Source organism: Carboxylicivirga sediminis, assembly GCF_018156225.1.
Classification (GTDB): Bacteria; Bacteroidota; Bacteroidia; order Bacteroidales; family Marinilabiliaceae; genus Carboxylicivirga; species Carboxylicivirga sediminis.
Genome location: NZ_JAGTAR010000021.1, coordinates 57,672 through 111,377 on the forward strand (window position 1 = coordinate 57,672; position 53,706 = coordinate 111,377).

38 protein-coding genes (1 of these 38 cut by a window edge) are annotated in these 53,706 nt (G+C 37.7%); 19 read left to right on the top strand and 19 right to left on the bottom strand.

Going from position 1 to position 53,706, the window contains the following annotated elements; genetic code table 11:
- Nucleotides 1–589, bottom strand: the start of a protein-coding gene (locus KDU71_RS13880; protein ID WP_212191688.1) for a sugar porter family MFS transporter. 803 nt of this gene lie to the left of the window's left edge; only the first 589 of its 1,392 coding nucleotides appear in the window; it begins with the start codon at nucleotides 587–589; its stop codon lies off the left edge, out of view.
- Between the two features lie 141 nt (nucleotides 590–730).
- Between KDU71_RS13880 and KDU71_RS13885 the strand changes: the two genes are divergently transcribed.
- From KDU71_RS13885 to KDU71_RS13965, 17 genes are all read left to right on the top strand, one after another.
- Nucleotides 731–1,609, top strand: coding sequence for an AraC family transcriptional regulator (locus tag KDU71_RS13885; RefSeq protein WP_212191689.1), 879 nt, complete (start codon nucleotides 731–733; stop codon nucleotides 1,607–1,609).
- 800 nt (nucleotides 1,610–2,409) lie between these two features.
- Nucleotides 2,410–3,063: an NHL repeat-containing protein gene (locus tag KDU71_RS13890; RefSeq protein ID WP_212191690.1), complete on the top strand. Its 654-nt coding sequence runs from the start codon at nucleotides 2,410–2,412 to the stop codon at nucleotides 3,061–3,063.
- A 264-nt stretch (nucleotides 3,064–3,327) separates the two neighbouring features.
- The gene (locus tag KDU71_RS13895; RefSeq protein WP_212191691.1) at nucleotides 3,328–3,741 is read left to right on the top strand and encodes a Fur family transcriptional regulator; all 414 of its coding nucleotides are present in this window, start codon (nucleotides 3,328–3,330) and stop codon (nucleotides 3,739–3,741) included.
- Between the two features lie 87 nt (nucleotides 3,742–3,828).
- On the top strand, nucleotides 3,829–4,200 hold the full coding sequence (locus KDU71_RS13900) for a hypothetical protein (RefSeq protein WP_212191692.1): 372 nt from the start codon (nucleotides 3,829–3,831) through the stop codon (nucleotides 4,198–4,200).
- A gap of 73 nt (nucleotides 4,201–4,273) precedes the next feature.
- On the top strand, nucleotides 4,274–4,750 hold the full coding sequence (locus tag KDU71_RS13905; RefSeq protein WP_212191693.1) for a hypothetical protein: 477 nt from the start codon (nucleotides 4,274–4,276) through the stop codon (nucleotides 4,748–4,750).
- Between the two features lie 5 nt (nucleotides 4,751–4,755).
- Nucleotides 4,756–9,096: a CusA/CzcA family heavy metal efflux RND transporter gene (locus KDU71_RS13910; RefSeq protein WP_212191694.1), complete on the top strand. Its 4,341-nt coding sequence runs from the start codon at nucleotides 4,756–4,758 to the stop codon at nucleotides 9,094–9,096.
- 47 nt (nucleotides 9,097–9,143) lie between these two features.
- Nucleotides 9,144–10,451, top strand: a complete 1,308-nt coding sequence (locus KDU71_RS13915; RefSeq protein ID WP_212191695.1) for an efflux RND transporter periplasmic adaptor subunit — start codon at nucleotides 9,144–9,146, stop codon at nucleotides 10,449–10,451.
- A gap of 133 nt (nucleotides 10,452–10,584) precedes the next feature.
- Nucleotides 10,585–11,340 (top strand): AlbA family DNA-binding domain-containing protein, encoded by a 756-nt coding sequence (locus KDU71_RS13920; RefSeq protein WP_212191696.1) that lies wholly within the window; start codon nucleotides 10,585–10,587, stop codon nucleotides 11,338–11,340.
- A gap of 2 nt (nucleotides 11,341–11,342) precedes the next feature.
- Nucleotides 11,343–11,720: a hypothetical protein gene (locus KDU71_RS13925; protein ID WP_212191697.1), complete on the top strand. Its 378-nt coding sequence runs from the start codon at nucleotides 11,343–11,345 to the stop codon at nucleotides 11,718–11,720.
- An 11-nt stretch (nucleotides 11,721–11,731) separates the two neighbouring features.
- Complete coding sequence (locus KDU71_RS13930; protein WP_212191698.1) at nucleotides 11,732–12,613, top strand: cation diffusion facilitator family transporter; 882 nt, start codon at nucleotides 11,732–11,734, stop codon at nucleotides 12,611–12,613.
- Nucleotides 12,614–12,706: 93 nt separating this feature from the next.
- The gene (locus KDU71_RS13935; protein ID WP_212191699.1) at nucleotides 12,707–13,423 is read left to right on the top strand and encodes a phosphatase PAP2 family protein; all 717 of its coding nucleotides are present in this window, start codon (nucleotides 12,707–12,709) and stop codon (nucleotides 13,421–13,423) included.
- Nucleotides 13,424–13,794: 371 nt separating this feature from the next.
- Nucleotides 13,795–14,325: an RNA polymerase sigma-70 factor gene (locus tag KDU71_RS13940; RefSeq protein ID WP_212191700.1), complete on the top strand. Its 531-nt coding sequence runs from the start codon at nucleotides 13,795–13,797 to the stop codon at nucleotides 14,323–14,325.
- A gap of 44 nt (nucleotides 14,326–14,369) precedes the next feature.
- Nucleotides 14,370–15,428 (top strand): FecR family protein, encoded by a 1,059-nt coding sequence (locus KDU71_RS13945; protein WP_212191701.1) that lies wholly within the window; start codon nucleotides 14,370–14,372, stop codon nucleotides 15,426–15,428.
- A 10-nt stretch (nucleotides 15,429–15,438) separates the two neighbouring features.
- Nucleotides 15,439–18,852 carry a SusC/RagA family TonB-linked outer membrane protein gene (locus tag KDU71_RS13950; protein WP_212191702.1) on the top strand — a complete coding sequence of 1,138 codons (3,414 nt, stop codon included), beginning with the start codon at nucleotides 15,439–15,441 and terminating at the stop codon, nucleotides 18,850–18,852.
- A 19-nt stretch (nucleotides 18,853–18,871) separates the two neighbouring features.
- Nucleotides 18,872–20,353, top strand: coding sequence for a SusD/RagB family nutrient-binding outer membrane lipoprotein (locus tag KDU71_RS13955; RefSeq protein WP_212191703.1), 1,482 nt, complete (start codon nucleotides 18,872–18,874; stop codon nucleotides 20,351–20,353).
- Nucleotides 20,354–20,400: 47 nt separating this feature from the next.
- A complete protein-coding gene (locus tag KDU71_RS13960) occupies nucleotides 20,401–21,336 on the top strand; it encodes a PKD domain-containing protein (RefSeq protein WP_212191704.1) in 936 nt (311 codons plus the stop codon).
- 464 nt (nucleotides 21,337–21,800) lie between these two features.
- Nucleotides 21,801–23,270 (top strand): alpha-L-fucosidase, encoded by a 1,470-nt coding sequence (locus KDU71_RS13965; RefSeq protein WP_212191705.1) that lies wholly within the window; start codon nucleotides 21,801–21,803, stop codon nucleotides 23,268–23,270.
- A 379-nt stretch (nucleotides 23,271–23,649) separates the two neighbouring features.
- Here the strand turns inward: KDU71_RS13965 and KDU71_RS13970 are convergent, their stop codons facing one another.
- Genes KDU71_RS13970 through KDU71_RS14000 form a run of 7 tightly spaced genes read right to left on the bottom strand, consistent with a single transcriptional unit; the run spans nucleotide 23,650 to nucleotide 30,119 of the window.
- Nucleotides 23,650–24,354 carry a vitamin B12 dependent-methionine synthase activation domain-containing protein gene (locus KDU71_RS13970; RefSeq protein ID WP_212191706.1) on the bottom strand — a complete coding sequence of 235 codons (705 nt, stop codon included), beginning with the start codon at nucleotides 24,352–24,354 and terminating at the stop codon, nucleotides 23,650–23,652.
- Between the two features lie 47 nt (nucleotides 24,355–24,401).
- Nucleotides 24,402–25,316, bottom strand: a complete 915-nt coding sequence (locus tag KDU71_RS13975; RefSeq protein ID WP_212191707.1) for a CobW family GTP-binding protein — start codon at nucleotides 25,314–25,316, stop codon at nucleotides 24,402–24,404.
- 48 nt (nucleotides 25,317–25,364) lie between these two features.
- Entirely contained in the window at nucleotides 25,365–26,726 is a 1,362-nt protein-coding gene (locus tag KDU71_RS13980) for a uroporphyrinogen decarboxylase family protein (RefSeq protein WP_212191708.1), read from the bottom strand.
- A 12-nt stretch (nucleotides 26,727–26,738) separates the two neighbouring features.
- A complete protein-coding gene (locus KDU71_RS13985) occupies nucleotides 26,739–27,407 on the bottom strand; it encodes a cobalamin B12-binding domain-containing protein (RefSeq protein WP_212191709.1) in 669 nt (222 codons plus the stop codon).
- Nucleotides 27,408–27,417: 10 nt separating this feature from the next.
- Nucleotides 27,418–27,807 carry an L-rhamnose mutarotase gene (locus KDU71_RS13990; RefSeq protein ID WP_212191710.1) on the bottom strand — a complete coding sequence of 130 codons (390 nt, stop codon included), beginning with the start codon at nucleotides 27,805–27,807 and terminating at the stop codon, nucleotides 27,418–27,420.
- Complete coding sequence (locus KDU71_RS13995) at nucleotides 27,797–29,044, bottom strand: uroporphyrinogen decarboxylase family protein (protein ID WP_212191711.1); 1,248 nt, start codon at nucleotides 29,042–29,044, stop codon at nucleotides 27,797–27,799. Before KDU71_RS13995 ends, KDU71_RS13990 begins: the two co-directional genes overlap by 11 nt.
- Before the next feature lie 34 nt (nucleotides 29,045–29,078).
- The gene (locus tag KDU71_RS14000) at nucleotides 29,079–30,119 is read right to left on the bottom strand and encodes an L-rhamnose/proton symporter RhaT (protein ID WP_212191712.1); all 1,041 of its coding nucleotides are present in this window, start codon (nucleotides 30,117–30,119) and stop codon (nucleotides 29,079–29,081) included.
- Nucleotides 30,120–30,332: 213 nt separating this feature from the next.
- On the opposite strand from KDU71_RS14000, the gene KDU71_RS14005 reads away from it, so the two are divergent.
- Complete coding sequence (locus KDU71_RS14005) at nucleotides 30,333–31,193, top strand: AraC family transcriptional regulator (RefSeq protein WP_212191713.1); 861 nt, start codon at nucleotides 30,333–30,335, stop codon at nucleotides 31,191–31,193.
- Between the two features lie 119 nt (nucleotides 31,194–31,312).
- On the opposite strand, the gene KDU71_RS14010 is transcribed toward KDU71_RS14005, so the two are convergent.
- From KDU71_RS14010 to KDU71_RS14055, 11 genes are all read right to left on the bottom strand, one after another.
- Complete coding sequence (locus KDU71_RS14010; protein ID WP_212191714.1) at nucleotides 31,313–32,023, bottom strand: DUF4397 domain-containing protein; 711 nt, start codon at nucleotides 32,021–32,023, stop codon at nucleotides 31,313–31,315.
- A 170-nt stretch (nucleotides 32,024–32,193) separates the two neighbouring features.
- The gene (locus KDU71_RS14015; protein ID WP_212191715.1) at nucleotides 32,194–33,960 is read right to left on the bottom strand and encodes a T9SS type A sorting domain-containing protein; all 1,767 of its coding nucleotides are present in this window, start codon (nucleotides 33,958–33,960) and stop codon (nucleotides 32,194–32,196) included.
- 651 nt (nucleotides 33,961–34,611) lie between these two features.
- Nucleotides 34,612–35,988, bottom strand: a complete 1,377-nt coding sequence (locus tag KDU71_RS14020) for a TlpA family protein disulfide reductase (protein WP_212191716.1) — start codon at nucleotides 35,986–35,988, stop codon at nucleotides 34,612–34,614.
- 12 nt (nucleotides 35,989–36,000) lie between these two features.
- Entirely contained in the window at nucleotides 36,001–37,158 is a 1,158-nt protein-coding gene (locus tag KDU71_RS14025) for a TlpA family protein disulfide reductase (RefSeq protein WP_212191717.1), read from the bottom strand.
- A gap of 149 nt (nucleotides 37,159–37,307) precedes the next feature.
- Nucleotides 37,308–38,273, bottom strand: a complete 966-nt coding sequence (locus tag KDU71_RS14030; protein WP_212191718.1) for a hypothetical protein — start codon at nucleotides 38,271–38,273, stop codon at nucleotides 37,308–37,310.
- A 112-nt stretch (nucleotides 38,274–38,385) separates the two neighbouring features.
- The gene (locus tag KDU71_RS14035; RefSeq protein WP_212191719.1) at nucleotides 38,386–39,837 is read right to left on the bottom strand and encodes a RagB/SusD family nutrient uptake outer membrane protein; all 1,452 of its coding nucleotides are present in this window, start codon (nucleotides 39,835–39,837) and stop codon (nucleotides 38,386–38,388) included.
- Nucleotides 39,838–39,851: 14 nt separating this feature from the next.
- Complete coding sequence (locus tag KDU71_RS14040) at nucleotides 39,852–43,364, bottom strand: SusC/RagA family TonB-linked outer membrane protein (RefSeq protein ID WP_212191720.1); 3,513 nt, start codon at nucleotides 43,362–43,364, stop codon at nucleotides 39,852–39,854.
- Nucleotides 43,365–43,555: 191 nt separating this feature from the next.
- Nucleotides 43,556–44,707: a FecR family protein gene (locus KDU71_RS14045; protein WP_212191721.1), complete on the bottom strand. Its 1,152-nt coding sequence runs from the start codon at nucleotides 44,705–44,707 to the stop codon at nucleotides 43,556–43,558.
- A gap of 340 nt (nucleotides 44,708–45,047) precedes the next feature.
- Nucleotides 45,048–45,170: a hypothetical protein gene (locus KDU71_RS23215; RefSeq protein ID WP_262898265.1), complete on the bottom strand. Its 123-nt coding sequence runs from the start codon at nucleotides 45,168–45,170 to the stop codon at nucleotides 45,048–45,050.
- A gap of 45 nt (nucleotides 45,171–45,215) precedes the next feature.
- The gene (locus KDU71_RS14050; protein ID WP_212191722.1) at nucleotides 45,216–45,767 is read right to left on the bottom strand and encodes an RNA polymerase sigma factor; all 552 of its coding nucleotides are present in this window, start codon (nucleotides 45,765–45,767) and stop codon (nucleotides 45,216–45,218) included.
- A 125-nt stretch (nucleotides 45,768–45,892) separates the two neighbouring features.
- On the bottom strand, nucleotides 45,893–50,068 hold the full coding sequence (locus KDU71_RS14055; protein WP_212191723.1) for a two-component regulator propeller domain-containing protein: 4,176 nt from the start codon (nucleotides 50,066–50,068) through the stop codon (nucleotides 45,893–45,895).
- A 343-nt stretch (nucleotides 50,069–50,411) separates the two neighbouring features.
- On the opposite strand from KDU71_RS14055, the gene KDU71_RS14060 reads away from it, so the two are divergent.
- Nucleotides 50,412–53,531 (top strand): glycoside hydrolase family 2 TIM barrel-domain containing protein, encoded by a 3,120-nt coding sequence (locus KDU71_RS14060; RefSeq protein WP_212191724.1) that lies wholly within the window; start codon nucleotides 50,412–50,414, stop codon nucleotides 53,529–53,531.
- Nucleotides 53,532–53,706 lie beyond the last annotated feature (175 nt).

Here is a 53,706-nt window from a genome sequence, read left to right on the forward strand (position 1 = left end):
TTGAAGGCACTAGTTCAGCCCAAAACATCCATCGCCAGGCCATTTGTCCATTCCATGAGCTAAGTATCTCAGCGTTGGTTGATTCAATAGGTACTGGCTCTGCCACCTGCCAGTTAACTAATTGTGCTGCCAAAATCCCAACAACTATTGTTAACTGATTAAGCGAAACAAATCTGCCTCTCATGAAAGCTGGTGATACTTCAGCAATATACATTGGCGAAAGATTAGAAGCCAGACCAATGGCAACCCCGCCAATAATACGACAAAATACAAACATTATAAACTGATGTGTAGCTCCTGTACCAACGGCAGACAGTGCAAATAATATAGCTGCAGTAAGTAATAAACGTTTACGCCCTAACCTATCACTTAACACTCCAGACACTATGGCTCCCAGCAAACAACCTATTAAAGCACAACTCATGGCCCATCCTTGAAGCGCTGTCGAGTTAGCAATACCGAAGAAGACTTCATAAAATGGCTTTGCCCCGCCGATAACAACCCAATCATAACCAAAAAGTAATCCGCCCATTGCCGAAACCATTGAAATAGCAAAAATGTACTTAGTATTATAATTATTGTGTCTCATCACTTCTTGTTTTATTAATATTTGCCATTAATTCCTCTTAATAATACAAAAGAACTAACATTAATTAAGTCACAAAATGGACACCAATACTAAATCCATGGATTATTTTATTATTTTCACAACAACTTTACATTTCTAATTATGGTAAGGAAAGACGGTTTTGAAGGAGAACGGACCTTTGTTATTCCTGCTCACATTATCGAAGCAATCAAAAAGGAACCACAAAACAGTCAACTCTACATTACTGACATCGGCTTTTATCCTAAGGCAAGAGACCACTATCGGTGCAGACAACATGGTTGCAACCAATATATCCTGATATATTGTACAGATGGAGGTGGATGGGTATCCGTGGAAAGTTCAAAGGTCAAACTATCGGCCAATCAATATTACATAATACCACCCCAAAAAGCCCATTCATATGCTGCAAATCCAGACGACCCATGGACTATATATTGGATTCATTATAATGGTTTCATGGCACAATCATTATCCGGAGATTCTAAGGTTGCACAACACATTCTGCCATCCCCCTCTGATAGAATAAAGGATCGCCTTCGCCTTTTTAACGAAATTTTTGTCAACATCGAAATGGGTTATAGCCCTGACAACATTAACTATGCCAACATCTGCCTTTGGTATCTGCTGGGATCCTTCCGTTATATAAATCAATTCAGACAAATAAGCAATGATGGGTGTACTGATATAATTGACCGTTCAATACTATACATGCGAAAGCACCTGAAAAATAAATTAACATTAGATTTACTTGCTAAGCAATTTGGCCTATCGTCCTCCTACTATTCCAATATTTTCAGAAACAAAACGGGCAAACCTCCCTTAGACTACCTCATTCATCTGCGCATACAACATGCCTGCCAACTACTCGACCACAGCAGTTTACAAATCAAGGAAGTGGCTTTAAGGATTGGCTATGATGATCCTTTCTATTTTTCAAGAATATTTAAGAAGGTAATGAATATGTCACCCAAAGCTTATAAAAAAAAGCTGAAAGGATAATAGTATCAAATACCTCTCCTCTAGGGGTCCTTACTGGATACAAAATACATCACAACAGACGAATTACTAGTTTTTTTAGAAGGATTAAACTTATCACAAAAAATACAATCAAAATTGCGATTCATATTTGCACCAAGCTAAAAAAAGAATATACTTGCAAAATGTTTATTGGGCGTACCAAAATATCTTTAGTATTCATAGTGCTGTACTTCATTGTGTTTTTGCACAATTTAATACCACACTATCATTTTCCAGAGCACCATAATAATGCTATAACATGTTGCGATATTGACGATTCTCCAAACAACAAGTCTTTCATATGTGATATGCATGCAGACCTGGAGCTTGAAGATGAAAAACATGATTGCAAAAATTGTTATATAGTAATTAGTTCGGTCACTAATAATACAGAGAATAAACCTTCGCTCATTTTTGTTTATAACAGTCCTCAAAGAGAGTACGAAATAAGAACCTCTCACAATTACACGGCTGTAGTTAACCACAAAATAGCACCTAAGAGGTTTTACAAAACCACGTCACTTCGAGCACCTCCCTTTCAAGTATAATACATCACTTTGTATGTAATTAAGCCTTTTTAGTTCTGAATCAGCTATATATACCTAATGCTATAAGCTACAATTGGCATTGAGATGCATTATTGTTTGCAAATAGTTATTATGTACACTTTACAAATAGGTCACAAGCTGCAAAATCATAAGATAACATTTACAACATAGCATTATTACAAGGCAAACCTGTGCTCCAAATGGAGCTTTAAAAGCATAAATTAATAACACAACATGAAAAATAACATATACTCCCTTTCAATTTTTAAAATAGCACTAATTATCATTTTGCTTTTTGGCACTAATAATCTCTTTGCTCAGCTAACTGAGGTTGCCAAAAGATTTGATTGGCCGTCGCGAATCATCTTTATTGGAGATGAACTATATGTTGCTGATGCGAATCTGAATAAGGTCTCCAAAATAGATATCACCCGCCCTGAACCGGTTATAACAGATATCGTAGGTATTTTTAGACCCTGGGGACTTGCCTACAGAGGAAATGATTTATACATAGCCGATTCACAGCAAGATATTATCGTGAAGAGGGATTTGAGCATCTCTACGCCAAACACTACCGGAGTTTTAAATATTGGAAATGGCGCATATCTTGATGGCCTACATCTTGTTGATAACATGCTTTATGTTTCATTTTATGAGGGCAACAAAGTAGTTAAAATAAATATTGATGACCCGATACCTGTTGTTACGGATGTTAAAACTGACCTAAGGGGTCCTGCCGGTTTAACTTTCAAAGACGATGAGTTATACATTGCTGAATATGACGCTGGACTCATAATAAAAAATGACATTACCAATCCATCTGCAGATGCTGTCACCTTAGCTACAGGCATGAGTAGTATCGAAGACAGCCATTTTGTAGGGAATTAAAAAATGGAATTATCTCTGATAGTGAAAGAATTAACGTTGATCACTTAAAGAAAGGTCTATATATCATTAAATTAGACGACGAATCAACAGTTAATTTTATTAAAAAATAATAGATTAGAAAAAAACTACGCAAAGAGCACAATGACAGAATCGTATTCCCTAATATTGCGCTCTTTGCATTTTTCTAACGTGCACTTATTGTGAAAAATTCATTATATTTTGACAGCCTCCGAGTAAGAAATCAATTGCTTAACTCATATTAATATGCAACCATCATTTGAGCAGCAACTCATCAATAAAAAAGTTAAACCAACTGCTATGCGCCTATTGGTTTTAGAAATTCTTAATAAAGAATTAAATGCAATTAGTCTCTCTGATTTGGTTGCTAAATTTGAGTATGCTGAAAAATCAACACTTTTCCGCACCTTAAAAACCTTTGAAGAAAAGAGGCTAATCCATCGTATTGATGACGGATCTGGTATTGTAAAATATGCCTTGTGTAATAATGAATGTGATGATATTCATGAAGATGAGCATATTCATTTTGTTTGTACCCAATGTAAAAACACCATTTGCTTGAATGAAGTTAAGTTACCCACAATTGAACTCCCAAATAATTTCACACTTAAAAACCTACAAATCACTGCAAAAGGAATATGCAACAAATGCAATTCTTAACTTTGCAACTTGGTTGCACAAAAAAACATATACTTTTACTCGCAAAATAAATTAAAAGTGAACAGCATCCCGAAGACATACAAACTGATGATGATATTAGCAGGTTTGCTGATATTAGTGCATTTTGGGATGCCCCATAGCCACCATGCCCTAAATAATCCAACCTGCCATATGGCAGAAGGTTATGATGATACTGAGCACAGTAACCAATCAAATGAGGAATCTGAAACTTGTCACCTATTAGGAGAACTTAGTTTTAATAACTTTAATTCTTCTGAAACAGTTTTACCAGACATTTCTTTCTTTATTATTAGCTGTTTAATTCCTGAATCAAATCAACTTGTTGGTAAGCAAAGTATTCCACCGTACAAGAATCCTGTTATTAAACAGATACTAATCAACTACTTTGCAACCAAACTAAGTTTTAGAGGCCCTCCACCACCTATCTTTGTCGGTTAAATCTATCCACATTCTTTGTTACCCCTTATAATTGCGAAGCTTAAATGCATTAGTAAGGCAAATAAAAGACTACATGACAAAAAAGAAGCTAACTAAAACAGAGCTTCTTGAGATTCAACACCAACAAGACAAAAAGTTCCGGAAATACTTATTGACCACTTTTTTGGCATTACTAATATTATTGGTATGCACACTCATGTTTTACACATACGGTTGTGAAACGCGCTTGTGGATAAAGACTTATACAGAATACAATAAGTTACTGCCAGCTAATCAGGTCTGCTTCACAGGGGAACAGCTAACCGCGCATGAAGCAAAAAAGGTTCAATTACATCAGCAAACATTTTATGTATGCAGTGAACGCTGTCTGAATGTGCTGAAAAACCATTTTCGAGAAATTAGTCGAACAAAAGATCCGTTGACTCAAGAAACCATAAACAAAGCTAATGCTGTAATCGGATTACACAAACAAGGTTCCACTCATGTGCTATTCTTTAAAAGCGAGCAGAACTTACAAACCTATTACAATTCATTAGCAAATAACAAATAACAATCATGATAAACAGTATATTATCATTCTCCATAAAGAATAAATTGCTTATCGGCTTAATGACGATAGCTCTGATATTTGGAGGTCTGTATTCAATGACACAAATACCTTTGGATGCAACGCCTGATATAACAAATAATCAGGTACAGGTTATTACCGTTGCTCCCAATCTCAGCACTGAAGATATCGAACAGTTTGTTACCTACCAGATAGAACTATCAATGTCTAACTTACCAAGTGTTACTGAAATTCGTTCAGTTTCACGCTTTGGCTTATCTGTTGTCACTATCGTATTTGAAGATGATATGGGCACATACCTGCCACGTCAGTTGGTAGGTGAAGCTTTAGATGAGGTTCAGGAAAAAATACCTGAGGGCTTTGGAACCCCAACAATGTCACCAATCAGTACTGGTCTTGGCGAGATATACCAATATGCATTAGACCTTGAGCCTGGTTTTGAAGACCAATACAGTAATAAGGAGTTACGTTCGATACAAGATTGGATAGTCAAGCGCCAAATGGCTATGCTGCCAGGAGTTGTTGAGATTAATTCATTTGGTGGTGAGACCAAACAGTATGAAGTAGCAATTGAGCCTAATCAGCTTAAGAGCATGAATGTAACAATGACTGAAGTATTCAAAGCTCTCCAAGATAACAATGAAAACACAGGAGGAGCATATATTGAAAAAAATAACCTGATTAACTACATCCGAGGAGAGGGATTGGCTCGTTCTGTTAAGGACATCGAAAACATGGTAATTAAAAGTGTTAACAATCGGCCAGTTTATATTCGTGATGTTGCCAAAGTACAATTTGGCAGTGCCGTTCGCTATGGCGCATTTACTCGCAATGGGAAAGGTGAGGCTGTAGGCGGAATTGTTATGATGCTGAAAGGAGAAAACTCAAATAAAGTCATCTCTAATGTAAAAGAACGCATTGAGCAAATACAAAAATCATTACCTGAAGGTGTTAAAATCGTTCCTTTCCTTGATAGAAGCGAGATGATTAAAAGTACGACATCGACAGTGGCTGAAAACTTATCGCTGGGAGCACTAATCGTCATATTTGTGCTGGTACTCATCTTGGGTAATATGAGAGGTGGTCTCATTGTGGCTACTGTCATTCCGTTATCTCTTCTCTTTGCGTTTATAATGATGCATGTGTTCGATGTATGGGCCAATCTAATGAGTCTTGGCGCGATTGACTTTGGAATACTCATAGATGGAGCCGTCATCCTTATTGAAGGTATGATATTTTACCTGGGTGATAAAACATATATAGGTAAAAAACTAACACAGCTTGATAAAGACAAAATTGCCTATAAAATTTCAAGTGGAATGATGAATTCAGTCTTCTTCGGCCAAATCATCATCATGATAGTTTTCATCCCTCTATTGGCTCTTCAAGGCATTGAAGGGAAAATGTTTAAACCAATGGCCTTAACATTTGGCTTTGCAGTTATTGGTGTAACTTTCCTTTGCCTTACATATGTACCAATGATGATGGCATTATTCCTTAAGCCTCCCAAGAAAGAAAAACAGACTTTTGGAGACAAGTTTATCACTCGCCTTGAAAGCATTTACCAACCAATGTTAGTGTGGACTCTCAATAATACTAAAAAAGTTATGGCGGGTGTAGTTGGTATGTTTATAATCTCAGCTGTTTTATTCAGTAATATGGGTGGAGAATTTGTCCCTCAACTTGATGAAGGCAATCTGGCCATGCACATACTTTTAAAACCAGGAACAGATCTGACTAATGTGGTTGAAAAGTCAAGTGCTGTTGAAAAACTACTGGTTGATAAATTTCCCGATGAGATAGAATCAATTCAAACACGAATTGGTGTTGCAGACATTCCGACAGATCCAATGCCAATAGATATTGGTGACTGCTTTATTATTCTCAAGGATAAAGATAATTGGACTGCAGCAGACAGTAAAGAAGAATTGCTTGAACTATTTAAAGAAACGGTGAGTGTATTACCTGGTATTAATTATGAGTTTTCACAACCCGTTGAAATGCGTTTTAATGAGTTGCTTACCGGAATCAGAGAAGATCTGGCTATCAAACTATATGGTGAAGATTTAGAGATACTGGCTCAAAAAGCTGCTGAAATTGAAAAATTGATAGCAAACATCAATGGAGTTGGAGATATACGAACAGAAGCAACTAAAGGATTACCACAAATAACCGTGAATTATAATCGTGAACAGTTAGCTTACTATGGAGCAAATATCAGTGATCTTAATACAATTATTAAGACCGCATTTAACGGAAATGCTGCGGGGGTCGTTTACGAAGGTGAAAAACGTTTTGACTTGGTTGTGAGATTAAATCAAGATAATAGAAGGGATATAGAAGATGTAAAAACCTTATTTATTCCGCTTCCCAATGGGCAGCAAATTCCACTTCAAGAACTAGCTGATGTCAGTTATGAACCTGGTCCAATGCAAATAAGTCGTGACAATACCAACAGGCGAATTTATGTTGGCATTAATGTACGCGGACGTGATGTAAAGACTTTAGTACAGGAAATAGAAGAAAAGCTGGATGCTGAATTGACTTTACCGGCCGGTTACTATATTCGCTATGGAGGGGCATTTGAAAATCTGGAACGAGCCAGTAACCGGTTAATGATTGTTGTTCCAATCGCTTTGGCATTAATTTTTGTGATGCTATTTATGGCGCTTAAGTCAATACCACATACCTTATTGGTGTACATGGCAATCCCGCTTTCGGCTATGGGAGGCATAATTAGTCTTTACATTCGTGATATGCCTTTTAGTATATCTGCGGGTGTAGGCTTCATAGTGATATTTGGTGTAGGTGTTATGGATGGCCTGGTACTGATTGGCTCATTTAAGGAACAAAAGGAAAATGGCATTACAAATCTACGGGACATCATAGTAAAGGGAGCCACGAGGCGGGTTCGTCCTGTTTTTCTTCTTGCCAGCACTGATATTTTAGGCTTCATTCCAATGGCTTTATCCACTTCTGCAGGTGCAGAGGTACAACGTCCATTAGCAACAGTGGTAATTGGCGGTCTATTTACCGAAACCTTACTTACGTTATTTATAGTACCCCTTTTATACCAATGGCTCGAGGGCAGAAAAGAAAAGAAACAGATGACCAGAAATTATAAAACTCATATTTCTATGGGCATTGTATTGATTCTACTTGCATTTGGTGTTAGCCCAGCAATAGCACAAGAGGATAGGAATACAACTCTTACTCTTTCTGAAGCTATTTCTATTGCCAAAGAAAACTACCCGACACTTAAAGCTTCTGAACTGCAGGTCAAACAAAATAAAACATTGAAAGGAAGTGCTTTCAATTTAGGTAACACCAACTTCTCGATGGGAAAAGAAGAAGTAGGAAACAATGCACCAGGCATAAAAAACCGATTAGTCATTGAGCAGACTGATATCGATATTCTAGGCATTGCAGCAAAACGTAAGCTTCAACAGGCTAATGTAGATGTGGCAGTTGCAGAAGTTAAACTCACTAATGACAATCTGGAACTGCAGGTTACGAATGCCTTTAATAATTTACTTTACTATGAACATACGAGAGGATTATATCAACAAATAGATAAGGTGTATCAGGACTTCGTAAAGGCTGCCAAATTGCGATACGAAACAGAACAAAGCTCAAAGCTGGAATACCTGGCTGCTACCACCAAATACAATGAATTAAAGGTTAATATTCAACAAATTGAAGGAGAACTGGCGGCTGCTCATCGAAAGCTTAATCAGTTTCTACTATTGCCCGATGAATTTGAAATTACAGATACCAATAGTGAGCCTCTAGATTTTAACATCTTAAACTACGACAATAATGCACAATTACTGTTGGCCAAGGTACAGCTCGAGCGTGCTACAAAAAACTGGAAACAAGAAAGAGCTGCCATGTTACCTAAATTTAACCTGGCCTACAGTAATCAATCTGTTGAAGGAATTTCAGGATATTATGGCTATTCTGCGGGTATATCAATTCCATTGTTTAACGGGCAAAATTCAAAAGCAAAGGCTGCCCGTATTGGTGTTCTTATCGAGGAACAAAATAAAATGTCTACTCAACTGGAAATTAAAACAGTACTTGCGCAGCGTGTGGCACAGTATCAGAGCGCTGTAAAGGTGCAAAATTATTACCAGTCAGAGGCTTTACCTTTGGCTGATGAGCAAATGAAAGCCTCAACACTGGCCTATCAACTCGGTGAAATTGACTATACTGAACTAATTCAGAATATGGAAACAATACTCAATACTAAACAAATGTATATTGATGCCAACCTGAATTACAGAAATTTAAAAGCAGAATTAATTTATCTGATAGGCTCTAACTAATACAATTGCAAAACATGAACATTCGAATAATTAACAAATATACAACTATGAAATCACTAAGATATATTAGTCTCTTTGTTTTACTTTTTAGTGGCTTGCTTATCACCAGCTGCAATTCATCATCAAGTGAAAAAGATGAACACGGTCACAGCGCACAGGATGAACATGATGATGAAGGACTTGAAGGCATGGTGGTCTTAAACGAAAAGCAACGCTCTGCACTCAATCTTAAATTGGGAGTTATTCAGGAACGTACGATGGCAGGTTTTATAAAAACCAATGGTCAACTGGAAGTCTCACCTGCTGATAAAGCAGAAATTACAGCCTTTATGGGTGGAAATGTCAAATCGATTAGTGTATTTGAAGGTGACAAAGTTCGTAAAGGACAGATACTGGCTACCCTTGAACACCCTGATTATATCAGTCTGCAACAGGAGTATATAGAAAGCTTTAACAACTTTACCTTCTTAGCGAAAGAGTATGAGCGACAAAAAGCTCTTTACGACAACAATGTAGGCTCTGGCAAGAATTTTCAAAAAGTTGAAGCAGACTATAACGCTGCTAAATCATCCTACGAGGGCTTAGGTATTCGTTTACAGATGCTCAACTTAGATACAGCAACAATAAAAAAAGGAATTATCAGTCAGGGTATTAATATTCTTTCGCCGGTGGAAGGATATGTAAGCCAGGTGGATATAAGTCTTGGAGCTTATGTTGATGCTCAAACAAAACTATTTTCGGTTGTAAATAATGATAGGATACATGCCGACCTTTTGGTATATGAAAAAGATATGCCACATGTGCAGGTCGGCCAGAAAGCCCGCTTACGAATTGCCAATCAGGATGAAGAGCATCCAGCTACAATATTTGCCATTGCCAAGAAATTTCAAAAAGACATAAAAGCAATTGTGGTACATGCCACCTTTGATGACTCACCAGTCAATTTAATTGCAGAAAGTTATGTAAGTGGCGAAATTTTTAACGACAAAGAGCTTATGAAGGCCGTGCCTGAATCGGCAATAGTAGAAGATGAAGGGAAAAGCTATATATTTATTGTTAACCCGATGGCTACTAACGAGGCCGCACTCCATGATGAGCATGAAGATCATGGACATGATGAAACAGATGATGACCACCATCAAAATGATGGACATGATGATGGAGATCATACAGTCGATCATAATGGAGAAAAAATTGCTTTCCGTATGGTTGAAGTCATTCCCGGTCTGATTGATAATGGCCATGTAGCGATTACAATTCCGGAAGCAATTAGTGATGATGCACAGGTAGTAATGGAAGGTGCTTTTTATCTGCTATCAGATTTGAAAAAGAGCGAAGCCGCTCATAGTCACTAATACCCTTTAATTTGGATGATGGCACCTGGTTCTTCCCTAGTCCAGGTGCCTTAACCACTACCACTTCAGCTCTTAACACACTTTCATACAGTACCTTTCTAACAAAAATTTTTCTATTAAATACAAAGCCATTATGAAAAAGAAAACTATAGAGATAGTTAAGTGGCAGCTTATTTGTATCTCAGCCATCAGCTTACTTATCTTCCCCTTTTTAAGTGCGTTATTTCAATATGAGTTTAGTGCTCATAGCATATCATTTTTTCCAACATTACAATCTACTTATACCACCATATTTATTCCTAATGATATAGAAGGTGTTGTTCTTTTGTCTTTAACTATTTTCTTAGGTATTACCAATGGCCTGCTGATTGCCAGAAGGCAGCTTCGAAAAGGCATTTGCAAACTGGATGCTGAAGAAATTCACAGATTAATAACCGAAGGTGAAAATGAAGAAGTTGAGTTTAAATCATCACTACGATATGACTATCATCAGGTAAAGAGCAATAAAAATCTGGAGCATGAAGTATTAAAAGCTATTTGCGGTTTTTTGAATGCAGAAGGTGGTAAACTATTAATAGGAGTAAGCGATTATGGTGAGATATTAGGCTTATCTAATGATTACTGGACATTAAAGAAGATGAATAAAGATGGTTTCGAACAAAGACTAATTCTGATTATCTCTAATACTATAGGCAAAAAGTACTGCAAACAGGTACATATTACATTTGCACACGTAGATGATAAAGAAATATGTATCATACATATTGAAAAATCAAAACAACCAGCCTTTCTCAAAGAAAACAATAGAACCATTTTCTACCTTAGAACCGGCAACCTCACAAATCCGTTAACTACAAAAGAAGCGGTAGAATATTTACAGAATAACTAAGAATGCTCGTCCATATTAATATGAAACCAATATATACAATTATAGCATTTATTCTTGTAATACAAGCCTGTGACAAATCTGCGGATTCAACGTCCTTTAAGGCGCTCTTTTTTTCGGATGGAAAACTGGAGAATCAAGTTACCTATAAATTAGGAGGTGATGGTTCTGTAGTAGTTACTTACAGAAACAATCAGTCATTAAGTGCCATAACTGGCTATTATAAGTATTCATCAACTTCTAAAAAAGGCACATTATACCTACCTGATAACTTCATTCAGGAATTTGAAATAAGAAACGACTCTTTACTATTAATTAATAATAGTATATTTTGCAAAGGACATCCCAATGGTCATGTCAATCAACACAATCATAGCAACTGATATTTCAAGTTATGGAACATAAACATCATCACAATATAACAAACTATAGTAAGCCATTTGCTATTGGTATTATACTAAATATCAATTTTATTGCGATTGAGTTATTTTATGGTTTTATTGCTAACTCATCAGCACTCATTGCAGATGCTGGGCATAACGCTAGTGATGTCCTAGGACTTATTTTTGCATGGTTTGCTATTTGGCTGGCCTCTAAGAAAACCAATAGCAGATATAGTTACGGATTTAAGAAGAGTACCATTCTCATATCATTATTAAATGCCTTACTCCTATTTGCAGCTGTCATTTTCATAGCTTGGGATGCAATTGACAAATTTAGTAACCCCGAGCCCATTGGAGGTACACAGGTAATGGTGGTTGCTGCTATTGGAGTAGTAATAAATACATTCACTGCCCTGCTTTTTATAAGAGGACAGAAAGACGACTTAAATATAAAGGGAGCTTTTCTGCACATGGCTGCTGATGCAGGTGTTTCACTAGGAGTTGTTATTGCAGGCTTGCTGATAAAAATTACTGGTGCGTTATGGATTGATCCTATCATGAGTTTCATTATTATACTTGTTATTCTATGGGGAACATGGGGTTTATTTATTGAATCAATTACACTTGCGTTAGATGGCGTACCGAGAAATATTAATTATGACGAAATAAAACAATGCCTACTTGATATTAAACAAGTGGCATCATTACATGATTTACACATCTGGGCTTTGAGCACCAACGAAAATGCCTTGTCTGTTCATATTATTTCAAATCAGGAAAACAATGAAGTGTTACTAAATAAGGTCAAGAATATCCTATCCAATAACTATAACATTCACCATGCAACTATTCAGATTGAAAATGAAGATGCCACTACATGTAATCCTTGTTAAGCCAATCAATATCAATCTAAAGTTTTAAAACCATAATTTTTGATAGGGAGCAAGGCTATACTCTATCTATACTTCAATTCCAATTCACTACTTATGAAACTACTTTTACTGGGAGTTATAACTCTTAGTCTGCCGTTATATGCAGCAAATACTGATACAATTAAAACACAAAATCAACTAATAAAAAGTAAATCATTATTAATTCCTGCTGCATTAATCAGCTATGGTGCTGTAGAAACAGTTGTTGGTGGAAAAAAGCTACTAAACTACAGCATTAGTCATGAAATAAAAGTACATATAGATAACAGTATCAGTATTGACGATTTTAGTCAATATGCACCTATTGCATCTGTTTATGCACTAAACCTCATGGGATTAAAAGGACGACATAAACCTCTTGAACAGACATTTATTATATCAATAGCATCAGGCATTACTGCACTTACCGTTAACAGCCTGAAATACGCTACAAAAGTATTGCGCCCAGATGGTACATCCTATAACTCATTCCCATCAGGACATACAGCTGTAGCATTTATGGGGGCAGAATTTCTCTGGCAGGAATATAAACACCATTCTATATGGTATGGTATTGGAGGCTATTGTGTTGCAACCGCAACAGGCCTTTTTAGAATTTACAACGACCGACATTGGTTTGGTGATGTAATTGCTGGAGCTGGTATTGGAATGCTTTCAACAAAACTTGCATATTGGCTTTATCCTCAGATTGTCCGACGCAGGAGTGACACAGTATGCCTCCCCTATTACAATGGTCGACAAATGGGTATCTCAATCTCCTGGAAACTATAATTTGGCCTCTACCATATGAGCAGCGCTCTTCTTCATCCAATACTTAAATCCATTCAAAAGCTATTAAAAAATGACAAAGTACCAGCTAGTCGATTAGTTTGTTTCTGATACCAAAATGTTTGCTTCAGGTATTAATACTGCGCGAGGCCTCTCATACGATAAACTTCTGTTTAAAATATCATTAGCATCAAATAATAGCTAATTTCACATACTTTATTTCACAATGTTCAAAAGTATCATTGATTAATCTAAATAAACTTGTATATTTCTACCCACTCAAATAAATCGCGCGGAAGAATATGGTAATTCCTTAAAACAGTTTGAGTAAAATTTTATTTGACAGCGAAACAAGTAAATAAATAGAGGCTTATATGAATATCAATCAATTTGAAGAACTCTACAAATTACATTACAGAACTGTTTACAGTTATGCAGCTCATTTTGTAAATGATCATTCTTCACGATTGGATATTGTACACGATGTTTTCACATACTTACTCGAAAACAAGGAAACATTGCAGTTTAATAAATCTGCTAAATCATATCTTTTATCAGCCTGCCATAATTCATGTCTCAACTACATTAAAAAGCAAAAAGTAAGGCAACGCTATGTGAGTGAGATATTGGAGGTGGATTCAAACTTTGTTAATGGATATGATACTGTTTTCGAACAAGAATTAAGTAATAAAATTGAAGCGATTTTAAGGGAACTACCTAAACAATGCAAACTAATATTTGAGCTAAGTCGTTTAAAAGGCATGAAGCACAAAGAGATTGCTGCCATACTTGACATCTCCCCTAAAACCGTGGAAACCCAGATATATCGTGCTTTAAAAACATTCAAAAAGATCCTTAAAACTGATATTTTAGTTTTTATTTACACTTTTTTACATGTGCTGTAAGTGAATTTACGTCCACAGCTGCCTATTATAATGAAAGCGCCATAATGAATAAAGATAATTACATATCAACACTGATAGTTCGAATTCTAAAGAACGATGAATTAAGTAAACAAGAACACAAGGATCTTGTGAACTGGTTGAATAAGAGTCCGGAGAATAAACTAGAATTAAGTCAGCTGAATTTAATTTGGACGTACCTCGACTCGTACAAGTATATTAATGAAGAGATTATCGAACAACAGTGGGCTAAATTAAAAGAAACTGCAACTAACAGGAATAGGGTACTGACCCTTTGGAGACAATACAGCCGCCTTGCAGCCGTTTTTATAATGGGAATAATCATTGCAGGCCTGTCGATGTATACATACCAGCATATTAGCAGACAACAATTATCGCAGCACACCATCGAAGTTCCCTATGGCAGTAAATCACACATTTACCTTCCTGATGGAACTAAAGTTGTTTTAAATGCAGGAAGTAAACTCAACTATACAAATCAATATGGACTAAATGACAGGACTGTTTTTTTGGAAGGAGAGGCCTATTTTAATGTGTTTAAAAACCAATCAAAACCCTTTAGGGTGGTAACATCCCATCTGGTAGTGAGAGCTTATGGCACCGTTTTTAATGTTGAATCATACGCTGATGATGATGAAGTAAGAACAACCCTGATTGAAGGCAAAATAAGTGTTCAGGAAAATACTGATGAACAAAATAAATCACCCAAAGAAATTTTTATCAGACCAAAAGAACAAGTAACGTACCACAAGTTCACTAACACTGATGCGTTACAATCAGAGGAGAAAATATCTATCACGTCCAACTTCGATATTGATTTATGCACCGCTTGGGTTAGCGATCGGATCTATCTTAAAAGTGAACTATTAAGTAATTTGGTCGTCAGATTACAGCGCAAGTACAATGTAAAAATTCATTACGACGAGAAAACATTGGGAAGCCTCCGTTTCTCAGGAGAATTAGAGAATGAAACCATCGAACAGGTGATGAAAGCTATACAATTAACAGCTCCTGTAGACTTCGAAATAAAAAACAGAGACATATGGATTACTAACAGAAATACGACTCTAGACAGCGATAACTAACTAAAATAATATGAAAAAATACTCCTCTTGTTCTGTAACATGCAGAAAAACATCCTTCGGGTTGATAAGGATATTGTATGTCCTTTTTACTACAACATTTCTACTTTTTTCAGGTACGCTTACCATTGCTCAAAACATCAAACAAGATGATAAAATGGAAGCTGTATCAGTCAAGGAATTATTTAAAACCATCCAAAAAGAAACCGGTTACCGATTCTTTTATAACGATGAAATAGAAGGCCTTGAAAAGATAGTAAGGATAAATATCAAAAAGAAAGAAATAGAAGAAATTCTTAATGAACTAAATATACAAACTAGCCTACAATTCAGGAGATTAGAAAACAATTTAATTGTTGTTGCTCCAAATAACAATACACAAGAAGCAATAACAATTGCTGGTACAATCAGATCAAAGCATGACAACAGCCCTCTTCCTGGTGTTAATGTTTATGTCAAAGGTACTACCCAAGGTACCATATCCGATACGAATGGAAAGTATGAACTTAAAGTAGATAATCCCTATGATGTGATTGTATTTTCGTTTATCGGTTATGAAATGATTGAAGAACCAATCAACGGCCGTGAAAAAATAAACATTCAGTTAAGCGAAGATAATGCTGCATTGGGGGAAGTGGTTGTCACTGCATTGAATATAGCGCGAGATAAAAGTTCTCTGGGCTACTCCGTTACTCAAATTAATAGTGACGAGGTTAATGAAGCCAAAGAAAATAACCCGATCAATTCCTTAGCCGGTAAAGTATCTGGCTTACAAATAACCAAAGCGCCAACCGGAGTTGATGGCTCAACCCGAGTTGTTTTAAGGGGTATCTCTTCGATATATGGCAACAATAGGCCATTGTTTGTTATAGATGGTATACCGATGGATGCCAGTTCCGGAGGAGCAAATCGTTGGGGAGGCACTGACGGTGGTGATGCCCTATCGGATCTTAATCCGAATGATATTGAATCAATGAGCGTGCTAAAAGGGGCTGGAGCCTCAGCCTTATATGGTTCACGCGGAGCAAACGGTGTGGTATTAATTACTACAAAAAAAGGACTTAAACGCAAAGGAATTGGTGTAACAGTCAATTCAAGCTACAGCATGGAAACACCCATGACAACGCCCAACTTTCAGAATAAATATGGACAAGGGGCATTTGGAAGCTACCCCCCTTTAAATGGCCCTAATGGTCCCAATAATGACCACCCCTGGATTTGGAGTTATGGGCCTAAAATGGACGGACAAACAGTCGTTAATTGGTATGGAGAGGAAGAGGCGATGTTACCACAACAAAATCCATACAGCGAGTTTTTCAGAACAGGAAGCAATATAACCAATAGCTTGTCCTTTGAAGGAGGTGATGAAAACAGTTCATTCAGAGCCTCTATAACCGATCAAAGATCTAAAGGCATTGTGCCTAATAATAACCTAAACAGGCAAACACTAGCACTAAGGGGTTTCTCTAAGCTTAGTAGTAAGGTAGAATTTGATGGTAAAATAACTTACATTCACAGTGAGGTTGAGAACCGTCCGGCTTTAGCTGAAGATGGCGCCAACATTGTGATGTCTTTAGATGTTTTGCCTCGCAACATCGGCCTGCAGTCGTTAAGAAACAACATATACGATGAAAATGGCAATGAGTTTAAGTGGACCTCCGATCAAACATTTAATAATCCATATTGGATACTTGAAAACATACATAACGAAGATGAAAAAAACAGGCTTCAAACCATGTTGTCGATTAAATGGGAAATGATAAAAGACCTTAATTTATCCGTGCGTTCTGGTTTTGATTTCATAAATAAGAGGTATATGGCTTACGAAAATACCGGACGAGCTGATTCATACAATGGCCTTGGGTATAAGGTTCAGAGCACAAACAACAATATTGAATGGAACTCGGACTTCTTGCTCGCCTATCATAAAGCATTTAACGACACATGGACAGTTAACTTAAGTATTGGTGGTAATTACATGTATTACGAAGGGCGTGGATTAAGCCAAAGTGGTGTCAAAATGAAAGAACCTGATTTCTTTCACTTAAGTAATTATAGCGATATTAATTCATCGGAGTGGTTTGGACAGAAAGAGGTATACTCACTATATGGCATGACACAGATTGGCTACAAAAATTTCATTTATCTGGACTTAACCTACCGCAACGACTGGTCCTCCACCCTCCCATTGGATAATAACTCATACGGCTATCATTCGGAGAATCTTAGCTTTTTATTTACAGAAGCATTCAATATCAAAAACCATATTTTATCGAGTGGAAAACTACGAGCTTCGTATGCCAAAGTAGGTAATGACACCGATGCCTACCAAATCGATCAATATTACGGAATTGTACAAAGTCAGCATCCATACCCGATGGCCTACATAGGTGATGTACTCCCATTTTATAATTTGATGCCCGAGGAAACACAATCATATGAAGTGGGTACCGACTTAAAACTACTGAACAACCGTTTAAGCATTGATGCCACCTATTACTACAGCTTATCAGACAAGCAAATTATGTCTGTTGACCTTGCCCCAACGTCAGGCTATGGTGCAAAAAAAATGAATGCCGGTGAAATAGAGAACAGAGGAATAGAATTACAAGTGAGTGGGCAGCCTATACAAACACACAACGGGCTTAATTGGGATGTTTCCTTAACCTGGTCGACCAATAAAAATGAGGTCAAGCAACTATACGGAGATATTCCCTACCTGCCTTTAGGGTCTGATTTTCATGCCGAAATTAGAGCTTACCCCGGACAACCATACGGCCAAATATACACTACTGACTTTAAAAGAGATAAGTTTGGCAATAAACTAGTTGATGATAATGGCTTTCCTTTAAAAGGGGATAAAAAAGTAATGGGCAATATTAACCCCGACTGGATGGCAGGCTTAAGCAACAGATTATCTTATAAAACTCTCTCACTAAGCTTTTTAATCGACATGCAAAAGGGAGGAGATATCTACTCATGGAGTAAAGCCTACCGTGGACTATTTGGTACAAGTATTGAAACACTGGAAGGGAGAGATGAATGGTACGCAGGCACAGGTGGCTATGTGGAAAGTGGAATTAATGAAAATACAGGTAAGCCCAATACAACCCCTATTTCTCCAACTTACAGGTGGTATCACATCTACAATAAAGAAATTGGTGCTGAATGGATACAAGATGGCACCAATGTTCGCTTAAGAGAAGTGGTTGTTAACTATTCTCTTCCTAATAAATGGATGACTAAAACTCCCTTTACAAATGTGAGCATCTCACTTGTTGGCAGAAACTTATTTTTCTTCTACAAGGCCATGGACCACGTTGATCCAGAATCGGGTTTTGGAAGTGGCAATGTATCGACTGGTTTCGAGCACTCCTCATTGCCATCGACCCGATCATTTGGTGCCAATTTAAAAGTTAATTTTTAATTAAATAACATTATTGACTATGAGAACGATATATATCATCCTGATTTTAAGCAGCTACTTAATACTGGGGGCTTGTGATGATCGATTGGAAAAGATAAACACGAACCCAAATGCCAAAAACACAATCGATCCTGAATACCTGTTTTCCAATGCCGTGTTATATACTAACGGCGGATTAGCTTACATTGGTTTTGAGTGGCCTTTCGGGCTTCAGTATGGACATTACTACGTAGGTAATAATATTCCTCGATTCATTGATAATTACTACGACAACTACACAGAAACTTTTTACAGTGATCCCTTTAATTATTTCTTTAAAGAACCTATCCGGCACATCAAAGAAGTAATACGAATGACACGAAAAGGCGGAGACTATGAAAACCCTGTTCGCTACTCCCTTGCCAAAGTTGTAGAATCATATAATTACATCAGGGTTGCAGATGCATATGGTGCAGTACCATATACCCAAGGTGGTTATGGGCAGGAAGAAATACTGTACCCCGCGTACGACCAGGTTGAGGATATTTATAAAACCATCTTTAATGAACTTCAGCTAGCTATTGCGGTATTAAAAGAGGCCAATCCTGATGAAGCATTTCCAGGGGCAGACCCACTGTATGAGAACAATCTGGCTCAATGGGTTCGCTTTGCCAACTCATTGCGATTACGAATGGCCATGCGCGTTCGCTTTGTCGAACCCACGTTAGCAAAAACCATTGTTAATGAGTGCCTAAAAGAGCCATTAATAGTAGAAAATGCAGATAATGCCAAACGATTATATGAAGAAAATGATCGTGCCGAATTTTACAACCCGCTAAACCATATGCTCCGCGTATATTACACGGTTAAAGTGAGCGACAAACTTGTGGAGACTTTAAAAATTAAAAATGACCCACGCCTGACCATCTTTATTCGTCCAAATGATGATGGTGAATTCATAGGTTTACCTAACGGTCTAAGCGATGAAGCGCTCCCCAACTGGAATATGGACAAAATGTGTATCCCTACCGATACTTTAGTTGGCAAAGGCGCAACCGCATACATGCTAACGGCTTCTGAAGTTTGCTTTCTGAGAGCTGAAGCCGCGTTATTTAATCTGAGTGATGAAAATCCTGATGCCTGGTACCAAAAAGGCATTGAGCAGGCATTAAAACAATGGGAAGTCAACCCAGAACTTATTGAAACTTATCTATCAGGTAGTGAAGCATCCTTAAGTGGCTCACAAAAAGAACAGTTTGAGCAAATAGCCACACAGATGTGGATCGCCTTTTTGCCTGATGCCTTTGAAGGTTGGACAAATATTAGAAGAACCGGTTATCCGGTTATTGAACAACGAAAAGCCCCGACTTATGATTTAGGTGTTACCAATGGGGTATTACCAAAACGATTCAGATATGCAGCGAACGAAACAAACCTGAATAACTCCAACTATCAGGCAGCAATAAAATTACAAGGTCCAGACGAGGTAACAACTCCGCTCTGGTGGGATATAAAAGACTAACATTAAATGTTAATTAATTCAATTATAGAAATTTAAACTAAAGTTTTATGAAAAATCTATTTTTAGCTTCCGTACTGTTACTTTCCATGGCCGCAGCATTTGTGTCTTGTGGTAGTGACGATGCAACACCAGCTCCTATTGTAGAAGTTTATGCCGAAGCAAGTACAGAAAACCCTTATTCTTTTACATTTTCAACAATCGACCAATATGTGAAAGAATATCATTGGGATTTTGATGATGGTAGCACCAGTTTAGAAAAATCTCCGACCCACACCTATGAGCAATCGGGTGAGTATACAATATCTGTAACCGCAAAAGGTGATGGTGGAGAAACTGTAGCCACCAAACAAATAGAGATTTTAGCCTCTATTGAAGAGCTATTATCAGGAGGAGCCGCTATGCCAAATGGTAAAACATGGGTAATGAGCACTACCGCCAATACCGGTACGGATGGAGTATCTAATAAAGTAGCTGAACCACTTACCTCTGGTGACATTGCATTTCCGCCTACAGACAACTTGTTAGCTCTTATTGGACTTGGGGATGAGTATGATAACCTTTACACTTTTAAACACGATGGTAACTATTCAATTGACTTTGTAAATGGTATTTGTATTGCAGGTTATATGTATACGGCCTTAAACGGACTCGATGAGGCTTCATCTCCGGGGAACGGATTAGCTACTATTAATCACACTGAACCAACAAGTGCCTCATGGACTCTTGAAAAAGGAGTTGACCTGAGCATTGAAGCTGCAAACGAAGTAAATGGTGGCATTGAGCAAGTAACTGTTAATTTCGAGAATGTAGACGTGATTACATTCAATAATGGTGGTTTTATTGGTCTGCTGGATTATACACCTAAAGCCATTATTCGTGAGATATCATCAACCAGATTAAGTCTGACTTTATTTTTGCATGGGGTACTTGACCATCCAACTAAACCTTCCAACTTAATTACAATTACTTTTGATGCTCAATAACTAATACAGGTGAGGCTGTCGCAAACCGACAGCCTCACTTTGTAACAAACATTTTGCTATTAACCTTCTATCTAACAAATACCTCCACCCTACTTTCATTAATTCCGGCTTCCTTCAAAGATTGCTATTTACGATTGATCACAAACCAACTTCTACAATTGAAAGTATTCCTGCATATTTTTCATTTTATAGCCTCATCAATCAATATTACAGCATTGTAAATTGACGCTTTAAGACTTAAGTCACATAGCAATGCCAGCCGCTTAATGCCATTGGTACCTTAATAGGACTATTTATCCCCAATCTATTTACATTTTTGATGACATAACTATTTTTGACCAATATAACATCAAATGATCTGTTCTGATTTATAAAGAGTCTCTACAGTTAATTATTACGTATCAACCTAAAGCCGCAATAAGAATGAAAAACTCGGCAATTATAAATAATTCAAAATACGAAGCATGAAAAACTTTTTATTTACACTACTATTTTGTGTCACTGCCACTGTTACCTTTGGGCAAACAAAACTAAATAAATACTACCCGGTCGAAGATGTAGCTGTACAAAAAAAGCTCGATGATTGGAAAACACTAAAGTTCGGACTATTTATGCATTGGGGCACTTATAGTCAGTGGGGCATTGTTGAATCCTGGGCCTTGTGTGCCGAAGATGAAAGCTGGTGTAAACGAGGTAATCCTAATTATGAGGATTTTAAAAGGGATTACGTCGCATTAAAAAACACATTTAATCCGAATAAATTTAACCCGGCCAAGTGGGCTGAGGCAGCAAGTAAAGCCGGGATGCGATACATCGTATTCACAACAAAACATCATGATGGATTTAATATGTTTGACACCCAATTATCAGACTATAAAATAACCTCAACAGAATGCCCATTTCACAGTAACCCCAAAGCAGATGTCACCAATGAAATTTTTAAAGAGTTCAGAAAGAAAGGGTTTATGATCGGTGCATATTTATCCAAACCAGATTGGCATAATGAAAACTTCTGGTGGCCTAACTTTGCAACACCAGATCGTAATGTAAACTACAACATTGATAAATACCCCGAGCGATGGCAGGCATACGTTGATTTTTTTCATGGACAAGTCGATGAACTAATGACTAATTATGGACAGATTGATATTTTATGGATGGATGGTGGCTGGGTGAGGCCTCTTTCTAAAGGTCAGAGAAAATTAATCACTTTTATTAACGGGCTTTTTTTAAAAAGTGGATACTCACAGTTACACATCCCTCAAAATCAAGACCTGAAAATCACAGAAATGGCTGAAAAAGCACGAAAAAAGCAGCCTGGACTAATTGTGGTCGACAGGCATATTGAAGGGCCCAATGAAAACTATCTGACTCCTGAACAATTTATCCCAGACCACTACATCGATAAGCCTTGGGAGTCATGCATCACATTAGGAGGTTCTTGGTCATATATGCCAAACGACACCTATAAGTCATCACGCGAAATCATTCATATGCTATGTGATGTGGCATCAAAAAATGGTTCATTACTGCTGAATGTTGGACCAAGTCCAGAAGGAGAATGGGCCCCTGAAGTTTATCAGCGTTTTGATGAAATCGGCAAATGGTTAACGGTTAACGGTGATGCGATTTACAAAACTACCGGACGAAAAAAGTATGGTGACGGCAAAGAACGATACACAGTCAATAAGGACGGCAGTGTAAATGCATTTTATCTAATAGATGAAACAGAAAAGAACCTGCCTAAAGTAATTACCTTTAATCAATTAAAAGTAGGAAAAAAAGATTCAATTATTTTGTTGGGCTATGATGGAAAACTAAAATGGAGAAAAAAGAAAGGCGGTATTCAGGTCGAGATTCCAAATGAAATTCAGAAAACTAAGGATGAAAAATATGCATTGGCATTTAAAGTGGTAGGAACTGATAATAACTAAAGAAAGAATTATAACCATCATTAATAATGATCTTACTTATAGACTATAGAGAGATTAAAACTTGGCTCAATAGCCAGTTAAAATGATATTAGCAGCCAAAATATTGTGATTGACAAAGGAGGTTTTAGAACAAGTAATATCAACCTACATTTGATTAGACACTATCCAGCTAAGGGCGGTAAGTAAAACATCAGGGTTCAGTATATTTACTGAACCCCATTTTTAGCTATCTATCTTTCTACAATTTAATACAAGACCCCATGACTTTTAGTGTATAAACAATTGGATGGAAATATAACTTATATCAGCTTAAAGGTTACATATCCCTTGTGTATATAACCTAGGATAATAATGAAATCCATCTGGATGTAATTTCGAATTACTTATTCTTGCCTCTATAAATACAATTATTACTGTTGCAAGATGCGCATTGATAATCATGAAAAGTAACATTAGTTCCTATGCCTATAAATCCACTTACAGATTTAACAGGAATCATAAGGCTTGAAGGAGTTAAGGATATACCGCAAAAGTTTTGGGGTAAAAGTGAAAATAATTTGTGCTGTTCTACTACATCCCAATTACAATAACCTGGACTGTATCTGTTGGTACAGTTCACATTCTTGAAACTAAGATTATCACTTAACTCTTCGTGAATCACAGCCATTGCTTTTTCAACTATAGCTGAACCAATCACATCAACTACATAACCTTCGAGCAGTTCACCACTATTCATTAGGTTTTTTGAACGGTCGGAAACAACTTTACCCGCTGTACAAACAAATAGAGCCACTTGTTCTATATTTTTGAGGTAATGAAAAACTGCCTTTCCAACAAAAAAGTTGCATTTTTCAACTTGTAAACTATAATCAGATATATTTGATTGCACTTGCTTCAACTGATAGCCACCTTTAATACCAGCAACATCGTCCAATGCGCTGAGCTCTGATTCAATTATTTCCCTGATATTATCCGGAATTTCATTAGTATATCCCATTAATTCAGCGACATCAGATGTTTTAAGGGCTAAGTCGCTAAGTTTAAACTGACGTTGAATTATAGTGGTATTTATAATCTCGTTCATATTCAAAAAAGTATGGTTAATAACTAATCGAGTCTTTTTTAGAATACCTAACAGGTGAATAATTTAAATCTTTTTCTTAAATCCGATAAGGTTAAATCTTCTCCGAAAGCAATCATTTCAGAAGGACCAGCATACTCCCTGATTATTGTAATATGTAATTGTTCAAAGACACTATGAACAGATGCTACACGGCCATCTGCCAGATTAAAAAAACCTTTAATGCGCAGACATGTTGATTGTAATGATTGAATGAAAGCTTTAAGATTTTCCTCTTTTAAAATATCATGTGTTCTCAAAACACAACTATTTATTTGTGGGCGCCCTGCCGATTCTTTGCCTCTGAACTGATTAGCTGCAAGCCCATTTTGGCCATTATGTGTAATACATTTTGACCATGGAATATGGGCATATACAGTTGGGGTGATACAGGCATAAGGATTTAGTTTTATGATTTCGGCACGTATGGCTTTTAAATTTTGGGCATCTGTTAAGTCTGATTTATTCAAGATAACATTATCGGCTATCATCAGCTGGTGTTTAAATCTCACCAACCCTTTTACCCCTTTAAAAAAGTTAAGCGCATCAACCAGGCAAATAATTTGACCCAAACTAACCTTACTTTTCAGTTCATCCATCAGAAGCAATTCAACTATACTAATAGGATCGGCCAGTCCAGAGGCCTCGAGAAATATCTGATCCGGCTCATATTGTCTTAATAACTTTTTAACAGTTTCAATGAAGTTACTCAGCTGACAAACACAAAAGACAGAGCCGTTATTGATTTCAATTAGCTTAAATCCTGGAACCTGCCTTTTAAGTTCTTTTCCATCAATGCCAGATGGTGCAAATTCATTCTGAATAACAACTACTTTATTTACAGGGGCTATTTCTTTTAAGATATGAGCTAAAAATGTCGTTTTACCACTACCTAAAAATCCAGTAATAAGATGAAATGGTACCATATCAATCGTAAAAAGAACTTAAAGAATAACTCTTTAAGTTCTGAATTATTATTGTTGTTTAGCAGCCAGACAGGCAGCAATCCTATCTTTAATATCCTGAATTGGTGGTATCTGAGAAACGAAATCTATATTGCCATCTATAACAATCGTTGGTAAATTTTGAACACCCAGCGTAGCCATCATCCTAACACCTTCAACTTCTTTTATACGATGTTCTTGATACACTACTTTATCTCCAAAATCATCAGCAGCGCGACTTACGGCATTAACCATGTATTGACAAGGCGCACATGATGATGAATCAAGCGTAATAATGTCGATTACCACGCGATTGTTATCCCAGTGGTTCGACAAATCCATCAGTTCAATATTCCCAACATTTGCCTCTGATGCCCTCAGTTCTCCTTGTAGTAACTCATCGTGAACCAACTCTGCAACGGCCATCAGGTTTTCTTTAGGGGTTGCCATTGCTAGGTCACATCCGGGAGCCAAGATAAAGCCCTTTTTACCGCCGATATCCATGCATTCCAAGGCATCTCTGCGAGAAGCTTCTTCATCACCCATTAACAGCACAACAGTTAGTTTAATATTACCCCCAAAACTGACATTATGCCTTAGTGCCACATCACGCACATAGTCAAGGGGGATGTTTTCATCAATTGAAATATTATCAGGTTTAGTTTGACACATGACTTCAATATTTTGTTTGGCATTTCCACATACAAAAAACGAACTCAAAGCTTCTGCCTCTCTAACCATGTCAAAAATTTCGGTAACACAGGGGGTTACAAAAGTCTCAAAACTCAAGGGATCGATCTGGCTGGTCATTGGATCTACTACGGCAATAATGTCGGCACCTGACTCAATGTATTTTGAAGCCATCATTTTAGCCACATTGGTAGTAAATCGCATTAACTTATGAACCTTGTCAGGTTCCATCATCATTTGCATAAAGATGTCAGTCCCCAACAGGTGTAATGCCAGTGTAAAAGGTCCCGTAATAAGTCCGTACAAGGCCAAATCAGGATGTTGTTCGCGCAAACGGCGAGTTGCCTCCAAAACCATTGAAATACGACCTTTGCAGGCGCATGGTACTTTCAAATCATCAATAGCTATCCCTTCTGTTAAAGGATGCGAAATAACCGCTGGCGGGTTGTCCTTGGCCCATGCTAATTGACAGCCTAACGCTTCGGCTTCAATCTGTAGATCGAAAGCTACCGGAATGCCATCCGGGTTATATAGTTCAATGGCCTTATTTACACCTTCAACAATCTTATCGGTAGATTGTAAATATTCTGTTGCTGTCAGTCCTAGTAGCTCACCGGCATGAGAGCCGACAAAAGGTACCCACGGAATCCGCTCAACCTCTTGGAGACGCATGGCCTTTTTTATTAATTCAAATCCTTTCATTACATTATGATATTAGGATGCCAAAGTATTTAAAAAATCTACCACTCCCTGTGGATCTGCACTATAGTTATCGGCACCAATTTTGTCACAAAATTCATTGTTAACAGGAGCTCCTCCAATACAAACTTTCTGGTGCGGGAATTTTTCTTTTACGTTTTTAACAATCTTTTCCATGTTTACCATTGTGGTTGTTAATAAAGCACTTAAGCCGACAACACAATCTGGTGTTTTTTCAATCTGCTGCACAAATGCATCTACAGAAACATCTGTACCCATGTCGATCACTTCATAACCATTACCCTCTACCATCATGGCTACCAAATTCTTACCTATATCATGCAAGTCACCTTCAACAGTTCCGATAACAAAGGTGCCTTTCTGCTTAACATTGCCTTGCTTCAATAACGGTTTCAAATGTACCATTGCGGTTTTCATGGCCTTAGCCGACATTAAAACCTGGGGCACAAAGATGGTTCCTTCGCGAAATTTTACACCAACTTTTTCCATTCCCGGAATAAGTGCATTATTTAAAACATCCTGCGCTGAAGCACCTTTTGCAAGCACCTGAGCTGTTATTTCATCTGCACCCGTTTGTCCTTTAAAGTTTGGAGGATAAGGTGATACCTCATCAATTTTCCCAAACTCAATACAATCAGCAAGTTTTGAAAATAATTCTTCCATTATTGTTGTTTTAGTTAGTATTGTTTAATGTAAATATGCGTTCCATCTCAACCCATTCAAGCTTATGACCAGGTAGGGCTTGTTGAAATTTTGCCATCAATTCAGCCCATTCATCTTGTTTTGGGGCATCTGCCATTTTCCTCCAACACTCAACTAAACTGAGTTCAGATGGAAATTCACAGATCATAAACAATCTGTTGTCAACATTATAAATATCCATGATTTCTATACCTGCATTGCGAATTCCTTCAATAATTACTTCCCATGTATTCGCAGGTCGGTGATATTTCTTATATTCAGAGATTAAGTTGGGATCATTAACCAAATCAAGAGTCAAACATACTCTTTGAAGCTTTTTCTTTGTAGAAGGTTCTTCCATCATCAAGATTTTATCGATCATTAAACGCTTTAACAGCATCAAACATGGCAATTATATTTTGCGGAGGAACATCTGGTAAGATGTTGTGAACGGTATTAAATACAAATCCTCCGCCTTTCGACATTATCTCAAGTCGCTCTGCCACTTGATCTTTTACTTGCTGAGGAGTTCCATTATTTAGTGTTCCGACAGTTTCAACGCCTCCTCCCCAGAAAGTACAGGAATCACCAAATTCATTCTTCAAGAATGCAGGTTCCATATTGAGAGAGTTGGTTTGAACAGGGTTGAATATCTCAATTCCCGCTTCAATCAGATGAGGGATTAACAACGAAATAGAACCACATGAATGAATAAAAGTATGCATGTTACTGTGTTCTTTCACATAATCGCATAATATTTTATGTCGTGGTTTGAACAATGATTTATAGGTCTCCTCATCCATAAAAGGACCGGAAGTCATTCCCAGGTCGTCACCAAAACGAATTATATCAACAATATCACCAACAGCATTACACACCTTTTCAAGGGTTGCCAGATGCCTTATCATTAACTGATCAAGTAATTTTTCAACATTGTATTGATCGCACAATAAATCCATCAGGAAATTATCCATGCGTCTCAAGAAGGTACCCCACTCAAACAGGTTACAGCCACAAACCACTAATAAGGCCTTATCGGTACTTCTTCTGAGTTCTAATGTATTTTCACGCAATTTCTGCCAAAAATCATCATCACCAGCATGATCCCAAGGGCTATGCACATCGCGAGCCCACATAATACGCCCCATTTCTACATCTAAGCCTTCATACGAATCTGGATATCCATCTACATAGGGAAAATAGGTTTGATCAAAAAAGGTTGCACCTACAGGCATTTTTGAAAGTACCCTTTTACCATCATTGTCGTACGTAAGAAATGAACCATCTGGTTGTACAACTGGTGAAAACCATTTGGGATAAAAGGCTTCAGAACCATTAGCCATGGAAATAGGTTTCCAATCGGTAGGCTGACTATTAAATGTACGACCGATATCCAACACATCAACACCAAACCTATCCAATACATTACAGTGTGGTTGTGCGAGTTGTTGTACTACATCATAAATTAACGTTGGTGTATTTTTTAATCCCAAATGATTCACCAGGTTATTGTATGCGATGGCTGAGATGCCAGAACTTGGTGTGGCACCTAAATCAACAGGTACCCGATCGGGTTGTTCATGTCGAATTGCAGCCAATACTCTTTCTCTTGATGTCATCTTCTTATGATTTTTTAAACTGTTTGAGTTTTAGTTATGCAGAGGCACTCATTCCAATTAGAAATGAAGAAACAACTATTATTATCAGTGAAAGTGCTAATAATATGTACATTTTAACACTTGCTCCTCGCCATTCTTTTTGAATGATTCCCCAAATAGTGGCAAAGGCAATTGTTAGTGCCATTAGTATTCCCCAAGCAATAAAAGTATATTCTCCCATTCGACTTTTCCCCATTCCATATAGGAACAATTGCACAAACCACAGAAAACCAGCCATAAAACAAAAGAGGTAATTAAAAAACAATATGGTGTGATTTTCTGCCTTAAAATAATCTCTTAACGAATTATTCTTATAGCCTTGTGCAAGACACCAAATGATAGTGGTTATAAATGTACCTGAGAGCATGGTTAACAAAACAGGATTGGTTGAAAAGAAAGGACTAGTCCCTTTTTCAACAGCCATATCAGAAATAGGGATACCTTGTTCGAAGGCAAGCGACATGGCCGACCCGCTAACACCTACCAACAGTGCGGCTAAAACTCCTTTTGAATAATGGAACTCTCTAATACTTTCTGTAGATGTTTCCGATATATACTTGTCTTTCAGATAGCCGGTATATCCTACGAGACCGATACCAGCACAAGCAACTATGACACCAGTTATTAGCTGGTTACCTCCTGATGTATTAAACATGCTGCTCAACCTGCCATCAATAAGTGGTGGTACTAATGTGCCAATAGCCAGCATTAAACCCAACGACAAGGCGTAGCCTAACGACAATCCTAAATATCGTAATGATAGCCCAAAAGAAAGGTTGCCAATACCATAAACCGCACCAAGGAAAAACACCCACAACAGTGTTTTTGATGGAATTGCTTTAAAAACCTGCAGGTATTCGGGTGAGAATATTAGGCAAGATAAAAGTGGGAAAACAATGTAGGCTGCCAAACTAAAAATAAGCCAGTAGGATTCCCATTGCCATTTCTTCACTTTTACAAAGGGGATAGCAAAACTACCAGAAGCAAATGCACCTAAGGCAATCAAACAAATTCCGAAGAGGATATTTAGATTCATAAATTATGGATATTAACACATAAAGAGATCTGATCTTATAATCGACCCTACGCTTTAATTTATACCTTTTTTATGAAAGCTAAAATTATATGTCCTCAGGAAATTGTCATTGGATTATTACGCTATGTATTTGCACAAAAACGATATTGTGAATTAATTTGTGAAGGACATTTTTCAATTTATACAATTAAAGACAGCTTAATAGCCAACTAAATGAAATGTGAAGGAATAAGTTATTCAATTGATTATGATCTCAAGAACATCGCTTGTTCGCGATTTGACACATCACGTCATTATACAAATGTTATTAGTCCATTTTCGAGGATTTATCTGATTACTGAAGGAAAAGGTAGCATAATGATTCATGATGAAAAAATTATTCTTGAACCCAATAATTTGTACCTGATTCCAAGTTTCACACCATGCTCTTATACTTTTGATAAAGAACTTGAGCATTATTATATACATTTCAGCACAATGCTACCTAATGGGTTAAATGTTTATAGTTTATATGAGACAATTCGAAAAGTGGCCTGCAAAAAAATAGATCATTTACTTTTTAAACAGCTACTGGCTATCAATCCTGATAAAGAATTGCCACATCATCATCCAGGGATATATCAAACGAAGTCCTGGATGAATAAAGCCAATTCGTACCATAATGTTGCTGATTATATTGAAACAAAGGGAATATTGGAACAACTCTTTTCGCGGTTTATAGTCAGAGAAGTAAAAGCGAATCTCAATGAAATGATCAGATATCAAATACCTTATATTCTCGAGTACATTCAATCGCATCTAAATGAACAGATTTCTATTAACACTTTAGCAGAAAAGGCTTGTTTGTCTAGAGATCACTTTGCCCGCGTGTTTAAATCAATTTTATCGGTATCGCCTTGTGAGTTCATTATTAAAAAGCGAATTGAAAAAGCTCAGTTCTTATTACTAACCACTGACTTGCCGATAAAACGAATAATTGAAGATAGCGGCTTTAGAAGTTTGACCTATTTTTCACGAATATTTAAAAAATACACCTCGCTTACTCCCTTGGAGTATCGAAGACGATGGGGATAGTTCACTTATAAAAGTAAAACTAAATGACAGATATGTATTCACAATAGTACTTTGCAAAAAAGCTGCCCTATGCCGGACAGCCTCTTACTATAGACTATTAATATGAATTACGTGCCTTATCAATGATTAAGCATAAAAACTCCCGCTTTACTGAAATCATCAATCTTCGGGGCCAGAACATGAGTATATATTTTATCAGCCTCACTGTTTTGGTTATCTGAGTAGCGCAATACATCAGTTTGTTCATTAGGCAATACACCAGTTGGGGTATATACGACTTGCCCCGACATCTCCCCCAGAACTAAATCCATGTATTCACTAGCTGATTTATAGGCTAGGTTGCTCACTTTCTTATAGCTGGCAGCCTCTCCACCCACATAAATATCCACAGCGCCCACGCCATGCAGCGCATGAAAAAAGCGTACTCGCACTTTACCCGATACAGGAGGCGTCAAATCATTTTCTAGCACTTTCAATTCGGGAACAGCAGCAGTACCAAATACCATCGCAATATATTCTTGTCCATCGTCAAATAACTCATTGTCTGCTACCACTGATGTTTTATCAGACGCATTCAACACTTCCAATTTAATGCTATTATTGTCTTTCGGCCACTCAATAGTTATTCCGTTGCCAAAAGCATAGGCCTGATTAGCCTTGCGCTCTTCATCGTTAACATGCCAGTCAATTGCAAAGTCTACCGGCAAATAGTTATAGGTTGTTAATTTGGCTTCTTCCATTTCTGGTTCAGGCTTAGGATCGCTGGTACTATCGCTTCCACATGAAACAATGAATAATCCCAATAACATACCAATAAGAAAAGTTCTCATATGAATAATCTTTAAATTGAAATAATTGAATAATAAACAACATTTGAGTACTGTTTGTTCTATTGTATGAAAATAATCCTTCAGGCTTATTTTATCGCACAATTGTTATAAAATACAGCCCTGCCAACAATGATTAATAGCTAGTGTCGAATTATAACCCGTCATACTTATTAATTCACCACGAATCGTTTGCTTATATTGGCTTTATCTGAATTAACATTCAAAAAGTAAATACCTCCTGCCAAACGACTAATATCCAGAGAATATTCAGATTCAATATTGTCCATGGGAATGGTAATTAATTTTTGGCCATCTATATCAACAACAGAGATAAAATTGAGCTTAATATTAACATCTACTTTAATATTCAATACTGAGGATGCAGGGTTAGGATATATTTGAAGTCCATCGTACAAAACCTGTTCATCTATGCTGTTGGCCAGACACTCTCCATCAGTTACAACACTGAAAAAGCATATCGGGATTGCCTTACTTTTTGTTTGCACGTAATTAGCCCCTGCTTCATCATTTAGACTCAATTGCCTTTTGGTACTCCCTTCACCTAAACCATAATACATAACATCATCACTTTCGATGACATGCCCTAGCTGTAATCCATGTCCTAATTCATGCAACACCACTGTTTCAAAATCAAATTGGCTGGCACCTGGCATCCCGGTTCCAAAGTACCAATCTTCAGTGTCATTAATAATCATATCCATTTCCACTATTGCATTGATTTCGGGGTCACCACACTGAAATCCATAGCTGATACAACGCCCTAACACTCCTAGGGGCAACTCATCCCCATTATCAAAGCGAATAACATTCTCACCATCCTGCATGGTCACATCATTGGTTGTTGGTAACCCTAGGCGCCAGTTCACTTTAGATGCACACACCCAAGTATTAAAGGCTCTGGTAAAAGCTTCTTTTGCGCTGTTATTCTGATTAAAAGCAGTATACATGTGCCATAAATAACCCCCTTGCCCATCTACATCAATTAGTTGCGTCATAATGGCTTTATCACTATAAAGCAAATTGGTATGAGCATATGTTATGGTTATTGCATCTGTCGAAACTTCAGTTTCTGCAGATGCATTAGTGACCCGAATAGTGCCTGTGCCGGCATGCGAAGGAATGAACACCTCAATTTGTGTGTCGTTCCAACTCTGCAATTCAGAAGGCTGAGCATCGAAATAGGTGGCACCACCATCGTTGGCATTTTTGAATCCAATCCTCCCCGGCGCGGAGCCGAAACCAGAGCCCGTTATCACCAGTGTTGTTTGTGTACCTGCTGATACCTGTGTTGGGCTTAAAGAACTAATAGTAATGGCTGTTGTAGACTTTAGTCCGTACATTTGCACCATTTCTTCTAGAGCAAAAGGCTTGATTATTGAGTAATTTTCTTTAGTTACAGATTGAATATTTTGATAAAAGTAACCAGTAATATCTTTGTATGATGCCAAAGCATTTGCGGCCATATTGCCAGCAATATCATACCTATAAAAACCCTGACAAGCACTTAGCACCTCGTACGTACTATGATTAACAGATGGAGCATCGGATAGATTTAGCTTTGAAGCTTTGAGCATAAACACTCCACAATCTCCTATCTGCATGTTGGGCTGATCGCTCAAATGCTCAAAACTATCATCAACTAGTCCACCAGCTGTGACTATCTTAACTATAGCCATGGTACTTCCTTTGAAAGTTTTAAAAACCTCCACGCGATGAATGGTATAGATATGTGCACCTGCTTTATCCCATAACGACATCTTATCAAGCACTCTCCCTTCAATCACTAGTGAGGAGAGCTCTATTTGCTTCACCAAAGACACCTGATACAGGCTCCCTTTTTGAGCCATAAGATTTAAAGACAACAGAAGAGACAAATAAAACATCACCCGCTTCTTAAAAACAACTTGTTTTTTCATAGCAACAGATTAACATATAAAATCAGAAAAGACCTTGATGATTTCAAAATCATCAACGCTTCAACAGTTTAATTAAAGCTATCACATTTTGAAGTAAATGTAAATAGACCATAGTCTTCTGAATTTAAATACGGTATCAAAATTTACAAATCAGTAATTATCGAAAAGCAAATTAACCTTCAAACACCAGCTCTCAGAAAGCTGGTCGCGTCCATGGTCATAAAATTCAAAAAGTTTGGCCCACATTTATTCGCTTGCAGACCTCTTTGAGTAATAAAATACAAAGCTGGTACATAATTTTAAGAAAAAACACGGCAAATATGCTCCGACTATAACAGTAGATAGAAAAAGTGGCTAAAACTATCACCTACTACTTAGTCATCAAGAGGATGATCCAATTACATTTAGAGCACAGAAACGTGTTGTGATATGCCTTTAAGTTCCAAATGTGTCACAATAAAAGCTTACTCCATATAGAAAAACCCGACTGCAAATAAACAGGCTTAACCTCTTGAACATACTACCAGATATAAACCCAATAAAAAAGGCCGTCCAATACAGGACAGCCCTCTTTAACAAATCAAAAGGTACAGTATTCTATCTCTTTAAGGTAAAACTTTTCAAAGAGTATTGAATATTTGCTTTCTTTTGCTAATAACTCTTCAGCAAAGGCAGTAGTTCGGGATGTGATGGACGCTTGGCCTGAACATCAATTATGTTACCGTCAGGGTCAATTAAAACAAACTGAGGAATACCCGAAATGTTATACTGTTTGGTCAATGATGAATTAAAAGCATCTTTGACGATGAACTGTTTCCATTGAGGCTGATCTTCCTCAATCATCTTTACCCAGGCCTCATGATCTGAGTCCACCGAGATACTGATAATCTCGATATTATTTTTGTCTTTCAGGGCTTCTACCACTTTAGCCAGGTAAGGAATCTCAGCTTTACACGGCCCACACCAGGTAGCCCACACATCAAAGTAAACGTATTTGCCTTTTAAATCACTTAGCATTACTTTATCACCGCCCTGTGTGTACATATCAAAATCGGGGGCTGGCTGACCTGGCTGCAACTTGATCGCATTTTCATACAGCGATTGAACACGTTGTTTCATGCTTTCATCGCTGCACAATTGCAGGTACCTTGCGTAGGTTTCTTCCAATAAGCCATTAATCCCCCATGACAAATAGGAACTGATTGAATTGGACAGCATCCTGTTTTTAAGTTTTTGACTTTGTATAAGATGGTCTATCGTATTCAGTTCAACAATGTATACTGAGTCTCCCAGGTTTTTATTTGTCTCCTCCAGGTTAAGTCTCAGCCTTACTTTTTGATCAAAAACCTGGTAATACATCTCCACTGACTCATGAGCCGTATCTTCCTCAAGACCCGCCATAAAACTATTGAAATCACTATCTGCATCTAATGCTTTACCTGTCTGGCGGCTCATATACCAGGGGTATACACTCTTTATATATGCAAAATAATATTTTAAGTAACTCTCTTCATCACTAACAAACTTCTTATCAGCCCCCTTAAGGCTTTTCAATCGTTCCAACCATTGTGTGTGCATGGCATCAATTCCTGCTTCCACATCAGAAAAAGGTAAAGTGGCTTTATCATCAGCATATATTTCGCGTATGAGACTATAGTCAACAACCTGCTCGCGTTCAACTTTATAATTGTTTATTGCTGCATTATCGCCTTTGTAAATCACTTCAAGACCTGCATCACCCTTTTTGATAAGCACATGCAGTTTATCCCCATTATTAATAAATGGATTTATTTTGGTTTTCTCATAAATAAAATTGACCTTTTTAAGTTCACTCTCATTTAAATCGATCTGTATCCGATTATTGGCATCAACATAAAAAGTATCAATATCAAATGCCTCATCCATCATTATACCCATCAATAATGGAGCCTCTGATTCAACCTCTATCTCAAAACTTATGGTAGCACCTTCTTGTTTACATTGGCTAAACAGCAGCGAAGCCAATAAACCTAAACATATTAATCTCATAACGTGATTTATTTATTGTAATAGTTCATCAATCATTTCGTATAGGCCTTCCCCCTCTTCGCCTTCGCCAACCCAACGTCCAAGAATTTTACCATCTTTGTCTATCAATAGCTTAGTTGGAAAACCACTAACATTGTACTTGAGTACCCAGTCTACATTCTTTTTATCGTTATTAATCACATTGTGCCACTCCATTTGATGGTTATCAATGGCAGCTTGCCAGGCCGGAACATTTCTATCCTGGGCAATCCCAACAACTTCAAGCTGGTCTTTATACTTCAGGTAGTATTCTCTCAGATGTGGCATACCATCCATACACGGCCCACACCAGGTTCCCCAGAAATCGATGACCACATACTTACCTCGTAGGCTTTTCAAATTAAATTCCTTTCCATCAGGGGTGTTCGAGCTCACAATATCAGGTGCTGTTTCACCCACCTTTGTTGAGCGAAATCCATTTAAGCGCTCGTTTATTTCCTGAAAATAGGCTGTATGCTTATAATCATCTGAGAAATTATTAAACAAAACGTCGATACGTTCCATTGGCAGTTGATTGCGTAAGGCCATATCCGACAGCATCCAAACTGCGGCTAACTCTTGGGGGTTATCAGCAATAAACTGCTCTTTCATGGCAATCGCTTTTTTAGACAGTTCTTCTGCTAATCGCTCTGCTTCTGCCTTTTGATCACCTTCTAGTTTCATGGCCTTGAGCGTATTGTTAACGGACTCATTCATAACCGGATAAATTGCCCTATTTAATGCGGATAGCCCTTTATTGTACTTATCACTTTCCGAATAAGCATTAACAAAGTCAGACAGCTCGCCCGTCACCTTAATGTCAGCTCCCGGATAAACAAATACAGCCAGAAGAGATGACTTAACTGGAATGTAGCCTCTATCAGCCCATTTCACAACACGATCAACACCTGTTGAAATGGTGATGTGTGTTACCCTATCAATAGCTGAACTGAACTCGAACGATTCGTTAGTGACAGGTATTTCCTCCCGACGATAGCCATTGGGATCACTCTCATCGGTGATGATAGCCATCATTTTTTCCGAATCCAGACCTTTGATAGTGCCATGAATTCGAAATATGTTGTTTTGTGCACTTAACCCCACTGAAACAAGCCATAAAGTGCAAATTAGAAAAGTTACAGATTTAGTCATTTAAAATGCGTTTATAACCTACTGTACAATTACTCAAGCCTGAGTATTGAAACACACATAAGTTATGGTTAGAAATAAATTAATTAACAATGGTAGCTGGCATTAAAAAATGCCATGGCAAATAGTGCCATGGCATCATCATACTAACACTAATTCCCGGGATAAGGTCCTTCACCCCTAATATCTTCCGGCCAATCTTTACCATCGGCGCGTGTTACGCGAGCTGTTGCCCACTCATCATAACCAGCTGTATAAGTATACGTCCATGTGATATCACATGTAGGACCATTAATATTGGTTATTTCCCACATGGTGCTATACGATTCTTCCAAAATAATTTGGTTTGCACAATTTTGATCGAATAATCCTGCAGGGAATTTATTACCATTCCACGAGGTTCCAAACTGACAATCATCAATGGTATACTCTCCGAAATAAGAAACACGTGTGATAGTGACTGTACCCGTTTGCCCTACAGCCCCTGTTGCTCCCGCTCCTTTATCAATAATTTCGTAGTTTAATACACCTGATAAGTCATTTGGACAGTCATCACCCGCTTCAACACCAAACATGTAATGGCAATGAGTACCTGAGCAATCGATTCGTGTATCAGTTACCTTTCCACTAGCATCAGTTATGACCCATTTAAACTGTATTAAATCAGTAGCAACAAGTTTGTCAGGTCTATTTGTATCAACCAAATCTGACTCAAATAATGAGTAAAGTTCATCAATGGTTGCGGTCACCTCCAGTTCGCTAAAGTCAGGCATATCAGTGAATGTTTTAAACAACTTACCATTTTCACCGCCATGAAGAAGGGTTTCATCTCCATCTTTTTCATAAAAATAGGCATACACTTCCAGCTTAATAACCATATCTGCATCAGCTTCTGAAGCAGGAAGCACTGATGCTACAAATTTTACCTCATCATTTAAAAAAACCTTTGCGTTATTAAGAAAAACAAAATTTTTGTTTTCTCCTGGTGTTACAAAGGTCATTGCCTCCTGTTTCCAAGAAAAATCATCTTTTGAAAAGGTCTCTTCATCACAGGAAGAGATACCTGAAAGCAGCAGAATAACCGCCATTAATATGGTTATATATCTTGTATATTTCATCTTATTAATTTTTTGATTGTTGCTTATAAAAGAGTTCCCCGGCACTGTTTTTACATCTAAAGCACAATGCATAAGCCAGGGAAGACTCTTTTTTATAATAATTCACACACAATTAATAATCGTTTTGCTTGGTTTGCCCATTACTTAAGTTCACCACTGCTTCATTCAATGGACGTGCATACAGGCGTGAACCAGGCTCAATCACATAGTCGATTGGCGCGGCCTCCAAATTCACCTGATTACCATCGAGGGGATAGAACTTCCGGCGGATAGTGATATTATCAACTTCCGGATCAACATTAATACGGCGAATATCGTACCAGCGAATGGTAAACGGCATTTCCCGGCGTCGCTCATCAATCACCGTCTGAATCGCATCTTTTTTGTTGGCAGGAAGTGCCAAAGGAGCATAATCGGCTGCTGCAAAACGATTGATCCTAACAGCCTCAACATCGGCCATGGCACCTGCTATATCACCTTTACGCGCCTTAGTCTCTGCATTAATCAAATACATTTCGGATGTAGAGGCTCCGGCAATATACTCCCCAAAGTTACCTCCTTGAATATAGCCTACATATTGGTTCTCAACAAAGCCGTAACGTAATAAATAGTTCTCAACCATAAACATTTCATAACGTTTATCCTGGGGATCATATAAATCCAATAATTCCTGACTTGGTAAGGATTTCCAATGCGGATTTGACAAAGAACGGTTCATGTATTGTCCCTTCCAGAATTTTAACCATGCATCCCTGAATGGATAATAAGTATTGGTCATTGGGTAAGCAATACCACTGGCGTCCTCAACAGTATAAAATTCAGCATCGTAATCAATCATGTCAGAGTGTACACTCAATGCACTCGCTGCATACTGAGCTGCTTTATCAAATTGCCCCATATATAGGTAATAACGTGCTGCAAAAGCCTCAACAGCAGCTGTGCTCGCTCGCCAGTTATGCTCCAAATCTACATCTATCTTCAATGCTTCCTGTAAGTCGGCTTCAATAAAACTATAAGTATCGGCAAGTGAAGCGCGTGTTAAGTTTTCTTCAAAGTCGGTTGCTGTTCTGATAGGCAATCCAGGCTCATTAGCATTGGCTTCACTTGGGTGCAAACAATAGTTTAGAGCCAGGGCAAAATATTCTGTAGCTCTTAAAAAATGAGCTTCCGCTTTCAGTTGCTTCTTAAGCTCTTCTGAACCTGTAATGCTGTTTTCATTAAGCACCTTAATTGCATAGTTACACAGCCACACGGTTCTATATCTTCCATTCCATGCAAAGTCATTGGCATTTTCAATTCGTGTATTAAACAAGTATTGTTCTATAATATTAAACGAGAACGTATTAGGTAGCTCATCAAACACTTCCAGTGGTATTTCAAAATTATCTGTACAGAAGAAATCCGGATCAGAATAGTAAGAATATGAAACCCCATTGAATAATTTATCTAACTCGTCAGCTGTTTCCAGCGTTTTATTACTTGATTTCTCAGGCGCCTCGTCAAGAAAGCTATCACAAGCCACAAAGGTTGCACCTAATAACAATAACAATAATATCTTTTTCATAGTACAGTCCATTTTTAAAATCCTAAATTAAATCCGATGGTGTATGATGCCCCTGGATTGAAGCGGTTCCCTTTAATATATTCAGGATCAATTCCTTTATCATTAGCTGTCCAAATAGTTCCCAAATCGCGTGCATGAGCAAACACTGTCAGCTTATCCAAACCAAGAGATGAAGCAATGCGATCCGATAACTTATATCCCAGATAAAGTTCCCTTAGCCTGATATGACCAGCATCTTCAACCAATGTGTTTAAATCGGGTGCATACCATCCCCAACGATAACTGTAAAACTCATACCCATTAGGCAAGTCCGGAATACCCATTTCATCAGCTTTGCCTTCCATCAAACCATTTAGGTCTTCGTGATAAAAACTCTTGGTACGTGATATCATTCCATAATCGAAGCTTGAACGGCGGAATACATGGCCAAACTTACCGGTAATCAGCGAGCGGAATGTAAACCCTTTAAACTGAAGCGTATTGCTCCAACCAATAACTGTTGGCGCAATAAATGTGCCCATATTTCTTAATACCTCTTGCCCTTGCTCTCCATTGGAGCCAATGTTTTCATTCATGGTATAGGTAATGCCATTTTCACCAACTATGGTAGGCAGGTTGTCTTCATTCATACCACCATATACCCATGAATAGGCTGGGGCAACAGGTTCTCCTTCCACAAATCGATAACCTGGAATTGTTCTGGGGTAAATATGTGCTACCTGAAGTGAAAGCACTTCACTGGTGTTGTAGGAGTAATTAAGTCCTGTATTATATGTTAAATCGCCAAACTTTAGGTTAGCATTCAGGCTCATTTCAAATCCTTTATTCGACACTTCAGCTACATTAAAAGTCTGCAGTGTTGAACCATAGGTTGGAGCTACCGAAACGCTGGCCAGCAAATCTTCACTTTGCTTGTCATACACTTCAAACGAACCATATAGCAAGCGATTAAATAGAGAAAAATCAACGGCCACATTCAACTGGTTAATACGCTCCCATCTCAGAGTTGGGTTACCATAGTCACTTACATAACCTGAGTGAGCACCTGTCCGCAATGAAGGGGATGATGACAAACTAATAACCGGCACAGTAGATGCGGTCGTTACTGTATTTCCAGAGATACCATACGTGGCACGCAATGTTAGCTGATCCAGAAAATCCACATCGCTTAAGAAGGATTCTCTCTTGGCATTCCAGCTTCCACCAATTGACCAGAACGGTGAGTATCTGAATTTAGGATCATCAACAATCATATTTGAGGCATCAGTACGATAACTTCCGGTAAGAGTGTACTTTTGACGGAAAGTATATGCTCCATTGGCAAAGAACGAGAATAAACGTGTATTGCTGTACCTTAAAAAATGTCCCGTAGGAAGCGAACCTCCATAATAGCTTGGAATAAGCGTATTCCAGTTAAAAGCGCTTGAGCCATATCCATAAGCAGGATGAGCATGGGTATTACTTTCAGGATCATAGCCATATAATATATTTCCATGCCCTTCAGTCACCTTCCAGATATGCTCGGTAGCAGCCACCAGGTTAATTTCATGATCAGTACCAAACTTCTTATCGTAATTGATTTGATTTCTTAAATCGTATGATATGGTTTCACTAAAACTTTGATTAAGAATACCTCCTTTAGGCATATATACCTCAGTCACAGCGTTGTTTAATTCATCGTACTTTACGTTATCATTGGCCATATTACGCACATAGTACGTATCTTCGCCATTGTAATTTTCTGTTTTAGAAGCAAATTTCTCATACTGAAAACTTGGAGAGAAATGCAGGCCTTCAATAATCTTAAAATCTAAACCAGTTTGTATACGGGAATTATTGTAAGTAGTAATATAGTCCCTGTTAAGCATTTCCTCCACCGGGTTGTATCCCCAGTTATCATAGGGTAATCCGTCTGCTGTCTTAGCAATTGGATTCATATAGGCATAATTTAATCCATAGTCAACCTGTGCATAAGTGCCATCGGCATTCATTAGCTTTTCGTATGGTGAAATATCTCTTATAGTTCCCAGGTTACTGCCACTGTTATCTGTTTTCTTCATTTCCGTAGTAATGCCAAAACGCAGGCCTAACCAGTCTTTAAGCTGATAAGTATTTCGGAAGTTAATCAATACTTTTTGGTCACCAGACTCCTTGAAATGCCCCTTTACATTGTTATAAAGAACCGACAAATAATAAGATGCCTTATCAGTACTTCCACTAATTGACACATTGTGCTGTTGAGTAACCGGCTTACGTAGCAGGTATTTCTTTACATCATCTTCATAATTGGTAGCTTTAAGGCGTGCAATGGTAGCATTCAAATCAGCCTCACTAATGGCGCCTCTCTGATGATCCCAATACGCCTGTACACCTTTAGAGTAGACATCGCGGGCATCTACCAGATTATCAGGCACACCCCAATAAGTTCCATAATCATTATCTACCAGGTACTTTTCGTAGGCCAGCTGGTTATCTACCGAAGCGCGCGCCACATTATAGTCCAGATCCAGTTCCTCACCCATTTTAAGGTAAGAGCCCAACTCCACATTAAATTTACCTGAGTTTTTACCTTTTCGTGTGGTGATTACAATTACGCCATTACCAGCTCTAGCCCCCCAAATAGAAGCAGCCGCGGCATCTTTAAGCACTGTAACATTATCTATATCGTTGGGATTAATGGTTGAGAAGTTCCCTTCCACCGGGAATCCGTCCACCACAATTAAGGGTGCTTGCTCACTGTTAATGGTTCCAACGCCACGTATGGTTATTTCATTTTCACCAGTTTGTGGATTATAGGTCTCCTGCAATCCGGTTACATTGCCCTCCAGTGATCGCGCAATCTCCTCATTTGGGCTCGACTCGATATCGGCACGTGTCATCACACTGTATGAACCAGTTGCACGTTCTTTCGAAATCTTCGTTAAACCGGTGGCATATACAATCACCTCGTCCACAGAACTCACAGCTGGCACCAATTTAATAGCAAATGAGGAGGATGCACTAAATGGTCTCTCCTGATCTTCATAGCCAATGTATGAAAAGGCCAATGTTCCACTTTGCTCCTCAACCACAAGCGTGAAAGTTCCCTTCTCATCAGTTACTGTCCCCTGTGCAGTACCTTTAACTGCAACATTGACTCCCAGAAGCGGTTCATTGTTTTCAGCATCGACGATAAATCCTTCCAGATAAATTTTATTTTCCTGCTGAGCTTCTTCTTCAATGAATACTGTCTTCTGCGATGGCTTAATAACAATGTAACCATCAACAATACGAAACTCCATATCCGCATCTTCCAATACCTGCCGGTACAACTCTTTCAATTCGAAGGTGCCTTCTTTCACAACTACCTCTTTGTTGATATCCATCTCATCATTGCTGAGGATCGTAATCAACCCTGTTTGACGCTCCACTTCCTGGAAGAGTTCTTTGTAGGTTGTTTGGGCTTCGCTTACGTCCACCTTTTGTGCCCAGCTGGCAGCCGACACCTGTAGTAATACTCCAAATAATAGAATAACGCTAATCCGCATAGCTAACAGCATTTTACGAGGCACTTGAAATAAGGTACAACAAGTCCTCCACTTTTGTAAACTTTTCATAGATTTGTAGATCTAATGTTAATAACTGCCGGAATTGACTTTGGCGAGACAGTCCGGTTATTGATTTTAGTACAGAGGAGGGTGCGCTAACACTCTCCTTTTATCTTGAATATAATAACGCTTTAGTACATAGCTTTAATTAGTACTGCCTTATTATTTACTTCCATTTTTACTTTTGTTGTTTCTTCAATCAGGTTAATAAAAAATTCAAAATTTGTTTCGCGCTTGACTGCTCCTGTAAACCGTTTACTTTTCACATCTTCGTTGGCAAAGAAGAAATCAACATCGTACCAGCGGCCCAATTTGTCAGCCATTTGCTGCAGGCTCATCTCTTCAAAACGGAAAATACCATCCTTCCAGGCGGTGTAAAGTTCCACATCCACCTCATTAATAAACACCTGCTTATTAACTTTGTTTACCTGTGCCTGCTGACTTGGCTTAATCAGCACTTCACGGCCATCAACAATCACTGCCACACTGCCCTCTACCAAGGTCGTTTCTGTTACCTTGTCACTATCGTAGCTCATGACGTTAAATTGTGTTCCATACACCTTTACATCAGATGTAGTAGTTTTCACCAAAAACGGCTTTTCCTTGTTTGTTGCAACATCAAAAAACGCCTCTCCGGTTAAAAATACTTCACGTATATGGCTGTCGAAACTAACGGGATAGGTTAAGGATGATTCGGAGTTAAGCCATACTTTAGTGCCGTCGGACAGTACCAGCTGGTATTCGCCACCGCGGGGAACACTGATGGTATTAAAAGTTTTTTCTTGACTATTAGCATCATAAGTCAACACATCCATTGAATCCACCCCAATAACAATTCCTTCATCATTGGTAATGGCTAATTCATCTTTTGCATCCAGCTCTAACAGCTCACCGTTAGCCAGTCTCAGCACCGCCTTTGACTGCCCCGGAACAATCTGATGAGCTGTCTCAACTGTATGCCAGACTTTCCCAGAAAAATAAAGAACACCGATTGCCAGACCTAACGGCAATACTATAGCAGCCGCCAATTGCAACCACTTTTTGTAGTTGTTCATCTTTTCTTGGTTCAATGACCTGTTAATCTGTTCCCACGATTGCTCTATGTCCTTTTTACTGATTTCCACTTTATCATTGGCATAGTTGCTTTGCAGCTTTTTGTAATACGTTTTGTTTTTGTTGCTACTTTGCAACCATTCTTCAAAACTGGCAAGTTCTTCCTGGTTAGCTAATCCATGAAGTTTTTTCCAGATAATTAAATAATCTATTTCTCTTTTTATGCGCATGGTTTTATTTGTTCATTCACTATTAAGACTCATTGGCTGGACATATGGTCGACAAAAACTTCATTTTTTTTGAAATTTCTTAATCCTGATTTCTCATGAACCTATTTCAGCATACCATTAAGCTTTCACAAACCTAACCTATTCCTTAATCAAACGATATTACTGTAATATTACCGCGAAGAATATAAATTCACCCAAGTCATTATATGCACATTAGAGATGCACCGCCTCAAACTTATTAACATATTCATTTAAACCAATGCGAAGGCTTGCCTTATAGGCAATCTTTTTATTCCATTTTTTCACCTCTGACCTGACATTTTTAAACCTTTTTACTTGTTTATCGAACAGCACTTGAATCTTCTTCGTACCATGTTCGAATCAGCTTCGATCCACATTCGCCATGCGCGTATACCGAATATGGATCGATTAAGGTACGAAGCATATACGAAGGTAGATCCATCGGTCATCGAAGAAAGTGTAAACCACATCGAATAAGAACAATCCCCTATAGGAAAAAGACCAACAGTGTACGATCAAATAAAAGGTTGCGCAATTTAAGCTTGGCTCTACCCAGCTGTGTTTTAACGGTACTGATCGAAATATCCAGATCCTCAGCAATCTCATTCATCGTAAGTCCATGCACATATTTAAGCCTGAAAATGCGCTTCATTTCCTTGGGCAGTTGGTTAAGTGCCTCATTTACCTCTTTGACTAATTGGGGCTCCAGCACCTCTTTTTCTGCATGCTCCGACAAGTATGAGTCCAGTATATAAATTTGGTGCTTATCTTTAATTCCAATATTACGCAAGTAACTCAGGCATTTGTTTTTAACAGCGGTATGCAGGTACCACTTCAGCGATTTTATTTCTTGAATGGCTCTTTTCTCCCATAGGGTAATAAACACCTCCTGCACAATATCTTTGCAAGCGTCTTTATCATATAGAAACCTATAGGCAAACTGCATTAAGGTTGGATAATAATTATCGAACAATGAGCGATAAACCTGCTCATTACCACTGCTTAGCTCCTGGATAATTATTTTGTCACTTAATTGCATAAACTGGTATCTGGTGATAACGATCTATGCAAAGAAAAACTTTTTTAATAACAAAAGCTCCAAAATAAGCCTCTATCACTTCTTTTTTTTATTACTAGAATCTACCTAACATGTCTAATCAAACGTTAATCTGAGTTGTATTTGGATACATATTGACTAGGTGAAACGCCATAGGCCTTTTTAAAGCAAGTACTAAAATACTTAGGATCATTAAAACCAACCATATTAGAAATTTCAGAAACAGTAAACGAGTTACTTTCCAGTAAGTCAATGGATTTTTTTAACCTTACATGCCTTATAAACTCATTAGCCGACAAACCAGTTAACGCTTTAATTTTCAGATACAATACAGTATTACTCACCCCCATAAGCCGAGTAAACTCAGGAACTGTGAGGTTAACATCGTCCAAGTGAGTCGTGACCAAATCCTGAGCTTTTTTTAAGAACTCTGCATCTAAAGAATTTGGCATTTCCATGCCAAATTCTTTAGATACATTAGCATGCTCCCCTAAACTAAAAGTATCTCTTAGCTTCTGACGCGTTATTATTAGGTTTTTAATTCTTGCCTCCAGATAAAAAGGTTCAAATGGTTTAGTAATGTATGCATCAGCTCCGCATTCAACCCCTTGAATTTGCTCCTCTATTGAAGAGCGAGCCGTGAGTAATATTACAGGGATATGGCTCGTTCGGATATCCATTTTAAGTTTTCTGCATAATTCCAATCCATTCATCTCAGGCATCATAACATCAGAAACTATCAAATCCGGAAATGCGCCCAATGCCTTTTCCAAACCTTCCTTTCCATTGGCTGCTGTAATGATTCGATAACTTTTTGTTAGATGATCTTCAATAAATTCTCTCACTTCATCATTATCCTCAACCAACAAAACAAGGGGAACATCTATTAACACCTTGCGTTTTTTCTTATTATAGCTATTTTCAGATACAGGTCTTATTTCGTTGCTATTATCAAACCTATTCATCACTGCAGCATTAGCATAGCTGTCATGTATTTCAACGTCGCAATGAGATTGTCTAATAATCGGTATTTTCACTATAAAAGTACACCCTTTCTTAGCATTATTACGAACCGTTACTTCTCCCTTGTGCATATCAACAAAGGTTTTTACTATAGATAGGCCTAGGCCTGTCCCATGTGTCGTATGTTCAATGCCATCTTCGATACGATGAAAACGCTCAAATATTCTCTTTTTCTGTTCATCGGGAATACCTCTACCTGAATCTTGCACATATATTACAACACAATCTTTTTCCTCTTCTAAATCAAGTTTAACGTCTATAGAACCCTTTGAAGGGGTATATTTGAATGCATTAGACAATAAATTATAAAGGATTTTTTCCATTTTATCTTTATCGCAATAGCATATAACTGACTTTATTGACGCTTTAAATGAATAACTTATGGCCTTTTCATGAGCTATAATATTGAAGTTTTCGAAAACATCTTTTACCAAATGTACTATATCAGTTTTCTCAGTGGTCAATACCATTTTTTGATCGTCAATCTTTTGAGTATCTAAAATCTGATTAACCATCCTCATTAACTTTTCTACACTTTTAGTCATAAGGGAATAGTGATACTGACGCTCCTCCTCCGCCATTGTCTTACCATTGCGTCTCAGTTTTTTTAAAGGACCGGCAATTAAGGTCAAGGGAGTCCTAAATTCATGGGAGATATTGGTAAATAAACTAAGCTTCATGCGCTCAATTCTAAGATCGTTTCTCAGTCTGATTCTTGACAAAATATAACGGTAAAGTACATAAGCTATAGCCAGTAAGAGTAAAACGTAGAAGCTATAGGCCAATTTAGTTGCATAAAAAGGCGGATGGATAACAATACTTATCTGTTTTTCCTCATAAACAACAGGATTCAGCTGATTAACTGCTCTTACTTTAAAAGTATATTTACCTGGATTAAGATTTGCGTATGGGATAAGCTTTTGTCTGTCATTTGTAATATGCCATTCCTTATCAACCCCTTCCATTAAATATAATAATTGCAGTTTGAGGTTTGCATGGTAAGCATAGGCCGTAAATTCAATTGTCAGATTATTCTGCTGATAATTTAATTCTACTGAAACGGAGTCATCTTGTAAATCCAGCTTAAGTAAATTATCACTTTGCTTTGCCGGCATACCACTCATTACGTTAAACCTGGTTATTGATATGGATGGCACAAACAGGTTGTCTTTTACATTATCCGGATAAAACTCAAAACATCCATTATTCATCGTCCCGAAAAATAGTTTGCCATCTTTACTTTTAAAAGTTGCATCTATTGTATAGTCCTCATGAAATATTCGAGTGTTTTCAATAAAACTCTCAAAAACCTCAGTAATAGGATTAAAACGATAAATTCCTCTCTGAGTATATAACCATATTTGATTTTTATCATCACTCAAAACGCCACATATCGAATTATGCGGCAAGCCATTTTCCATTGTGAAGCTGGTGAAATATTCATCTTCAATATCAAACTTGTTCAAGCCACGAGCTGTTCCAAACCATATATCACCAGAATCATCAGAACAGATTGAGATGACAGTGTTATTAGAAAGTGCTGTTGAATCTCCTGGCACATGCTCATAGTGACTCATCGTTCCATCTTCAACTGATAACCTGTACAACCCTTTATCACGCTGCGAAAACCAAAGATGATTTTTGCTGTCAAGAAAGATATTATCCACATTCTGTTCCGCAAATCCAACAACCTGATTATCATCACACTTAAAATAACTAACTAAAAGTCTGTTGCGCTTTACATCAACACTTTCAACTTTTGATATACCAGCAGAATGAGTCGCAATCCACAGTTTCTTTTCTGCATCCAATATTATATCTGTAATCCGATCTGCTGGCATATCATTACCATATTCATCCTGATAGTGATAAAACCGATCATCCTTATAACTATAGCGATAGAGTCCTGTTCCATAAGTACCAATCCACAAGTCACCAAGGCTATCTCTACAGAAACTTGTGGTTTCTCCAATGTAGCTTACCCCTTTTGGGGGAGTTGTATTTTTAGTATTTGCATTGTTAAATCGCTCGTAAATGCCATTTTTTTTATTCAATCTATTTAGCCCAAGGCGCGTTCCAAACCACACAAAACCCTCTTCATCTTCATAAATAGCATTGACTCTAAAATGGTCAATACTATTATCATTCAACTCATTAACACCGTATTGAGTAAAACAGCTTTGTCCAACAGATAGCTGATTGACACCATTACCATTCGTTCCGACAAAAACTGCATTAGAACGCTCTGCATATAAGCATGATACATTATTATCACATAGACTGTTTGTATTTCCCGGGTCAACCGAAAAGTAAGCTATTTCAGGCATTGAGTCATACTTAGCATGTGATTGAATTATACCAATACCATTGTTATTAGTCCCAATTAGAATATTACCGTCCTTATCTTCACAAATAGAGGATATATATTTCTCTGTTTCATATGAATCCTTATTAATATCAAGTTGAATAGTTCCTCGAGTTTCGGTAGTTGAATCCCAATAATAGACTGCATTATTGTAGGAACCAATCCATACCACCCCGCTACTATCTTCAAACAAACAGGTAATGTCTTCTTCTTGAACCCATATTCTTTGAATACCTTCACTGCAAGGATCAAAACTATAAATCTGTCCATCCCCTTTCGTAAAAATAATTGCACCAGAATTAATTACTGCATATGAACCAGTTCGATGTAGACCAGAAGATGTCTGCTTTACATCGAAATCATTATACAATTCATAATAAACATTGTAGATACCTCCGGCATGGTCCAGCCTCAATTTGCCTAAGCCCAAATCTGAAAGCCCATAGATGTTCTGCTCACCATTTATTAATTGTAATACTCCATAATTAGAATAGGGAAACTCAATAAGCTCAAAAGATCGGGAAATCACATCAAAAATATATAAGCCGTTAAGTGTACTTAATAGCAAACTTGTATTTGAAAGGGGAATAATCGACTGAGTGTTATTAGCTAATAGTATAGAGTTTGCATCTGTCGCATTCCAACAAAGAACAGTTTGGTATCCATCATACAAAAAGAGTCCTTCATTAGTACCAAAATACATTTGACCATTCGAATCCTGAAAAATACAATTAACACTACTCTGCTTTAAGGCAATATTATCAGTGAGATGGTAAAACGAATATATCCGATGAAAAGCATTGCAATCGGTTATCTTTATTAGAAAAACAATCGCTATAAGCAATATACGGCTGCCTGTTAAACTCATTTTAGTTATGATGCTATATTTAAACACCTTCTTCTTTTTAACATTTCGAAACAAAGATAGTATTCGAATATCATAATTAGCCTGATCTGCTAATCTATTCTCACAAATATCACCAATATATAATGGTCTAAATAGTATAATCTACCTAACTTGAAAAAGCTTTTCATGAAGTAAAACGTTTATTTCATTCCGTAAAAATACCAATCTCAAAACATTGAATGTATGACACTTAAAGATTATTCTACTAAAATAACAGATATTTCAACCATGCCTGAGACCACTAAAAATATATTTGTTAGAAGTAATCACCAAACATTAAAATAAACAGTGAAAACTTAACTAACTATATTACACTTAAAATTACAAAATTATGAAGCACATTTGTCATGTCATCTTATTATTGACATTGTTACCAGTCTTCTCAGCCTATGCCCAAGAAGACTGGCAGAATGAGAAGGTATTTGCCATTAACCGCGAAGTGCCCTATTCAACATTCTACACCTATGCTTGTGAAGCCTCAGCATTACAAAACAATCCTAAAGCATCTCCCTATTATCAGCTGCTCAATGGTACATGGAAGTTTAATTGGGTTAATAAACCCAGTGACCGTCCACAAAAATTTTATACGGAAGAGTATGACGTTTCTGGTTGGGACAACATCCAAGTTCCTTCTAATTGGGAACTTAAAGGCTATGGGAAACCAATATACATTAACACACGTTATGAATTTGAACCAGAAAATCCTCAACCACCAAATGTTCCTACTGACTGGAATCCTGTTGGTTCATACCGCCGTGATTTTTTATTACCTGACAACTGGGATGGACGACAGGTTTTTGTACATTTTGGTGCTGTAAAATCGGCCATGTATCTCTGGATTAACGGCAAAAAAGTAGGTTATTCCCAGGGGTCAAAAACACCTGCAGAATTCGACATCACTCCCTATATAAAAAAAGGTAAAAACAGCATTGCCGTTGAAGTATATCGATTTAGTGACGGAACGTACCTAGAGTGTCAGGACTTTTGGAGACTCAGTGGAATTGAAAGAGATGTCTATTTATACTCCACACCCAAAGTGAGAATCCGCGACTTTTTCTTTCAAGGCGACCTCGATGATCAGTTTAAGAATGCACAAGCAACAGTGGAGGTTGAACTAAAAGCACATGAAAAAACATCTGCCACATACACCCTTGAAGCTAACATTTATGATGGACTTCAAAAGGTGTGGACTTCAAAAAAGAACCTTAAAGTTGCCGGCACTGCATCAACAGTGTTTACGGGTTTGATTAAAGAACCTAAAAAGTGGAGCGCCGAAACTCCTCATCTATATACTTTATCGCTTACTCTGAAAAACAGCTCAGGAAAAATCATTCAGGCAACATCGAACAAAATTGGATTCCGTAAGGTAGAAATCAAAGATGGACAGTTACTTGTTAATGGGAAAGCGGTATTATTTAAGGGTGTGAACCGACACGAACACGATGAATTTGAAGGGCATGTAGTTAGTGAAGAATCGATGCTGCAAGACATTCGCTTAATGAAACAAAACAATATCAACGCAGTGCGTACATGCCATTACCCAAATGATCCCAAATGGTATGACCTATGTGATGAATATGGCCTTTATGTAATAGATGAAGCGAATATCGAATCGCATGGAATGGGATATGGGCCAAAAACACTTGCTAAAGATCCTTCTTGGTTAGATGCCCATATGGATAGAACTGTACGGATGGTTGAAAGAGATAAAAACCACGCCAGTGTAATTATCTGGTCACTAGGAAATGAAGCAGGTGATGGACCGAACTTTGAGGCTACTTCTGAATGGATTCACGGACGTGATGACTCCAGGCCCGTACATTATGAAAGAGCAGGGCTCAAGCCCCATACTGATATATTCTGCCCCATGTACATGAGTATTGATGCAATGGTAAAATATGCATCTAAAAAGCAGGACCGCCCATTGATACAATGTGAATATGCCCATGCAATGGGTAATAGTGTTGGTAACTTCCAAGACTATTGGGATGCAATTGAGAAATACAAGCACCTTCAGGGAGGCTTTATCTGGGATTGGATCGATCAAGGCATTGCAGCATACGATGAAAACGGGAAAAAATATTGGGCCTTTGGAGGAGACCTTGGTGCCGAGAAACATGCGCATGATCAAAATTTTTGTATGAATGGCATTGTTAATGCTGACCGTACTCCCCACCCTTCTTTATATGAGGTAAAAAAGGTTTACCAATATATTAAGATTCGACCATCAGATGAATTCTGCACGAAAGTAAACGTTACCAATTACTATGATTTTATCACACTTAATAATTACAAAATTAATTGGGTGGTAAAAGCCAATGGAACGAATGTACTTAGTGGAGAGTTTTACCCAAGAGATATTCATCCCGGAGAAACTAAATCATTTGACCTTGGTCTTAAAACCATAGACAAAAAGCCTGGATATGAATACTTTGTTCATTTCTCAGTTGTTTCAGTCAATGACCAAGCTCTCATCCCTGCAGGATTTGAACAAGCTAGCGAACAAATAGCCCTGACTTCTCAGCCTGCCCACAATAAAACTATGGCTGACATTATCTCACCAAAAATTTTAGTAAAACAAGATACTGAGCGAGCCACAATAACTTCAGAAGACCTAACGGTTGTATTTGACTTAAAGAAAGGTGAATTAACAACATATCAATATGAAGGGATTAACTATATAAAAGAAGGTTTAACCCCAAATTTTTGGAAAGCTCCTAATGATAACGACCTTGGCTATAATATGCCACAGAAGTACAATGAATGGCGACAGGCAGGCAAGAATAAAGTTGTAAAAAAGACCAACATTCAGAAAGGTGAAAAAAACAGCGCTATTGTAATCTTCGAATTTGATCTACCTGATGTTAAAAGTACATTGACAACAACATACACAATATATGGTAATGGTGAGATAATCGTCGACTACTCTTTTGTCAAAGGTAAAAAAGAGCTCTCGAGAATTCCACGCATTGGTATGATGATGGTTCTAGCAGAAAACTATGAATACCTAGAATGGTATGGACGTGGCCCATGGGAAAATTACCCTGATCGTAAGACTGCCGCATTTATTGACCATTACAAAAGCACTGTAACGGATCAATTCTTTCATTATGCCAGCCCGCAAGAAACAGGATATAAGACCGATACAAGATGGGTAACACTAACCGACAAACAAGGTCGTGGCATTATGATAAAAAGCGATATGCATTTTGGATTTTCGTCACTACACTTTACACCTGAAGATCTAAGCCAAAATCAAAGAGGCTCAAAGCACATGTCAGATATGAAGCCACGAAAAGAAACAGTCATGAACATTGACCACAAAATAATGGGTGTCGGTGGTGACGACTCATGGGGAGCACAGCCCCATAAACAATACTCTATTGAGCCAGGTGATTATAGGTATCATTTTATCATTAAGCCTATTAATTTGCTATCTAATAGTAAATAATACGTTTTACATTATTGATAGTAATGGTATACAGTACTATACCTTCAATATTATCATTTATATCATAAAGGTTTAAAAACAAAGAGGGTGTCCAAAATTGAGACATCCTCTTTTTTGTGTTTTAAAATAGATTTGCTTTTGCATTATTGCTATGCTGCTATGAAGTTGTGCACGG

Excerpts from the sequence above, each read along its gene's own strand:
- KDU71_RS13885 (WP_212191689.1), top strand. The coding sequence starts at position 731 with ATGGTAAGGAAAGACGGTTTTGAAGGAGAACGGACCTTTGTTATTCCT.
- KDU71_RS13950 (WP_212191702.1), top strand. The coding sequence starts at position 15,439 with ATGAAAAAATACTCCTCTTGTTCTGTAACATGCAGAAAAACATCCTTC.
- KDU71_RS13990 (WP_212191710.1), bottom strand. The coding sequence starts at position 27,807 with ATGATCGATAAAATCTTGATGATGGAAGAACCTTCTACAAAGAAAAAG.
- KDU71_RS13910 (WP_212191694.1), top strand. The coding sequence starts at position 4,756 with ATGATAAACAGTATATTATCATTCTCCATAAAGAATAAATTGCTTATC.
- KDU71_RS13970 (WP_212191706.1), bottom strand. The coding sequence starts at position 24,354 with ATGAACGAGATTATAAATACCACTATAATTCAACGTCAGTTTAAACTT.
- KDU71_RS13935 (WP_212191699.1), top strand. The coding sequence starts at position 12,707 with ATGAAACTACTTTTACTGGGAGTTATAACTCTTAGTCTGCCGTTATAT.
- KDU71_RS14030 (WP_212191718.1), bottom strand. The coding sequence starts at position 38,273 with ATGAAATATACAAGATATATAACCATATTAATGGCGGTTATTCTGCTG.
- KDU71_RS13925 (WP_212191697.1), top strand. The coding sequence starts at position 11,343 with ATGCTCGTCCATATTAATATGAAACCAATATATACAATTATAGCATTT.
- KDU71_RS23215 (WP_262898265.1), bottom strand. The coding sequence starts at position 45,170 with ATGGATCTACCTTCGTATATGCTTCGTACCTTAATCGATCCATATTCG.
- KDU71_RS13940 (WP_212191700.1), top strand. The coding sequence starts at position 13,795 with ATGAATATCAATCAATTTGAAGAACTCTACAAATTACATTACAGAACT.
- KDU71_RS13975 (WP_212191707.1), bottom strand. The coding sequence starts at position 25,316 with ATGGTACCATTTCATCTTATTACTGGATTTTTAGGTAGTGGTAAAACG.
- KDU71_RS13995 (WP_212191711.1), bottom strand. The coding sequence starts at position 29,044 with ATGACATCAAGAGAAAGAGTATTGGCTGCAATTCGACATGAACAACCC.
- KDU71_RS14010 (WP_212191714.1), bottom strand. The coding sequence starts at position 32,023 with ATGAGAACTTTTCTTATTGGTATGTTATTGGGATTATTCATTGTTTCA.
- KDU71_RS14045 (WP_212191721.1), bottom strand. The coding sequence starts at position 44,707 with ATGCGCATAAAAAGAGAAATAGATTATTTAATTATCTGGAAAAAACTT.
- KDU71_RS13930 (WP_212191698.1), top strand. The coding sequence starts at position 11,732 with ATGGAACATAAACATCATCACAATATAACAAACTATAGTAAGCCATTT.
- KDU71_RS14000 (WP_212191712.1), bottom strand. The coding sequence starts at position 30,119 with ATGAATCTAAATATCCTCTTCGGAATTTGTTTGATTGCCTTAGGTGCA.
- KDU71_RS13955 (WP_212191703.1), top strand. The coding sequence starts at position 18,872 with ATGAGAACGATATATATCATCCTGATTTTAAGCAGCTACTTAATACTG.
- KDU71_RS14040 (WP_212191720.1), bottom strand. The coding sequence starts at position 43,364 with ATGCGGATTAGCGTTATTCTATTATTTGGAGTATTACTACAGGTGTCG.
- KDU71_RS14050 (WP_212191722.1), bottom strand. The coding sequence starts at position 45,767 with ATGCAATTAAGTGACAAAATAATTATCCAGGAGCTAAGCAGTGGTAAT.
- KDU71_RS14025 (WP_212191717.1), bottom strand. The coding sequence starts at position 37,158 with ATGACTAAATCTGTAACTTTTCTAATTTGCACTTTATGGCTTGTTTCA.
- KDU71_RS14020 (WP_212191716.1), bottom strand. The coding sequence starts at position 35,988 with ATGAGATTAATATGTTTAGGTTTATTGGCTTCGCTGCTGTTTAGCCAA.
- KDU71_RS13905 (WP_212191693.1), top strand. The coding sequence starts at position 4,274 with ATGACAAAAAAGAAGCTAACTAAAACAGAGCTTCTTGAGATTCAACAC.
- KDU71_RS14015 (WP_212191715.1), bottom strand. The coding sequence starts at position 33,960 with ATGAAAAAACAAGTTGTTTTTAAGAAGCGGGTGATGTTTTATTTGTCT.
- KDU71_RS13980 (WP_212191708.1), bottom strand. The coding sequence starts at position 26,726 with ATGAAAGGATTTGAATTAATAAAAAAGGCCATGCGTCTCCAAGAGGTT.
- KDU71_RS13965 (WP_212191705.1), top strand. The coding sequence starts at position 21,801 with ATGAAAAACTTTTTATTTACACTACTATTTTGTGTCACTGCCACTGTT.
- KDU71_RS14005 (WP_212191713.1), top strand. The coding sequence starts at position 30,333 with ATGAAATGTGAAGGAATAAGTTATTCAATTGATTATGATCTCAAGAAC.
- KDU71_RS13900 (WP_212191692.1), top strand. The coding sequence starts at position 3,829 with ATGATGATATTAGCAGGTTTGCTGATATTAGTGCATTTTGGGATGCCC.
- KDU71_RS13945 (WP_212191701.1), top strand. The coding sequence starts at position 14,370 with ATGAATAAAGATAATTACATATCAACACTGATAGTTCGAATTCTAAAG.
- KDU71_RS14060 (WP_212191724.1), top strand. The coding sequence starts at position 50,412 with ATGAAGCACATTTGTCATGTCATCTTATTATTGACATTGTTACCAGTC.
- KDU71_RS13915 (WP_212191695.1), top strand. The coding sequence starts at position 9,144 with ATGAAATCACTAAGATATATTAGTCTCTTTGTTTTACTTTTTAGTGGC.
- KDU71_RS13985 (WP_212191709.1), bottom strand. The coding sequence starts at position 27,407 with ATGGAAGAATTATTTTCAAAACTTGCTGATTGTATTGAGTTTGGGAAA.
- KDU71_RS13890 (WP_212191690.1), top strand. The coding sequence starts at position 2,410 with ATGAAAAATAACATATACTCCCTTTCAATTTTTAAAATAGCACTAATT.
- KDU71_RS13960 (WP_212191704.1), top strand. The coding sequence starts at position 20,401 with ATGAAAAATCTATTTTTAGCTTCCGTACTGTTACTTTCCATGGCCGCA.
- KDU71_RS14035 (WP_212191719.1), bottom strand. The coding sequence starts at position 39,837 with ATGAAAAAGATATTATTGTTATTGTTATTAGGTGCAACCTTTGTGGCT.
- KDU71_RS13895 (WP_212191691.1), top strand. The coding sequence starts at position 3,328 with ATGCAACCATCATTTGAGCAGCAACTCATCAATAAAAAAGTTAAACCA.
- KDU71_RS13920 (WP_212191696.1), top strand. The coding sequence starts at position 10,585 with ATGAAAAAGAAAACTATAGAGATAGTTAAGTGGCAGCTTATTTGTATC.